The sequence below is a fragment of the Nonomuraea sp. NPDC003201 genome (genome assembly GCF_053590415.1).
This window is the reverse complement of record NZ_JBSFTC010000064.1, coordinates 1-45,401: the sequence shown is the minus strand read 5'-3', so window position 1 is coordinate 45,401 and position 45,401 is coordinate 1. Positions and strand designations below refer to the sequence as shown.

47 protein-coding genes and 1 pseudogene are annotated in these 45,401 nt (G+C 70.8%); 26 read left to right on the top strand and 22 right to left on the bottom strand.

Annotated elements, in window-relative coordinates:
* The 4 genes and pseudogenes from ACWDX9_RS23410 to ACWDX9_RS23395 all read right to left on the bottom strand — a co-directional run.
* Positions 1 to 472, bottom strand: a pseudogene (locus tag ACWDX9_RS23410) (hypothetical protein); the annotation flags it as partial.
* 115 nt (positions 473 to 587) lie between these two features.
* Positions 588 to 1,364: a class I SAM-dependent methyltransferase gene (locus ACWDX9_RS23405; RefSeq protein ID WP_449957271.1), complete on the bottom strand. Its 777-nt coding sequence runs from the start codon at positions 1,362 to 1,364 to the stop codon at positions 588 to 590.
* A 102-nt stretch (positions 1,365 to 1,466) separates the two neighbouring features.
* Positions 1,467 to 2,537 (bottom strand): ABC transporter substrate-binding protein, encoded by a 1,071-nt coding sequence (locus ACWDX9_RS23400; protein ID WP_449957269.1) that lies wholly within the window; start codon positions 2,535 to 2,537, stop codon positions 1,467 to 1,469.
* A gap of 17 nt (positions 2,538 to 2,554) precedes the next feature.
* On the bottom strand, positions 2,555 to 2,785 hold the full coding sequence (locus tag ACWDX9_RS23395) for a putative acetyltransferase (RefSeq protein WP_364242039.1): 231 nt from the start codon (positions 2,783 to 2,785) through the stop codon (positions 2,555 to 2,557).
* 105 nt (positions 2,786 to 2,890) lie between these two features.
* Between ACWDX9_RS23395 and fdxA the strand changes: the two genes are divergently transcribed.
* The 3 genes from fdxA to ACWDX9_RS23380 all read left to right on the top strand — a co-directional run bounded on the left by fdxA (position 2,891) and on the right by ACWDX9_RS23380 (position 5,130).
* Positions 2,891 to 3,217, top strand: a complete 327-nt coding sequence (gene fdxA / locus ACWDX9_RS23390) for a ferredoxin (protein ID WP_449957267.1) — start codon at positions 2,891 to 2,893, stop codon at positions 3,215 to 3,217.
* A 94-nt stretch (positions 3,218 to 3,311) separates the two neighbouring features.
* A complete protein-coding gene (gene dapC, locus ACWDX9_RS23385) occupies positions 3,312 to 4,382 on the top strand; it encodes a succinyldiaminopimelate transaminase (protein WP_449957265.1) in 1,071 nt (356 codons plus the stop codon).
* Positions 4,383 to 4,473: 91 nt separating this feature from the next.
* Positions 4,474 to 5,130, top strand: coding sequence for a DUF4178 domain-containing protein (locus tag ACWDX9_RS23380; protein WP_357733396.1), 657 nt, complete (start codon positions 4,474 to 4,476; stop codon positions 5,128 to 5,130).
* A gap of 6 nt (positions 5,131 to 5,136) precedes the next feature.
* On the opposite strand, the gene ACWDX9_RS23375 is transcribed toward ACWDX9_RS23380, so the two are convergent.
* A complete protein-coding gene (locus ACWDX9_RS23375) occupies positions 5,137 to 5,958 on the bottom strand; it encodes a hypothetical protein (RefSeq protein ID WP_449957262.1) in 822 nt (273 codons plus the stop codon).
* A 38-nt stretch (positions 5,959 to 5,996) separates the two neighbouring features.
* Between ACWDX9_RS23375 and ACWDX9_RS23370 the strand changes: the two genes are divergently transcribed.
* From ACWDX9_RS23370 to ACWDX9_RS23345, 6 genes are all read left to right on the top strand, one after another.
* Positions 5,997 to 6,830, top strand: coding sequence for a 2,3,4,5-tetrahydropyridine-2,6-dicarboxylate N-succinyltransferase (locus ACWDX9_RS23370; RefSeq protein WP_449893569.1), 834 nt, complete (start codon positions 5,997 to 5,999; stop codon positions 6,828 to 6,830).
* The gene (gene dapE / locus ACWDX9_RS23365) at positions 6,830 to 7,885 is read left to right on the top strand and encodes a succinyl-diaminopimelate desuccinylase (protein ID WP_449957261.1); all 1,056 of its coding nucleotides are present in this window, start codon (positions 6,830 to 6,832) and stop codon (positions 7,883 to 7,885) included. Before ACWDX9_RS23370 ends, dapE begins: the two co-directional genes overlap by 1 nt.
* Before the next feature lie 202 nt (positions 7,886 to 8,087).
* Positions 8,088 to 8,885 (top strand): LOG family protein, encoded by a 798-nt coding sequence (locus ACWDX9_RS23360; protein ID WP_449957259.1) that lies wholly within the window; start codon positions 8,088 to 8,090, stop codon positions 8,883 to 8,885.
* Between the two features lie 11 nt (positions 8,886 to 8,896).
* Entirely contained in the window at positions 8,897 to 9,481 is a 585-nt protein-coding gene (locus ACWDX9_RS23355; RefSeq protein WP_350725504.1) for an LOG family protein, read from the top strand.
* A gap of 82 nt (positions 9,482 to 9,563) precedes the next feature.
* Positions 9,564 to 10,319, top strand: a complete 756-nt coding sequence (locus ACWDX9_RS23350; protein WP_449957257.1) for a hypothetical protein — start codon at positions 9,564 to 9,566, stop codon at positions 10,317 to 10,319.
* A gap of 29 nt (positions 10,320 to 10,348) precedes the next feature.
* Complete coding sequence (locus tag ACWDX9_RS23345) at positions 10,349 to 10,870, top strand: DNA-3-methyladenine glycosylase I (protein ID WP_449957273.1); 522 nt, start codon at positions 10,349 to 10,351, stop codon at positions 10,868 to 10,870.
* Here ACWDX9_RS23345 and ACWDX9_RS23340 read toward each other — a convergent pair.
* From ACWDX9_RS23340 to ACWDX9_RS23330, 3 genes are read right to left on the bottom strand one after another with little or no spacing between them, the layout of a single operon-like run.
* Positions 10,830 to 13,163 (bottom strand): polysaccharide lyase 8 family protein, encoded by a 2,334-nt coding sequence (locus tag ACWDX9_RS23340; protein WP_449957255.1) that lies wholly within the window; start codon positions 13,161 to 13,163, stop codon positions 10,830 to 10,832. The genes ACWDX9_RS23345 and ACWDX9_RS23340 overlap by 41 nt on opposite strands.
* Positions 13,160 to 13,936 (bottom strand): enoyl-CoA hydratase-related protein, encoded by a 777-nt coding sequence (locus ACWDX9_RS23335; protein ID WP_449957254.1) that lies wholly within the window; start codon positions 13,934 to 13,936, stop codon positions 13,160 to 13,162. Before ACWDX9_RS23335 ends, ACWDX9_RS23340 begins: the two co-directional genes overlap by 4 nt.
* A complete protein-coding gene (locus ACWDX9_RS23330; RefSeq protein WP_355197185.1) occupies positions 13,933 to 14,730 on the bottom strand; it encodes a PaaX family transcriptional regulator in 798 nt (265 codons plus the stop codon). The genes ACWDX9_RS23335 and ACWDX9_RS23330 overlap by 4 nt, the downstream gene beginning before the upstream one ends.
* 160 nt (positions 14,731 to 14,890) lie before the next feature.
* Between ACWDX9_RS23330 and ACWDX9_RS23325 the strand changes: the two genes are divergently transcribed.
* Both ACWDX9_RS23325 and ACWDX9_RS23320 read left to right on the top strand, forming a co-directional pair.
* The gene (locus tag ACWDX9_RS23325) at positions 14,891 to 15,058 is read left to right on the top strand and encodes a DUF3117 domain-containing protein (RefSeq protein WP_020545024.1); all 168 of its coding nucleotides are present in this window, start codon (positions 14,891 to 14,893) and stop codon (positions 15,056 to 15,058) included.
* Positions 15,059 to 15,136: 78 nt separating this feature from the next.
* Positions 15,137 to 16,540 carry a leucyl aminopeptidase gene (locus ACWDX9_RS23320; protein ID WP_449957252.1) on the top strand — a complete coding sequence of 468 codons (1,404 nt, stop codon included), beginning with the start codon at positions 15,137 to 15,139 and terminating at the stop codon, positions 16,538 to 16,540.
* A gap of 81 nt (positions 16,541 to 16,621) precedes the next feature.
* Here the strand turns inward: ACWDX9_RS23320 and ACWDX9_RS23315 are convergent, their stop codons facing one another.
* Complete coding sequence (locus ACWDX9_RS23315; protein WP_350725493.1) at positions 16,622 to 17,260, bottom strand: O-methyltransferase; 639 nt, start codon at positions 17,258 to 17,260, stop codon at positions 16,622 to 16,624.
* A 173-nt stretch (positions 17,261 to 17,433) separates the two neighbouring features.
* Here ACWDX9_RS23315 and sigE point away from each other — a divergent pair, with 173 nt between their 5' ends.
* The 4 genes from sigE (at position 17,434) to ACWDX9_RS23295 (ending at position 21,310) form a co-directional block, all read left to right on the top strand.
* Positions 17,434 to 18,066, top strand: a complete 633-nt coding sequence (sigE, locus tag ACWDX9_RS23310; RefSeq protein ID WP_350725491.1) for an RNA polymerase sigma factor SigE — start codon at positions 17,434 to 17,436, stop codon at positions 18,064 to 18,066.
* Entirely contained in the window at positions 18,066 to 18,590 is a 525-nt protein-coding gene (locus ACWDX9_RS23305) for an anti-sigma factor family protein (RefSeq protein ID WP_350725489.1), read from the top strand. Before sigE ends, ACWDX9_RS23305 begins: the two co-directional genes overlap by 1 nt.
* A 179-nt stretch (positions 18,591 to 18,769) precedes the next feature.
* Entirely contained in the window at positions 18,770 to 20,506 is a 1,737-nt protein-coding gene (locus ACWDX9_RS23300; protein ID WP_449957249.1) for a trypsin-like peptidase domain-containing protein, read from the top strand.
* Positions 20,507 to 20,947: 441 nt separating this feature from the next.
* Positions 20,948 to 21,310, top strand: a complete 363-nt coding sequence (locus ACWDX9_RS23295) for a sec-independent translocase (RefSeq protein ID WP_449957247.1) — start codon at positions 20,948 to 20,950, stop codon at positions 21,308 to 21,310.
* A gap of 520 nt (positions 21,311 to 21,830) precedes the next feature.
* On the opposite strand, the gene ACWDX9_RS23290 is transcribed toward ACWDX9_RS23295, so the two are convergent.
* Together ACWDX9_RS23290 and ACWDX9_RS23285 are read right to left on the bottom strand one after the other, a co-directional pair.
* On the bottom strand, positions 21,831 to 22,781 hold the full coding sequence (locus tag ACWDX9_RS23290) for a tyrosine-type recombinase/integrase (RefSeq protein WP_449957245.1): 951 nt from the start codon (positions 22,779 to 22,781) through the stop codon (positions 21,831 to 21,833).
* A gap of 374 nt (positions 22,782 to 23,155) precedes the next feature.
* Positions 23,156 to 23,797: a TetR/AcrR family transcriptional regulator gene (locus ACWDX9_RS23285; RefSeq protein WP_449957243.1), complete on the bottom strand. Its 642-nt coding sequence runs from the start codon at positions 23,795 to 23,797 to the stop codon at positions 23,156 to 23,158.
* Positions 23,798 to 23,871: 74 nt separating this feature from the next.
* On the opposite strand from ACWDX9_RS23285, the gene ACWDX9_RS23280 reads away from it, so the two are divergent.
* Positions 23,872 to 24,489, top strand: a complete 618-nt coding sequence (locus ACWDX9_RS23280; protein ID WP_449957242.1) for a stage II sporulation protein M — start codon at positions 23,872 to 23,874, stop codon at positions 24,487 to 24,489.
* On the opposite strand, the gene ACWDX9_RS23275 is transcribed toward ACWDX9_RS23280, so the two are convergent.
* Complete coding sequence (locus ACWDX9_RS23275; protein ID WP_449957240.1) at positions 24,476 to 24,844, bottom strand: alkaline phosphatase PhoX; 369 nt, start codon at positions 24,842 to 24,844, stop codon at positions 24,476 to 24,478. The two genes, ACWDX9_RS23280 and ACWDX9_RS23275, sit on opposite strands and share 14 nt — an antisense overlap.
* 845 nt (positions 24,845 to 25,689) lie before the next feature.
* Positions 25,690 to 26,262, bottom strand: coding sequence for a TetR/AcrR family transcriptional regulator (locus ACWDX9_RS23270; protein WP_449957238.1), 573 nt, complete (start codon positions 26,260 to 26,262; stop codon positions 25,690 to 25,692).
* A gap of 83 nt (positions 26,263 to 26,345) precedes the next feature.
* On the opposite strand from ACWDX9_RS23270, the gene ACWDX9_RS23265 reads away from it, so the two are divergent.
* Positions 26,346 to 27,296, top strand: a complete 951-nt coding sequence (locus tag ACWDX9_RS23265; protein WP_449957236.1) for an NADP-dependent oxidoreductase — start codon at positions 26,346 to 26,348, stop codon at positions 27,294 to 27,296.
* A 586-nt stretch (positions 27,297 to 27,882) separates the two neighbouring features.
* Here ACWDX9_RS23265 and ACWDX9_RS23260 read toward each other — a convergent pair.
* Positions 27,883 to 29,019, bottom strand: a complete 1,137-nt coding sequence (locus ACWDX9_RS23260; protein WP_449957234.1) for an Mrp/NBP35 family ATP-binding protein — start codon at positions 29,017 to 29,019, stop codon at positions 27,883 to 27,885.
* Between the two features lie 160 nt (positions 29,020 to 29,179).
* On the opposite strand from ACWDX9_RS23260, the gene ACWDX9_RS23255 reads away from it, so the two are divergent.
* Positions 29,180 to 29,641, top strand: coding sequence for a MarR family winged helix-turn-helix transcriptional regulator (locus tag ACWDX9_RS23255; protein WP_449957232.1), 462 nt, complete (start codon positions 29,180 to 29,182; stop codon positions 29,639 to 29,641).
* On the opposite strand, the gene ACWDX9_RS23250 is transcribed toward ACWDX9_RS23255, so the two are convergent.
* Together ACWDX9_RS23250 and ACWDX9_RS23245 are read right to left on the bottom strand one after the other, a co-directional pair.
* Positions 29,625 to 30,092, bottom strand: a complete 468-nt coding sequence (locus ACWDX9_RS23250) for a DUF1003 domain-containing protein (RefSeq protein ID WP_449957230.1) — start codon at positions 30,090 to 30,092, stop codon at positions 29,625 to 29,627. The genes ACWDX9_RS23255 and ACWDX9_RS23250 overlap by 17 nt on opposite strands.
* Positions 30,073 to 31,293 carry a magnesium transporter MgtE N-terminal domain-containing protein gene (locus ACWDX9_RS23245; RefSeq protein ID WP_449957228.1) on the bottom strand — a complete coding sequence of 407 codons (1,221 nt, stop codon included), beginning with the start codon at positions 31,291 to 31,293 and terminating at the stop codon, positions 30,073 to 30,075. Before ACWDX9_RS23245 ends, ACWDX9_RS23250 begins: the two co-directional genes overlap by 20 nt.
* A gap of 96 nt (positions 31,294 to 31,389) precedes the next feature.
* On the opposite strand from ACWDX9_RS23245, the gene ACWDX9_RS23240 reads away from it, so the two are divergent.
* A complete protein-coding gene (locus tag ACWDX9_RS23240) occupies positions 31,390 to 32,343 on the top strand; it encodes an EamA family transporter (RefSeq protein ID WP_363970960.1) in 954 nt (317 codons plus the stop codon).
* 63 nt (positions 32,344 to 32,406) lie between these two features.
* Here the strand turns inward: ACWDX9_RS23240 and ACWDX9_RS23235 are convergent, their stop codons facing one another.
* Positions 32,407 to 32,778 (bottom strand): hypothetical protein, encoded by a 372-nt coding sequence (locus ACWDX9_RS23235; protein WP_449957226.1) that lies wholly within the window; start codon positions 32,776 to 32,778, stop codon positions 32,407 to 32,409.
* A gap of 127 nt (positions 32,779 to 32,905) precedes the next feature.
* Here ACWDX9_RS23235 and ACWDX9_RS23230 point away from each other — a divergent pair, with 127 nt between their 5' ends.
* Positions 32,906 to 33,838 carry an HpcH/HpaI aldolase/citrate lyase family protein gene (locus ACWDX9_RS23230; RefSeq protein ID WP_350725473.1) on the top strand — a complete coding sequence of 311 codons (933 nt, stop codon included), beginning with the start codon at positions 32,906 to 32,908 and terminating at the stop codon, positions 33,836 to 33,838.
* Here ACWDX9_RS23230 and ACWDX9_RS23225 read toward each other — a convergent pair.
* On the bottom strand, positions 33,828 to 34,370 hold the full coding sequence (locus ACWDX9_RS23225) for a DUF6529 family protein (protein WP_350725471.1): 543 nt from the start codon (positions 34,368 to 34,370) through the stop codon (positions 33,828 to 33,830). The two genes, ACWDX9_RS23230 and ACWDX9_RS23225, sit on opposite strands and share 11 nt — an antisense overlap.
* The gene (locus ACWDX9_RS23220) at positions 34,367 to 35,080 is read right to left on the bottom strand and encodes a hypothetical protein (RefSeq protein WP_449957224.1); all 714 of its coding nucleotides are present in this window, start codon (positions 35,078 to 35,080) and stop codon (positions 34,367 to 34,369) included. Before ACWDX9_RS23220 ends, ACWDX9_RS23225 begins: the two co-directional genes overlap by 4 nt.
* 100 nt (positions 35,081 to 35,180) lie before the next feature.
* Here ACWDX9_RS23220 and ACWDX9_RS23215 point away from each other — a divergent pair, with 100 nt between their 5' ends.
* Together ACWDX9_RS23215 and ACWDX9_RS23210 are read left to right on the top strand one after the other, a co-directional pair.
* Positions 35,181 to 36,164 (top strand): CPBP family intramembrane glutamic endopeptidase, encoded by a 984-nt coding sequence (locus ACWDX9_RS23215; RefSeq protein ID WP_449957222.1) that lies wholly within the window; start codon positions 35,181 to 35,183, stop codon positions 36,162 to 36,164.
* A 304-nt stretch (positions 36,165 to 36,468) separates the two neighbouring features.
* Entirely contained in the window at positions 36,469 to 39,237 is a 2,769-nt protein-coding gene (locus ACWDX9_RS23210) for a hypothetical protein (protein WP_449957220.1), read from the top strand.
* Positions 39,238 to 39,295: 58 nt separating this feature from the next.
* Here the strand turns inward: ACWDX9_RS23210 and ACWDX9_RS23205 are convergent, their stop codons facing one another.
* A complete protein-coding gene (locus tag ACWDX9_RS23205) occupies positions 39,296 to 39,691 on the bottom strand; it encodes an NUDIX hydrolase (RefSeq protein WP_449957218.1) in 396 nt (131 codons plus the stop codon).
* 47 nt (positions 39,692 to 39,738) lie between these two features.
* Here ACWDX9_RS23205 and ACWDX9_RS23200 point away from each other — a divergent pair, with 47 nt between their 5' ends.
* The 4 genes from ACWDX9_RS23200 to ACWDX9_RS23185 all read left to right on the top strand — a co-directional run bounded on the left by ACWDX9_RS23200 (position 39,739) and on the right by ACWDX9_RS23185 (position 43,470).
* A complete protein-coding gene (locus ACWDX9_RS23200) occupies positions 39,739 to 40,392 on the top strand; it encodes a DUF6758 family protein (protein WP_449957216.1) in 654 nt (217 codons plus the stop codon).
* Positions 40,393 to 40,449: 57 nt separating this feature from the next.
* Positions 40,450 to 41,160, top strand: coding sequence for an MBL fold metallo-hydrolase (locus ACWDX9_RS23195; RefSeq protein ID WP_449957214.1), 711 nt, complete (start codon positions 40,450 to 40,452; stop codon positions 41,158 to 41,160).
* Positions 41,161 to 41,254: 94 nt separating this feature from the next.
* Entirely contained in the window at positions 41,255 to 42,181 is a 927-nt protein-coding gene (locus tag ACWDX9_RS23190; protein ID WP_449957212.1) for a RecB family exonuclease, read from the top strand.
* A 104-nt stretch (positions 42,182 to 42,285) separates the two neighbouring features.
* Complete coding sequence (locus ACWDX9_RS23185; protein ID WP_449957210.1) at positions 42,286 to 43,470, top strand: MFS transporter; 1,185 nt, start codon at positions 42,286 to 42,288, stop codon at positions 43,468 to 43,470.
* On the opposite strand, the gene ACWDX9_RS23180 is transcribed toward ACWDX9_RS23185, so the two are convergent.
* Both ACWDX9_RS23180 and ACWDX9_RS23175 read right to left on the bottom strand, forming a co-directional pair.
* On the bottom strand, positions 43,421 to 44,332 hold the full coding sequence (locus tag ACWDX9_RS23180; RefSeq protein ID WP_449957208.1) for an oxygenase MpaB family protein: 912 nt from the start codon (positions 44,330 to 44,332) through the stop codon (positions 43,421 to 43,423). The genes ACWDX9_RS23185 and ACWDX9_RS23180 overlap by 50 nt on opposite strands.
* Positions 44,333 to 44,345: 13 nt before the next feature.
* Entirely contained in the window at positions 44,346 to 45,236 is an 891-nt protein-coding gene (locus ACWDX9_RS23175) for an alpha/beta fold hydrolase (RefSeq protein WP_449957206.1), read from the bottom strand.
* Positions 45,237 to 45,401 lie beyond the last annotated feature (165 nt).

Below are 45,401 nucleotides of genomic sequence, written 5' to 3'. Positions count from 1 at the left end.
GCTCGGCCGGCGCCGCCTGCTCGCTCGCGGCGGGAACCGGCGCCGGGTGCGCGGGCTCGGCCGCCCGCGGGTGCGCCAGGCGTACCAGGACCGCCGAGAACAGCGTGTTCAGCACCGGCCGGGCCTGGATGAAGGGCTGGTCCACCAGCTCCCTGCTGGTCAGCTTCAGCAGCCCGGCCCACGATCCGGCCCGGTCGAGGGCGATCGCGACGGCGGGCTCGTCGGCCTCCTCCGGGTCCAGCACGTACAGCGCCGGCAGGACGTCACCCACCGCCGCCGCGGGCCAGTGCTCCAGGGCGATCTCCGTCAGCAGCTCGCCCAACGACTCGGGGCCGATGGCCGCCAGGACGTGTGGCATGGGCAGACTGCGCCACCACGCGTCGGGCAGCTCCGGCTGCCCGGTGAGCAGCGTGATCGTCGTGGCGTCGCTCCACCTCAACGGTGGTACGAGGTCGCTCAGGCAGAAGTTCATCCCGTTCCGTTCACCAGCCCCTCACGCCGCCGCCGCAGCGGTGCAGCCATAATCTCGCCGCCCACGGAACAGACCATAGTCCGGCAAATCAGCCCTACGCATCATGTACAACGCATCAACGCCGAACAGCGGCAAAGCGTAGACGCACGTAGTCGGCCATCCAGCCAGTCTCCCTGCGAAGCGCGGGCGCGGCCAACTCGTTCACACGATGAAGCAGGGGCTCCACGATCTCCGGCGGGAGTCCTTCGAGCACCGACGAGGCGAACATGCGCACCCAGTCGGCGGCCCCGCCGGGGCACTCGTCCAGGGGGGTCGGCCGGTCGAAGTATTCCAGCAGCCTGACCACGAACCCTTCCTGCTCGAGGCGGCGGGCGTACTCGGCGGGCGAGGGAAAGTACCACGGAAGATCGGGTTCGCGCAGGCCGTACTCGCGCCAGGCCGTCAGCATCGCGGCGGTCAGCTCGGCGCAGTTGCCGGCCCCGCCCATTTCGGCGACGAAACGCCCGCCGGGCGTCAGCGCCTCGCGCACGCGCGCGATCACCAGCCCGGGGTCGCGGCTCATCCAGTGCAGCGCCGCGTTGGAGAACACCGCGTCGTACGGGTTCACGACGTTGAAGTCGTGCCCGTCGCCGACGATGAAGTTGATCCCCGGGTACTGCGCGATGGCCTTCTCGATCATCGCGGGGGAGCCGTCGATGCCCAGCACGTCCGCGCCCCTGAAGGCGATCTGCGAGGTGAGCACGCCCGTGCCGCAGCCGAGGTCGAGCACCCGCTCGCCGGGCCGCGGATCCAGCAGGTCGACCAGCGGCGCGCCCTGCGTGGAGACGTAGCCGAAGCTGCTGTCGTAGGCGCGACTGTTCCACCGCTCCAAGCTCGGTGTGTCATATCGCAAGACGATCAGCTCACATTCGATCAGACAACGGGCCCCCCTGGCCGTGCTGTCTGCTCACTTTAGAGCCTGAACGTCCCTACGACATATCAAGTCACATCGGACTCATCCGACACTCTTCGTCCATTCCCGGCTGAGATACGCCTTCGCCGCGTCTGCCTGCGGGATTGTCATGAGGACCGGCGGGCCCGGAGCCTTGGGAAGTTTCGCGGCCTGCTCGGCGTCGAGCGTGCCCTTCATGAGCATCGCCTCACTGCGCGCCGGGCGGGCGAAACCCTTCTGGAAGAGGTTCTGGCCCTCGTTCGAGAACAGGAACTCCTGCCAGAGGCGGGCCGCGGCCGGATGCGGGGCCGCCTTGCTGATGGCCTGCATGTGGAAGCCGCCGAGCGGCGCGTCCTTGGGGATCGTGACCTTCCACGTGTCGGAGTGGGCGGCGCTGCGGGCCGCGTTCAGGTGGTCCCAGGCGATGACCGTGTTGGCCTTGGCCAGGTCGGTGAGCCGCCCGGCCTGCTTGAGCTTGGCGAACAGCGCCACCCCCTGCGACGGCTGCGGCACGCCCGAGCGCATGGAGGCGGCCATCACGCCGTCGAACGCCCCGTCCGAGCGCAGCGGGTCGCCGTCGAGCGCGACCCGGTAGCCGGGATTGAGCAGGTCGGCGAAGGAGGCCGGGGGCTTGACCTCGCGCGGGTCGTACCCGATGGACATGAAGCCGCCGTAGGCGGCGTACCAGGCGCCGGACGGGTCCTTGACGTCGTCGGGCAGGTCCTGCCAGCCCTGCACCTTGTACGGGGCGAACCGGTCGGCCCCGGAGACGGCCACGTCCAGGGTCAGGTCGAAGACGTCGGGCTTGAGCTGCGCGGCGGCGTCGAGCTCGCGCTTGCTGCCGGCGGTCGGCTCCAGTTCGTTGACCTTGAGCCCGTACTTGTCGGCGAACGTCTCGATGATCTCGCCGTAGTTGACCCAGTCGTGGGGCAGCGCGATCACGTTGAGCCTGCCCTCACGCTTGGCGGCCTCGACCAGCCGGTCCATGGTGGCGAAGCCGGCCTTCATGGAGCTCGCCTGGACGTTGATCGGCGGCAGGTTCTTGGGCTGGGAAGAGGTGGAGTGGGTGGACGACGCGCCGCATCCGGCGCTGGCGAGGATGGCTGCTGCGGCGGCGCAGGTACGTACGGTCACACAACGAATACTTACCGTTACATTCGTTCAGGTCGAGGAGGCGCGGCCGGAACGACCTTGGCGGCCACCAGCGTCTCCTCCGGGATCTCCACCACAGTGCCGTCTCGTTTGCGAACTTTGAGTAGTCCGTCCTCCCACGACACGAGGATGCCCACCGCATCTCGAAATCCCCCGGGAACGCGCCTACGGGTGGTGATGCGTGCGCCTATATCCTGATTTGTGATCGCGATGATGAGACGTGCGGCCACGACTTTGCCACCCTCCGTTTCGGCCAGCTGGCAAGCACGGCAATACTAGGGCGTAGCAAACCGCGGTCAGAGACATGCCATGGTGCGGAGAAGAAGGAGCTCGAGGTGACCTACGTCATCGCGCAGCCTTGCGTGGACGTCCTGGACAAGGCGTGCATCGAGGAGTGCCCCGTCGATTGCATCTACGAGGGCGAGCGCATGCTTTACATCCACCCCGACGAGTGCGTGGACTGCGGCGCGTGTGAGCCTGTATGCCCCGTCGAGGCGATTTTCTATGAGGACGACCTTCCCGAGCAGTGGAAGGACTTCTACAAGGCGAACGTGGACTTCTTCGAGGACCTCGGCTCGCCCGGTGGCGCCTCGAAGGTCGGGAAGATCGCCAAGGACCACCCGGTGGTCGCCGCCCTGCCGCCGCAGGGTGAGGACCACTAGCCGATCCTGACACGCCGGGTACGGGGGCATCCGGGCCGGATGCGCCCCGTCGGCGTGCGCTTTTTGAGTACGGCACGCACAACCCTGGAGAACCGTGAACAAGTTGCCCGACTTCCCCTGGGACCGGCTGGAGCCGTACAAGGAGCGCGCGCTCGCACATCCCGACGGCATCGTCGATCTCTCGATCGGCACACCCGTCGATCCCGTGCCGCAGGTCGTCCAGGACGCTCTCGCGGGGGCGGCCGACAGCCCCGGCTACCCCTTCACGCACGGCACCAAGGCGTTGCGCGAGGCGGCGGCCGGGTGGCTGCGGCGCAGGCACGGCGTCTCCGTCGACCAGCAGGACGTGCTCCCGCTGATCGGCTCCAAGGAGTTCGTCGCCTGGCTGCCCACCTACCTGGGCGCCGGGCGGGTGGTCTTCCCCGAGCTGGCCTACCCCACCTACGACGTGGGCGCCCGGCTGGCCGGAGCGGTGGGCACGGCCTCCGACAGCACGCTCGCGCTCGGCCCCGAGCGCGTCGACCTCATCTGGGTCAACTCCCCGGGCAACCCCACGGGCCGGGTGCTGCCCGCCGAACACCTGCGCAAGGTGGTCTCCTGGGCCCGTGAGCGCGGCGCCGTCGTGGCCTCCGACGAGTGCTACATCGAGCTCGGCTGGGAAGAGGAGCCGATCTCGATCCTCCATCCCGACGTCTGCGGCGGCTCCCACGAAGGGCTGCTCGCGGTTCACTCGCTCTCCAAGCGCTCCAACCTGGCCGGCTACCGCGCCGGGTTCGTGACGGGAGATCCCGTCCTGGTCAAGCGACTGCTGGAGACGCGCAAGCACGCCGGCATGATCATGCCCCAGCCCGTACAGGCCGCCATGACGGTCGCGTTCGGCGACGACGAGCACGCCGACCTGCAGCGCGAGCGGTACGCCGCCCGCCGTGCCCTGCTGCGGCCCGCGCTGGAGCGGGCGGGATGGCACATCGACCATTCGACGGCCGGGCTCTACTTCTGGGCGTCGAACGGGCAGAGCGCCTGGGATCAGGTCGGGAAGCTTTCCGAAATCGGCATTTTGGTCGCGCCCGGCGAGTTCTACGGATCGGCAGGTGAGCGGCACATCCGCATCGCGGTTACCGCGACTGATGAGCGGATCGGTGCGGCGGTGCGCCGCCTCCAGTAGGATCGCGCGTCATAGCCGGGCAATCCGGCTGACCCGCATAAATTGATAAGGGCTTTTGCCGAGGCAGACCGCGAGTGGAGCGAGCTGATCGATGAGCATGACCTCCATGGTCGTACTCGGGCTGAGCATCGCCACCGTCCTTCTGTTGCTTGGGGCTTTTCTGGCCACCATGCGGCAGGACAGGAAGGGCCGTACGAGCGCGCCGCCGGTCGAGGTCGCCCCCATCGAGACCCCGCTGCCGGCGCCGGTGAGCGCGCCCGGGCATGCCGGCACCGACTACACCGACCCTCGCACGATCCGGGTCGGCGACCGGATCGAGGTGCATGGATCTCCCCGCCGGGTGCTCGGCGCGTTGTTCGTGTCCTGGCAGGGGCAGCAGTGGGTCGAATACCTCCTGCGGGACAGCGCCCGCCGCTTCCAGTGGCTGTCGGTCGAGGCGCACGAGGGTGATTCGCCCCATCTGGAGGTTCAGCTCTGGACGGACGTGCCCACGCAGGGGATGGTCCCGGCCAAGAGCACGCTGGTGATGGAGGGCGTGGAGTTCTCCCCGATCGAGCGGGGCACGGCGGCGTTCCGGAGCGAGGGCGACACCGGCCATCCCGACCGGGGCCTGCTGGACTTCGCGGACTATCGCGCCTCGGACGGGCGGTTGCTGTCGTTCGAACGCATCCAGGGGCAGTCGTGGACGGCCAGTTACGCCCAGCCCCTGCCGCCGGGCTCCATCACCATCGTCCGCCGCGCCTCCTGACCCTGCTCAGGAGAGCTCGACCTGGGTGGTGCCGGCCTTGCCGCCGGTCTGCCAGTTCTCGAGCTTGACGTCGTTCTTCCACGTCGCCCCCGCGTACCCGACCTGGCGCAGCGCGTACTTCTGCGAGTAGGACACCAGCCAGGCGGAGATCAGCCAGCCGCGCCGCTCCGAGGTGACAGCCGTGCTGCCGAGCGCCCTGGCCAGCTGCTTGCGGGCCTCGGCGGTGCGGGGCTGCGGCGCCGGGGTCTTCTTGCCCGGCGGGTACCAGCAGTGGACGGCGCGCGGGACACGCCCGGTGAAGGCGGCGGCCAGCAGTTTGGCCTCCGGCTCGTGCTGCGCGTACGCGTAGCCGCCCGCCGAGCGCTGCACCTCCTGGGCCGCTTCGGCCACCGGGAGCTTGCGGTAGTTCTTGACCTTCTCCAGCGCGGCGAAGAACTTGTTCGTGGCGTAGACGGGGTCCATGAGCTGCTTCTTGGTGCCCCAGCCCTGCGACTCCCGCTGCTGGAACACGCCCACCGAGTCACGGTCGCCGTAGTCGAGGTTGTAGACCTTGGATTCCTGCAGCGCCGTGGCGAACGCGATCACGACGGCCCGTTCGGGCAGCCGGCGGCGGGCCGCGACGGCCGCGATGGTGGCGGAGATCTCGGCCTGCTCGAAGTCGAGCTCGCGCTCGCCGAGCGGGGTGCGCACGGTGCAGTGCGGCTCCGGCTCCACCGCCAGCGGCTTGGTCTTCTTCAGCAGGTGGAAGAGGCCCACGGAGATGCCCACGGCGAGCACGACGACGATGATCGCGATGGTGATGACTCCACGGGAGAAGCGCAGGCGCACCCTGAAGAACCTACCCGTGGCGGATAAGCTCCGTGGCCATGAGTGACGTGAGCACCACCTCACCGATTTCCCCGGTGGTGGACGAGTTGTGGGAGCGCCGGACGGAGCTGTCGCCGGCCGACGCCGAGGCGCGCCGGCTGATCGTCGGCGCCGTCGACCTGCTCGACAGGGGCGAGGCCAGGGCCGCGCGCCTGGAGGGTGGCGAGGTGGTCGTGGACGAACGCGCCAAACGGGCCATCCTGCTCAGCTTCAAGGTGCTCGGCATGGCGCGCTCGCAGGTGGGCGACTTCCAGCACCACGACCGGGTCCCGCTCAAGAGCTCGCTCGACGGCGTGCGCGTGGTGCCCGGCGCGATCGCCCGCTGGGGCTCGTACCTGGCGCCCGGGGTGGTGCTGATGCCGTCGTTCACGAACATCGGCGCGTACGTGGACGAGGGGACGATGGTGGACACCTGGGCCACCGTCGGCTCGTGCGCGCAGATCGGGAAGAACGTCCACCTCTCGGGCGGGGCGGGCATCGGCGGCGTGCTGGAGCCGCCCAACGCCGTGCCGGTCGTCGTCGGGGACGGCGCGCTGATCGGCAGCCGCTCGATGATCGTCGAAGGAGCCCGGGTCGGCGAGGGCGCGGTCGTCGGCGCCGGAACGATCCTGTCCGGCTCGATCCCGGTGATCGACGTGCAGACCGGCGAGGAGCTGGCCCGCGGCCACGTCCCCGCGTGGTGCGTGGCCGTCGGCGGCACCCGGCAGAAGGAGTTCCCCGGCGGCACGTTCGGCCTGCCGTGCGTGCTGGTGCTCAAGCGCCTGGAGCCGGGGCAGCGACACGACAAGGCGGCGCTCAACGACGTGCTGCGCGAACACGGAGTGAACACCTGATGCTTGATCTCACACAGGACGTACGCGCGCTGACCGCGGCGATCGTGGACATCGAGTCGGTGAGCGGCGACGAGCGGGCGCTGGCCGACGCGGTCGAGCGGGCGCTGTCCGCGCTGCCGCACCTCAAGGTCGACAGGTCGGGCGAGACGGTCGTGGCCCGCACCGAGCTGGGCCGGTCCGAGCGGGTGCTGATCGCCGGGCACCTCGACACCGTCCCCATCGCCGGCAACCTGCCCAGCCGGGTGGAGGGCGACCTCCTCTACGGGTGCGGCACGTCCGACATGAAGGCCGGCGTGGCGGTCGCGCTCAAGCTGGCGGCCACCGTCCCCGCTCCGAACAAGGACGTCACGTACGTCTTCTACGACTGCGAGGAGGTCGAGGCCGAGCGCAACGGCCTCAACCGCGTGGCCAGGGACCATCCCGACTGGCTGGCGGCCGACTTCGCGGTGCTCATGGAGCCGACCGACGGGACGATCGAGGGCGGCTGCCAGGGCACGCTGCGCGCCGAGGTCACCGTCAGGGGCAAGCGGGCCCACAGCGCCAGGTCGTGGTTCGGGGTCAACGCCATTCACGGGATCGAGCCGGTCCTGGCCAGGCTGAACGCGTACGAGGCGCGGCTGCCGGTGGTCGACGGCCTCGAATACCACGAGGGCCTGAACGCGGTCGGCGTCCGGGGCGGGGTCGCGGGCAACGTCATCCCCGACCTGTGCGTGGTGTCCGTCAACTACCGGTTCGCGCCCGACCTGACGATCGAGCAGGCGCAGGAGCACGTACGCGAGGTCTTCGACGGGTTCGAGGTGAGCTTCGTCGACGCCGCGCCCGGGGCCAGGCCGGGGCTGACGCACCCGGTGGCGGCGGCCTTCGCCGAGGCGGTCGGCGGCACGCCGCGCGCCAAGCTGGGCTGGACGGACGTCGCCCGCTTCTCCGCGCTGGGGGTGCCCGCCGTGAACTACGGTCCCGGGGATCCGAACCTGGCGCACCAGCAGGGCGAGTACGTGTCGCTGTCGAAGATCGTCGAGAGCGAGCGGGCCATGCTCAACTGGCTCACAATATGAAAGTGGCCTTCCTCGCCGGCCATTTGGCGGGGAAGACCACTTTCAGTCCCGAGCAGCACCCTCGTGCAGTTAGACGCAGGGGGGTCGAAATACGGTTCCCTGGTTTTTCCAAGTTTTTTTTGGAGCCTGGGTTCACCGGTCTGACCTGCGGTGTTCGCGCTCAGGACGCCCATCTCGCCTGAAGAGGGCTAGCGTGACCACCATGGAACAGTCTCGTCCTGAACGCCGTCAGGGCCAGGCGGTCGTACGCGGCCGCCTGGTGCCCAGCTCCACGCACGACCAGCGCCTGCTCGCCCGCCAGGGGTCCTCTGACTGGGTCCACATGGACCCGTGGCGGGTGCTGCGGATCCAGGCCGAGTTCGTGGAGGGCTTCGGCCAGCTCGCCGAGCTGCCGCCGGCGGTCACGGTCTTCGGCTCGGCGCGCACCGCGGATGGGGCGCCCGACTACCAGCAGGGCCGCGCGCTCGGCCGGGCGCTGGCCGAGGCGGGCTACGCGGTCATCACGGGCGGAGGCCCGGGCGTCATGGAGGCCGCCAACCGCGGTGCGAGCGAGGTGGACGGCGCGATGTCGGTCGGGCTCGGCATCGAGCTCCCGTTCGAGCAGAGCATGAACGACTATGTCGACCTCGGCATCGAGTTCCGCTACTTCTTCGTGCGCAAGACGATGTTCGTCAAGTACTCGTGCGGCTTCATCGCCCTGCCCGGCGGTTTCGGCACGCTGGACGAGCTGTTCGAGGCGCTGACGCTGGTGCAGACCCACAAGGTCACCTCCTTCCCCGTGGTCCTGATGGGCTCGGAGTTCTGGGGCGGGCTGCTCGACTGGATCAAGAGCACCCTGCTCGGCACCGGCAAGATCGCCGCCCAGGACCTCGACCTGATCACCGTCACCGACGACGTGGACGAGGCCGTGCGCATCATCGTGGACGCCGACCTGGCCCGCTCCAGGCAGCGCGAAGAGGAGCTGGAAGCCGCCGCGGCCCAGTTCGCCGAGCCCCAGTAGGCTTCCTGGATGTGAATATCTGCGTCTACTGCGCCTCCAGCCTGAACATCGACAAGAAGTACATCGATCTGGCCGGACACGTGGGCGCCGAGCTCGCCAAGCGGGGTCACACCCTGGTGAGCGGCGGCGCCACGGTCTCCTGCATGGGCGCGGTCGGCTCGGCCGTCCGCGCGGGCGGCGGCCGCACGATCGGCGTGATCCCGCAGGTGCTGGTGGACGTCGAGGTGGCGGACGAGGAGTCGGACGAGCTGATCGTCACCACCGACATGCGCGAGCGCAAGGGGATCATGGACGCCCGCTCCGACGCGTTCCTCGTGCTGCCCGGCGGCATCGGCACGCTGGAGGAGCTCTTCGAGATCTGGACCGCGCGGGTGCTCGGCATCCACGACCGGCCCCTGGTGATCCTCGACCCCTGGGGTCTGTACGACCCGCTCAAGCAGCTGATGAACCACCTGTACGACGAGGGCTTCACCCGGCCCGACGTCTTCGACGCGATCTCGTGGACCTCCACGGTGGAGGAGGCGTTCGCCCACCTGGAGGCGCGTCCGCAACCGGTCCGGCCCAGCGTCGCCGAACTCGGCGAGGCGGTCGGCTGACCGGCGCGCTCATCGCCCGGAGACGCACGGACTGCGGCAAGTGCGGGACCTCATGCCCCGATGGTGTGAGTACGATGCCAATGTGCTGGTCATTCTCGCCATCGCCGCCATCGCCATCTTGGCGTGTGTGGTCTTGGTCTCCCTCGGTAGGGGCGGTGAGCTGACCGAGTTCCCGCCCGATGTGCCGCCTCTCGACCTGCCCGAGCCCGGACAGTTGACGGCGGTCGACTTCATGGCGCTCCAGCTTCCGGTCAATCTGGTCGGCTATCACACGGCGAGCGTCGACGAGACCCTGCGCAGGGCCGCCAACGCGATCAGCGCGCGTGACACGCGGATCGCGGTGCTGGAGCAGCGGGTCTCCGAGCTGCTGTCGAGCCGGTTGCACGCGCGCCAGGAGATCTACGCCGCGCCGGGGGCGGGGCTGCGTACCGACCACGCCCCAGAAGCCCCGGCGGTGGCGCGCGAGCTGCCGGAGTCCGGCGATCCCGTGGAGGTGAGCGGCGCCACGGTGTCCTGGGACGGCACGCCGGACCTGCGGCGGGCGCCGGAGGACCCGGAGTGGCGGATCCCGCCGGGCGACGGCGAGCCGGCCCCGGAGGCCGCTCCGGACGAGCAGGCCGAGGCGGAGTCTCCCGACGGCGAGGCCCCAGCGGCCGAAAGCACAGCGGCCGAGGAGGCCGCCGCCGTTGTGGAGCCCTCCGTCGATGAGAAACCGGACGAGAAGCTCGACGAGACCGTCGAAGCCGGCGAGGTCTCCGACTCGGTGGACGAGTCCAAGGACGGCGCGGAGACCGCTCAGGCCGCGCCGCTGGCCAAGGATGGGGACGGGCGCCCGTGACCGAGCTGATCCGGTGCTCCTGGACGGGCATGGCGGGCAACGCTGCCTACATCGCCTACCACGACGACGAGTGGGGCCGCCCGCTCACGGGCGACGACGCGGTCTTCGAGCGCGTGGCCCTGGAGGCGTTCCAGTCGGGCCTGTCATGGCTGACGATCCTGCGCAAGCGGGAGAACTTCCGCGCGGCCTTCGACCGGTTCTCGATCGTCAAGGTGGCCGCGTACACCGAGCAGGACGTGGAGCGCCTGCTCGGCGACGAGGGCATCGTGCGCAACCGGGCCAAGATCGAGGCCGTGGTCGGCAACGCCAGGGCCGCCATGGACCTTTCCGAGGGCCTGTCGGACCTGGTGTGGCGCTACGCCGACCCGGAGGCCCCCGCGCCGAAGAGCATGGCCGACGTGCCCGCCATCACGCCCGGCTCCAAGGCGCTGGCCAAAGAGCTGAAGAAGCACGGCTTCAGGTTCGTCGGCCCGACCACGGCCTACGCGTTGATGCAGGCCATCGGCCTGGTCAACGATCACATCGAGGGCTGCGTGGCCCGTTCGCGCTGAGCTCGAAGGTGTGGGTCGCGCCGAGTGACCCGCCGAGCTCGACGGTCACGGCGGTCGTCTCCCCGGCCCGCGCCGTGACGGTGTCGTCGGCCCTGATGAGCCCGCCCAGCGGGTGGCCGAACGTGATCGTCACGACGTCCACCGTCCGGCTCGGGTCGGCCACCGCCACGGCCACCCGCCCGCCGGCGCGCCGCACGATCACCACGCACGGCGCGTCCACCGCGATCTCCCCGACGGTCCCGGCCGTCCAGAACCCGGCCGCGAGCAGCCCCCGCGCCCGCACGGCCTGCAGCTCGGCGGTGTTGGCGGCCACCCGCACGGGACGCCGCCCGCGGTACCTGCGGGTCCGCTCGCGCGTCGCGCCCGGCAGCACCGTGTACGCGTAGGAGGCGTTCACGGGGTCGACGCCGTGGTCGATCCAGAGGCTCGCATAGCGCCGCGTGACGGGCTCGACGGCGCCGCCGGTGTCGTCGCCCGCGTTGATGTCGCGCCACCTGCCCGTACGCGTCTCCACGGCGCACTGAGCGCCGTCCAGCACGTAGCCCGCGACTCCGGGCAGGTGCGCCCAGCCGTCGCCGACGTGCGGCCGCGCGTCCGTGGCCCGGTTCTCCACCACGGTCACCACCCCGCGCCCGTCCGAGCCGGTGATGCCGCTGCCGAGCGCCACCACGGCTGCGTCGAGGAAGAACCACGACTTGCGCGCCCGCAGGCTCGCGCCCTCGCTCGCCAGCTCCATCACGGCGGCCCCGTACCGGCCGTCGAGCACCGCGCCGCCGACCCACGCGCCGGGCGGGCAGTGGGCGCGGAAGGAGAGGTCCGCGCGCTCGCGGTCGTCGACGGTGGTCCCGGGCAGCCGGTACGGATCCACCGTCGGCCAGAAGCCCTCCCCGAACTGGCCCAGGTCGCTCGTGTAGAGGTAGGTCATGCCGTCGCCGGTGTACCAGCCGTGCAGGTTCTCGCCGTTGATCGCCTCGTACGCGGCGATGCGGCGCGACGAGAGGCTGAGCGCGAACGACCAGGTGGGCCGCCGGTGCACGATCCGGTCCATCGAGGGGAACACGAAGTGCCCGACGGGTCCGGGCGCGGCCTCGACGTCCAGGTCGCGCAGCACCGCGACCGCCCGCCGGGTCTCCGGCACGTCCGCGTGCTCCAGGTAGGGGTGGGCCTTGCCGCGCTCGATCCACCCCTTGGCCAGCTCCCGGAAGCGGCCGGCGTACGGCTCCGGCGCGCTCTGGGCCAGCAGCAGGACGGCGCCGATCAGGCCATGGCCGGCCACGGCGTCGGAGAACGCCTGCCGCGTGGCCGCCCGCCCCCTGACCGTGTCCATCAGCAGCCCGTCGTGGACGAACGGCGCGTACGACCGCTCGACCGCGTCCAGGACCACGGGCAGGCCCGGATCGCGGACCTGCCACGGCGAACCGTCCAGGAGCGCGAGCGCCTCGGCGACCGCGATGATCAGCGACAGGCCGTAGGAGCCGGTGTACGCGACGCACTCGTGCTGGATGAACGACCCGTCGCGGTAGAAGCCGTCGCCGGACTCGACGTGGCGGAAGACGCTCCTGAGCCCGCCGTCGCGCACGTCCGACAGGCCGTCGCGGGCCAGCGCCAGCTTGTCCGCGCTGCGTCCCGCGATGCCGCGGAAGGCGAGGATGGAGGCCTTGTCGGCCCGGTTGGCGCCGCTCTCGCCCGCCTGCGGGTTGCCGGCCCGGCGGTCGGCGTCCGGGCAGAACCGGTCCACCGCGGTCAGGTAGGCGTCGAGCCTGGCCGCGTCGAGCCGGTCGCCGAGCAGCACGCACAACCGGCTCAGGTGGGCGGGCGTGCCGATCTCCCAGAACCACCAGTTGCCCGTCTCGGGGAGCCGCTCGTTGTAGTGGCGCTCGTGGAGCACGTCGAGCGCGTCCACCACCCGGGCCGCGACGGCGTCGTCGCCGTGCTGCGCGGTGCCGGGCGTGGCCCAGGCCGTGGCGATCCGCCGAAGGCGTCCGTAGCTGCCCGTGACGTTGCCGGGGCCGCCGGCCGGCGGCAGGTCCGGCCAGAGCGTTCCGGGCGCCATCGAGGCCAGCAGGCCGCCTGCGGCCTCGCTCAGCCTGGCCAGCGGCCCGGCGTAGACCGGATCGGAGACGTCGATCCCGCCGCCGGTGAGCAGGCCGAGCGCGCCCGCGCGGAGAACGTCGAACGCGGGCCCGCCTCCGGCGGCGGCCTCCTGCGTGGCCGTCTCCTGCGTGGCCGGGTTCTGCGCGGTCGGGTTCTGCGTGGCCGGGTCCGGTGCGGCCGGGTCCGGTGCGGACGTCACTCGGCGCGGAACGTCGGGCGTTCCTTGGCGAGGAAGGCGCGGGTGGCGTTCAGGTGATCCAGGGTGGCGGCGCATTCGTCCTGGAGGTCGGCCTCCATGGCGAGCGAGTCGGGCAGCGAGTGGGTCGCGGCGTAGGCCAGCGCCCGCTTGGTGGCGGCGTAGGCGAGGGTCGGGCCCTGCGCGAGGCGTACGGCCAGCTCGTGGGCGGTCTTCAGGACGTCGTCGGCGGGCACCACGCGCGTGACCAGGCCCAGCTCCAGCGCGCGGGCCGCGTCGAGCGGCTCGCCGAGCAGCAGCAGCTCGGCCGCGCGGCCCCGGCCGACCAGGCGCTGCAGCGTCCAGGAGGCGCCCGAGTCGGGCGCCAGGCCGATGCCGGCGAACGCCAGCGCGAACTTCGCCTTCTCCGAGGCCACCCGCAGGTCGCAGGCGAAGGCCAGGGACGCGCCCGCGCCCGCGGCGACGCCGTTGACCGCGGCCACCACCGGCTTGGCCATGGTGGTGATCAGCTCCACGATCGGGTTGTAGTGCACGCGGACGGTGTCGGCCAGGCCGCGGCCCGCCTCCAGGTTGCCGGCGTGCTCGCGCAGATCCTGGCCCGCGCAGAAGGCCCGGCCCGAGCCGGTCAGCAGCACGGCCCTGATCGCGGGGTCGCCCGCCGCGCGGCGCAGCGCGTCGAGGAGCGCGTCCTTGGTCTCGGTGGTCAGCGAGTTCATGGCGTCGGGGCGGTCGAGCGTGATGGTGGCGACCGTGTCGGCCACGTCATAGCGGATCAAAGTAACTCCCTCTCGACGAACGCGGCGGCCGCGGGCAGCAGCCGGGCGGCCTCCTGCTCGAAGTACGCCCTGGCCTTCTCGCCCGGCCAGCCGGCCGGCAGCAGTTCGGGCGGCAGGCCCGGGTCGCGGAACAGGAAGTTGCGCCAGCCGTGCACGAGCCTGCTCCTGGTGGCGAACACCTGGTCAGCCGGTGCTCTCTCGGGCAGCGTGCTGATCAGCGTGACAGCCTCGGCGAGCCAGTGCTCGTACGCCTCGCCGATGGCGGTCAGATCCCACGCCCTGGCCACCAGCTCCCGCGGGTCGCCCTCCAGCGCCGAGTCGAACCTGTCGGCCCGCACCCCCTCGCCGTCGAGCAGGTTGTCCAGCTCGATCGAGGATCGTGGACCGATCCACGTCGTCTCGGACAAGGACGCGTACCCGAGGAAGGCCAGGTCGGCCCTGAGCCGCTCCCTGCGCGGCCGCTCCTTCACCGGCGCGAAGACGATCACGTGCCACCGGCCGTGCCAGGTCAGAGTCCCGGCTCGGTAAATTCTGAGCGCGGCCTCGTCCAGGCGCCGGCCGCATTTCGGGGTCAGCCCGTAGCCGGCTCCCTGCGGCAGTTTCACCGGCCGCAGCCACCCTTGGCGCACCATTCGTGACACAGCGGTGCGGACGGCGGGAGGGGCTATTTCCAGGGGTTTCATGAGCCTTACGAGCGAGGCGACGGACGCCTGTCCACCGCGCGAGCGCAGGTGGTCTCCATAGAGATCGAACAGAGCGGCGCGAGCGTGCACGAAGTCCAGTTTGGACGCCATCGCACGGCTCGACAACGCATTCTGGGAGGAGATCGTTACCCATGAGCGCTCTCGATGCGGGAGAATAGGACATCACAGAAGACGTGAATGCGCCGACCACCCCTCACGGGCGGTCGGAAATCGCGGGCCGCGGGAGCCCAAGGCAGGAAGGGATGCACGCATGGCGGCGATGAAGCCGCGGACCGGCGATGGTCCGCTCGAGGTCACCAAGGAAGGGCGCGGCATTGTCATGCGGGTCCCCCTGGAGGGTGGCGGCCGGCTCGTCGTGGAGATTTCCGCCGACGAGGCGAAGGCGCTCGGCGAGGCGTTGAAGAACGTCGTCGGCTGAGAGCTCCCGAGAGACCACCTTTTCCACGACCCTGGCGTAATCCGGCGCCAGGGTCGCTGACGTTCGAGGAGAGTATCCGTGCCCATCGAGACCACTGCGTCGGTGGTCGCCCAGGTTCCCGACGGAGCCGAGCTGCTGGCCGTTCCCTTTGACTCCACTCTCAGCCCCGAGGTCGAGCTGCACCTGCCGGTGTCCGACCTGCTGGCCCACTACGAGGCCAAGGGGGAGGCGGGGGAGATCGTCGAGGTTCCCGTGGCCAGGGGCGGCGGTGTCGGCCGCGTCCTGCTCTACGGAGTGGGCGACGGCTCGCCGCGTGCCCTGCGCAAGGCCGGCGCCGCGCTCGCCCGCAGAGCCAAGGGCAGGGACACGCTGACCGTGGTCGCGCCTGAGGGCGACGTGGCGGCGTTCGCCGAGGCGGCGCTGCTCGCGGCGTACTCGTTCAAGATCGGCAACGGGGGCAAGAAACCGGTGCGGGCGCTGGCCTTCGCGGGCGCGGACGCGGCGCAGGTGCGGCGCGCGCAGGTCGTGGCGCAGGCGGTGGCGCTCGCCCGCGACCTGGCCAACACGCCTTCCTCCGTCAAGAACCCCGCGTGGCTGGCCGAGCGGGCCGCCGAGGTCGGGGTGCCCGCGCGGATCTGGGACGAGGAGCAGCTGCAGGCCGACGGGTTCGGCGGCATCCTCGCGGTCGGCAGGGGCTCGGCCAGCCCGCCCCGGCTCATCCAGCTCTCCTACACCCCCGCCGAGCCCACCGACCGGCACGTGGTGCTGGTGGGCAAGGGGATCACGTTCGACTCGGGCGGGCTGTCGCTCAAGCCCAACGAGAACATGAAGACCCAGAAGACCGACATGGCGGGCGGCGCGGTGGTGATCGCCGTGCTCGGCGCGCTGGCCGAGCTGGGCGCTCCCGTACGGGTCACCGGGCTGATCGCCTCCGCCGAGAACATGCCCTCGGGCACGGCGCAGCGGCCCAGCGACGTGATCAAGCATTACGGCGGGCGCACGGTCGAGGTGCTCAACACCGACGCCGAGGGCCGGCTGGTGCTGGCCGACGCCCTCGCCTACGCCGACGCCGTCCTCGACCCCGACGAGGTCGTGGACATCGCCACCCTCACCGGGGCGATCACGGTGGCGCTCGGCCGCAACGTCGGCGCCGTCTACGCCTCCGACGACGTGCTGGCCAAGCGGCTCCTGGACGCCGGGCAGGTGAGCGACGACCGGCTGTGGCGGATGCCGCTGATCGAGGACTACACGCCCGCGCTGGAGTCGTCGATCGCCGACCTGGCCAACGTCGAGGCCGGGTCCAGGTTCGGGGCCGGGTCGATCACGGCGGCGCTGTTCCTGCGGGAGTTCGCGGGGCGGCGGCCGTGGGCGCACCTCGACATCGCCGGCGTCGGGCGCAGCACGGTGGACGAGGGCACGCTGACCAAGGGCGCCACGGGATTCGGCGTCCGCCTCCTGCTGGAGTGGCTCACCCGCGCCTAGCCGATTCGCTCGCGACTGGGCGGCCCACCGGGGCCGGCCGGCTCGCGCGGGCGGCGCTCCGCCGGAGCGACTCGCCTGCGGCTAGTCGGCGATCTTGATGGCGGCCAGCAGGCCGTCGCCCAGCGGCATGAGCACCGAGCGCAGGCGGTCGTCCGACTGCACCAGCTTGCCCACCTCGCGCAGCGCCACCGTGTCGGTGTCGCGTTGCGCGGGGTCGGCCACCCGGTTGTGCCACAGCATGTTGCCGAAGGCCACGATGCCGCCCACGCGCAGCAGGCGGACCGCCTCGGCGAGGTAGTCGGCGTACTCCTGCCTCGCGCCGTCGGCGAACACCATGTCGTAGCCGCCGTCCGACAGCCGCGGCAGCACGTCGAGCGCCCGGCCCGAGATGAGCCGCACCCGCCCGCCGGAGAAGCCCGCCTCCGCGAACGCCTGTCTGGCCAGTCGCTGGTGCTCGGGCTCGACGTCCACGCTCGTGAGCGTCCCGTCCGTACGCATGCCGCGCAGCAGCCACAGCCCCGAGACGCCGCAGCCCGTGCCGATCTCGACGACGGATTTGGCGTTGACGGCGGTGGCGAGGAAGCACAGTGCCGCCCCGCCTCCGGGAAGGATGGGCGTGGCCCCCATCTCCAGCCCGCGCTGTCGCGCCGTGTGCAGGAGCTCATCTTCCTGATGGAACTGCTCCGCATAGGCCAGAGTGGCCTCCACCGGGTTGGTCATCGGCCGCCTCCCCCCGCTTTCGTGCGATTGGTCCTCGAGATTGGCACCGATCGCAGCCTAGGGGAGACACGCCAGGACGGGAACTCAGGAGGGACCTAAGGCGTTGCAGGTTTAAACGGGCTTTGCCGGTCCGGAAGGCAGGCAGTGCGCACGAAGGGACGAAACCAGGCACTATGGCGGTAGCGGTGGTCCCAAAGAGAGGAGTTCTGGTGGACGAAAGCGACCACCAGGCGGATGCTCCCGTGTCGTCTGATTGGACACCTCCCACATGGGAGGAAGTGGTGCGGACTCACTCCGCACGCGTGTATCGGCTGGCATACCGGCTGACCGGCAATGTCCACGACGCGGAAGACCTCACCCAGGAGGTCTTCGTCCGCGTCTTCAGGTCGCTGTCGAGCTACACCCCTGGCACGTTCGAGGGGTGGCTGCACCGGATCACGACGAACCTGTTCCTCGACATGGCGCGGCGCAAGCAGCGCATCAGGTTCGAGGGGCTGGCCGACGACGCCGCCGAGCGGCTGCGTGGCCGTGAGCCGTCCCCGGCGCAGGCGTTCGACGACGCCCACCTGGAGCCCGACATCCAGGCCGCCCTCGACGCGCTCGCCCCCGAGTTCCGGGCCGCGATCGTGCTGTGTGACATCGAGGGCCTTTCTTACGAGGAGATCGCGGCCACGCTCGGCGTCAAGCTGGGTACGGTCCGAAGCCGTATTCACCGTGGCCGGGCGCAGTTGCGGGAGGCACTCGATCATCGAGCCCCCCGTAATTCTCAACTCCCCCCGACCGTGATCCGTGGGGAGGAATTCTGATGGCTCATCTTGGAGAACGCGTGTCCGCGCTCGTGGACGGCGAACTCAACCACACCGAGCGCGAGCGCGCGCTGGCTCATCTGACCTTCTGTGCCGACTGTCGGCAAGAGGTCGAGTCGGTGCGGGCGCTGAAGTCGCGCCTGCGCTCCCTGGAGGGGCCGGCGATGCCGGCCGATCTGACGATGTCCCTGCTCCGGATGGCGGAGCCGGGCGGCCCGCTGCCGCCGAGGGAGCGCCCTTTTCCGTCCCGCACCTTCGGCGGGGTGCCCATCCCTGGGCCGCACACCATCGCTCCGCTGGACAACCGCCCGCGGAGGGACGCCACTGGTGGGGCCTCGGGCCCTGGTCGCGGCGGTAGGCGGCGTTCGACCTACGTGGCCGTAGGGGTGGTCTCCGCGGCCGTCGCGCTCGGCACCTTCTTCGCGGCCACCGGCGTCGGACAGAACAACCCGGCGCCGCCGGTGGAGCTGTTCCAGCAGCCGCGCACCTCGCCGGCGGGCGCGCCTTCGACAGCCACTCCTTGACCTGGGGTTGACCTCCGGTTATGCCTGGGAGACTTGGACTTGGCGTACTTGGCAGCGCGCTGGGCATACGATCTGGGTTCGGGATTTGTCACAAGCGATTCCTGACAAATGCTTTATGACCCTCGTATGCCGCAAGAGCGAGGATTGCGGTGGCCGAGCCAAGGAGTGGTGAGACTTAGATGACCGACGAGACGCGCCCCACCGAAGGACGCACGCCGTCGGACTACCCCGAACCACAGGGGCGGCCGGACTTCCTGCCCGCGGACGACTCGCCTGACCAGGCCGGCCGGTTGCCTGAGCCGCCCGCCTCGTTCGGCACCTCTTGGGGCGACCCGTCGGGTCGCCCCTCTTCGGGTGTCCCCCCGTACGGTGGCCCGACCTCCGGCGCTCCCACGTTCACCAGCCCCTCGTTCGGCTCCCCGAGCTCCTACGAGAGCCCCTCGTACAGTCACGAGGGCAATGGCCCGTCGTTCAGCGCCTCCTACGACAGCGGCTCCTCGTTCGGAAGCCCTTCCTACGAGAGCACCGGTCCCTCCTACGGGAGCGGCCCCTCGTATGGGAGCGCTCCGTCCTACGGCAGCGGTCCGTCCTATGGGAGCGGTCCGACGTATGGCGGCGGGCCGGACAACGGGACGCGTGCCTACGAGAGCCCGCTGTTCGGCGGCCCGTCCCCGTCCGGTCCCACCGGCGGCAACACGCCGCCGCCACCGCCCCGTCAGGCGCTTCCCATGGGCGCGGGCTGGGCGCCGCCGCCTCCCGGCTCGGACGCGGGCTCCTCGGGGGGCAGGCGCGGGCCGGGCACGGTCCTGCTCGTCTCGACCGCCGTGGCCATCGCCCTGGTGGCCTCGCTGCTCGGCAGCGTCGGCACCTACCTGCTCACCAAGCCGAGTGACGGCAACGACCCCGGCTACAGCCTCGGCCCCCTGCCGACCGGCGGCGCCGCCAACCGGGAGCCCGGATCGGTGGCCGGCGTGGCCGCACGGGTGCTGCCCAGCGTGGTCTCGATCGAGGCCGGCACCACCACCGAGGGCGCGACCGGGTCCGGCTTCCTGATCAAGAACGGCTACGTGGTGACCAACAACCACGTCGTCGCGCTGGCCGCCAAGGGCGGCGAGATCCGGATCATGTTCAACAACCGCAAGACCACCCCGGGCAAGATCGTGGGCCGCGACCCCGGCTCGGACCTGGCCGTGATCAAGCCCGAGGACACGTTCGGGACGCCGGAGATCACCCTCGGCAACTCCGACCAGGTCGTGGTCGGCGACCCGGTCATCGCGATCGGCTCCCCGCTGGGCCTCACGGGCACGGTGACCACGGGCATCGTCAGCTCGCTCAACCGCCCGGTCATCGCGGGCGACGAGACGGGCTCCGGCACGGAGGAGCCCGCCTACATCAGCGCCATCCAGACGGACGCGGCCATCAACCCGGGCAACTCGGGCGGCCCGCTGGTGAACGGCAAGGGCGAGGTCGTCGGCGTGAACTCGGCCATCGCCACCCTCGGCCGCTCGGTGAACAGCCAGAGCGGCAGCATCGGCCTGGGCTTCGCGATCCCCGTCAACCAGACGCGGCGCGTGGCCGAAGAGCTGATCACCACCGGCAAGGCCAAGCGGCCCAGGATCGGCATCGTCCTGGACAAGGACTACAAGGGCCAGGGCGTGAAGATCGCGTCGTCCCCCAGCGGCGGCCGCCAGCCGGTGGACGTCAACGGGCCGGCGGACAAGGCCGGGCTGAAGGCGGGCGACGTCATCCTGGAGATGGACGGGCTGGCCCTGCAGGACGGGAACGAGCTGATCGCCCTGATCCGCAGCAAGGCGCCGGGCGCCAAGATCACCATCAAGTACCAGCGCGCCGGCCAAGAACGCACCGCTACCTTGACCGTCGTCGCCGACAACGAGCCCACCCCGACGCCGTCCTGATCCGCCCGGCCGTCCTTCGCGACGGCCCCTCGGGTGGTTTGGTGTCCGTCCTTCGGCTTTTGCGACTACGCACGGCGAACATCATCCGCGCCGTCGGTGGTATCCGTCCTTCGGGTTTTTACGGCTGCGCACGGTGAACATCATCCGCGCCGTCGGTGGTGTCCGTCCTTCGGGTTTTTACGGCTGCGCACGGCAGGCACCACCCGCCGACCCGGGTGACCGGCCCTCCAGGGAGACGCTTACCGGCTTCCCGGCCGCGCCGCCGTAACGGACGGTGCGACCGGCTGGGTGGCAGACGCGTTGACCAGGGCCGGAGGGGTGCATGCGGGGAATGTCGGTGATATGACCGAGGGGGGACGACCGACCTACCCCCGGGAGCCCTTAGTCTGTGGATAGGCCGGGGTTGTCCTCGGAGTGATTGGACTGCGGTAGGAGCTCACGGTGTTCGGACTCGGGTGGATGGAGATCGGAGCGCTGATCGTCATCGCGCTGCTCGTCTTCGGTCCCGACAAGCTGCCTCAGGCCGCATCTCAGGCAGGCAAGACGCTGCGCAACCTGCGCCGGATGGCGAACAACGCGCGTGACGACCTGCGTTCCGGGCTGGGCCCGGAGTTCTCCAATTTCGACCCCGCCGACCTCAACCCGAGGAACTTCGTCCGCAAGCACTTGCTCGACGACCTCGAGGACGACTGGAACGACAAGCCTCGGGAGCTGGAGCCCGCCACGACGGCTCCGTACTCGCCCGAGCCGGTGGACGAGCTCGGCTACGGGGAGATTCCCCCTTACGACTCAGAGGCGACCTGACGGGCCGGGGAAGGCTCGTCGCCGTCCATACGGCGTGCCGCGCCCCGGACGGCACACGAGGGCTCAAACAACCCGTCGCCCGTCCCCTGGGGCCGGCGTCGCCCACGAGCGCTCATATGGCCCTCTGAGGGTCCTCCACGCCCGTTCGGGCGCGCCTGGTCAACGCTGTTGACCACCCAGCCGGTGACGCCTGCCCGTTACGGCGGCGCGCCGGGGAAGCCGGTGAGCGTTCCCCTGGAAGGCCGGCCACTCACGTCGGTGTTGAGCGACGAGTTTCTGTCAGTGGAAACGACAGGTTCTTGGCAGTGGCTCGCGACAAGTTGATGTCAGTGAGGGTGACAGTCAGTCACTGCGCTCTGGAGGCGAAGCCGGGTGGCGTGCTGCCCGGAAGCCGTCTCGCGGTGCATGGGTGTCGGCCGGCGCGCTGGGCCGGTGGTCAAGACTGAAGCGAACAGCGTCGTCCAGGCTGACGCGGAGCGGGGTGCGGAACTTTCCGATCAAGGCGAGCAATTCGCAACGATCATCGGTTCACGCGGTCCCGACGCCGACGGGCGGCGCGGATCTCGGCGTCGGCGACCTTGTCGTCCAACAGCGCGTACAGCTGCGTCGTTTCGGTTGAGGCGTGGCCGAGGCGCCGCCGTACGGCCTCGATGGACACCCCGGCGTTGACGAGCTCGGTGGCGTGGGCGTGGCGTAGCTGGTGGATGTCGATCTCGACGCGTGCGGCGGCGCAGTAGCTCTGCCAACGGTGATGGGCGGCGTCGTACGACAGCGGCCCGCCGCGGCCGTTGATCGAGGCGCGGAACAACGGCCCGGCGGAGTAGCCGGCGCGGGCCAGGTAGAGCTTGAGCAGGGCGACGTAGCCGCGGTCGTCGAGCAGGACGGTGCGGACGCTGCCGCCCTTGCCGTGGATGCGGACGTGTTCGTCGTCCAGGCGCAGATCGAGGTCCTCGACGTACAGGCCGCACACCTCCGAGGCGCGGGCGCCGCACACGTAGGCCGTCTCGAACAGCACCCGGTCGCGCAGCCGGTCCAGCGGCACGTCTTTGCGCGGTCGCCGTGAGCAGATCACCGCCAGCACCTTGGCCACGTCGGCCGCGCTGGCGGGGCGGGGCAAGTTCTTGGGCACCTTGACGGTGTCGATGCGGTCCATCGGGTTGGCGTCCAGGAGATCGTGGCGGACGGCCCACTTGGTGAAGGAGGCGACGGCGGCGCGCTTGCGCTTGCGACTGGCCGGCGTCAGCCCGGCGAGCTCGGCCAGGTAGGCGCGGACCGGTGCGGCGGTCAACTCGGCGAGGTCCTCGCCGTGGTGGGCGGCGAAGGCGATCAGGTCGCCGCGGTAGGCGCGCCGGGTGTGCGCCGACTTCCCGGCGTTGGCCAGATCGGTGAGGAAGTCGTCGAGATGGCGGGCGAGCGGGTGGGAGCGGCCGAGCTGCTCGGCGATGACCGGATCCACCGTGCCGACCTTCACCACTCGCGAAGTTGCCAGATAACCGGGAAACGAAGCGTCCGCGCCGGGCGACGGCGGCCCAGCTCGCGCTATGCCGGTGATCGCTATCTTGCCAGATAACGAAGGTTATCTAGTAACCCCTGCCCGTGTCTGGTCGTCGGCATGGCCGTGCGTGAATCGGCATCGGCCGGCCTGGCAGTCCTTCAGGCTCTCCGCAGCCCTCCAGGCGCCAGCGCTCGCTGTCGCAGATGGCCCCGCCCTGGTCGTGCGCGATCAGGGCGTCGATGACCTCATCCAGGGTGAAGCTCGACTGACTCGGCGGCCGTGATCGTCGAGTCAGTCGACCGGTCGGACCACGCGACTGACTCGGGGCCTGCGACTCACCCTCCGGCCACCTAGGGCACCCCGGCCGCCGCCTCGACGTCGTTCTCGGCGGGAGGGTAGGCGTCGCGCAGGCGTTCCATGGTCGCCGTCACGACGGCACGGACGTCCGCCTCGCGCAGCGGGGCGGAGAGCAGTGCCGTGCTGAACGAGAAGCCCTCGATCAGGGTGAACAGCAGGAGCGCCTCGCGGTGCAGCGACTCCTCGTCGACGACGCGGTCGGCCAGCGCCTGGCGCAGCAGCGAGCGGATCACCTCGGCGGCTGCGAGTGACATCGCAGCGCTGTCGGCCGCGAACTCCGGGTCCGTGCGTGCCATGACGCGGTACTCGACAATGGCGGCGTTCTCCTTGCGCTCCTGCTCACTGGTCGGCGCGGCGAAGGTGACCACGTCCGCGATCCGCGTCACCGGGTCGTCGGACATCGTCGTGGCGCGGCCCACGGCGCGCTGCATGAGCACGCCCAGCGTGAAGCGCATGACCTCGCGGACGTGGTCGCCGAAGTAGTGCCGGATGCTCCCGATGGCCAAGCCAGTGCGAGTGGCGATCCGGGCGAGAGTCACCGAGCGGAGCCCGTGCTCGGCGATCTCGTCGATCACGGCGTCGGCGACCTGTTCCCGGCGGGCATCCGGGTCGACTCGCTTGGGCACGGCAACCATCCTAACCCACGTTTTGGCATGGCCGTGCTAGCTTATTTGGCATGCCAGCGCTAAATAAATCAGGAGGCCTGAAGATGCGATTCCTTCGTCACGTGATCCAGACCATCCGAGCGAACCGCGGTGCCTACCTCGTCCTGAACGCGATCGTGTACGGCCCGGTTCTCGTCGGCTTCGGGGTGGGTCTGCTCTTCCCCAGCCTGGCCGCCGCGCAGGTGGAGTCCCTGAAGAGCAGCGGCACGGGGGACCTGGTGCAGTCGCTGCTCGAGAACCCCTGGCTGCTCGCCCTCGCGATCCTCGCCAACAACGCGCTGCGGGCCGGCCTGCTCATCCTCGTCCTGCCATCGATGATCGTGCCGTTCGCGGGCATCCCCTGGTTCGCCTGCAGCCAGTACACGGTCGGTGTGACCCTCGCGCCGGCCAACGAGGCCGCCTGGCTGGCCCTCATCCCGCACTCGCTGACCATCCTGATCGAGTTCCAGGCGTTCGTGCTGCTCGCGCTCGGCGCCTACCTCCTCGGGCGGGCGTGGATCCGGCCCCGGACCGTCGACGCCGTGAACCGGCGTCAGGGGTATGTCCGCGGGCTGCGGCAGCTCGGCCGACTGAGCCTGCCCGCCCTGGCGTTGCTCGTCGTCGGGGCGATCTACGAGTCGTTCTCGCTGATCTACCTGGTCCCCCTGCTCACGGAGGGCTGAGCGATGCGGAACAACTCCCAGGGTGGCGCTTCACGCCGTGACGACCCGCGCCGGGCAGCACCGGGTCGCCCCAGCGCACGACCACGGACGACTTGTAGCCGTCCGGAACGGTCAACGCGTCGTCCGTGTTCGGCTGCACGGCGGTGAAACGCAGGTCGCTGCTTCCACCTCCGTGCCAGCCGCCCCTGGCGGCGGCCGCCTCCGCCTCCGGCTCATCGGCGAGGGCCGGTGCTGCGTCCGCGACCCCAACGCCCGCCACGACCGCGCCGAGCGCGCCCGCGCGCAGCACGCCGCGCCGCGACAGCGCGTCCTTCACCACGTCACCGAAATAGGCGTTCTCACTGGTGTTCGCCACGTCGTGCGCGCACGCGTCGCCGCAGCGGAACTTACAGGTCAGCGCGGATCGGCCGCCTTTGTGCGGGGTGGAAAGCAGCGGTAGCAGCCGCCGTCCCGCGTTGAGGTCGCCACAGGTCCTCCAGATATGTGCGCGGTGACAACCTGGGGTCCTGGTCATATCCGGCCGGAAATTCCGCTAAGCCTTCGGGCCACCGGAAAACAGCTCGGCCAGCCCCTCCGGCCACACTGACCTCATCTGGGCGGTGGCGGTCGGCACCCCTGGACCGCAAGACCATCGCCGTATCCGGCAGCGAGGACAAGACACTGCGGGTGTGGAGTTTGGGATCGCCGTAACCGGTCCCTGGACAGATGCTCGGTGAAGTTCTTGGCGCGAATCTCCAGCAAGGTCTATCACCAGGGGTGCTGCTACCCATCCAAGCGCGGTCTCGCCCCTCCCACTGACATCTGTTCCGCACGGCTCACTGACACCATCTCCGCGCTCAACAGCATGGGTGTCGGCCGGCGCGCTGGGCCGGTGGTCAAGACTGAAGCGAACAGCGTCGTCCAGGCTGACGCGGTGCGGCCCGTTCTGACTGTGGAGCAGGCCGTCGTCCTTGAGTGCTTGTTCGGCGTCGAGGTGGCCCTGCCGCCAGCTGTCATATTCACCGTGGCCGTGGAGGACGTAGGCGGCCAGCAGCGTGTTGGCTTCGTCGTCGGTGAGCGGGGCGTCAGTCCTTCAGGCTCTCCGCAGCCCTCCAGGCGCCAGCGCTCGCTGTCGCAGATAGCCCCGCCCTGGTCGTGCGCGATCAGGGCGTCGATGACCTCATCCCGGGTGAAGCCGAGTTCCTGCAGGCAACAATCGACTCAGCGGACTGTCGGAGCTGGCAGTGTGACCGCCTCGCGCAGCTCGGCGACGGCCTGGGCCATGAGCTGAGCGAGGGTGGTGTCCGGCTCGGCCAGCCAGCGGGGCATGGCGCGCCGGTGGATCGCCAGCACCACGTCGATGATGAAGCGTGCTTTGCCGGGCTCGACGCCGCGGCGCTCGAGCGCCGGTGCCAACGCGTCAGCGATGTCGGCGAGCTTGATCAGATCGCGCTCGGCCAGTGCCGGGTTGGCGGCGATCACTCTTCCCCGGCGCAGCAGGAACTCGCGTGGGCGGAAGATCTCCTCGGCGGTTCCCAGCGCGGTCAGCAGCACCTCGATCGGGGTGAGGCCCGGGTCGGCCGCCTCGACCTGGGCGACGAGGTGGGCCTCGAGTTCGTTGCCGGCGAAGAGGACTTCCCGCTTGTCGGGGAAGTAGCGATAGAAGGAGCGCTCCTTCAGACCGGCGGCGCCTGCGATCTGCGCGACCGAGGTGCGCTCGAACCCCTGCGTCTCGAACAGCTCGAGCGCCGCGCGTTCGAGCCGGCCCTGTGCGTCGGATTCCCATCGCGGCATACCCACCAGGGTACGACAACAGGAGCTGTTATCAGCTGATACGGTCAATGACAACAGATGCTGTTATCAGCCAGGAGATCGTCATGAAGGCTCTGCAATTCGACCGGTTCGGTTCCCCGGACGTGATCGTGCTCCGCGACGTCCCGCAGCCGGAGCCGGGACCCGGCCAGATCCGGATCGCCGTGCGGGCGTGCGGCCTGACACCGGCCGACTGGCACGTCGTCGACGGTCTCCTCGCCGACCATCTGCCGCCGCTGCCGCGCGGGCTCGGCCTCGAGGTCGCGGGCACCGTCGACGCGCTCGGCGAGGGCGTCACCGGCGTCCAGATCGGCGACCGCGTGTTCGGCCCGACCACCTTCGACGGCCCAACGGCCGGGGCCGCCGAGTACGCGCTGATGTCGGCCTGGGCACGCATTCCCGAGGGCGTAACCGCTGAGCAGGCCGCCGCGCTGCCGATGGCGGCCGAGACGGCGTGGCGCGCGCTCGACGACCTCGGCGTCCAGCCGGGTGAGCTGCTGCTCGTCCACGGCGCGGGCACCACCGTGGGTGAGGCGGCGGTGCGCTTCGCGCTGCACCGGGGTATTCGGGTGATCGCCACAGCCGGGCCGACTCGGGCCGCCGCCCTGGAAGAGATCGGCGCCCAGGTGACCGCCTACGGCGAGGGCATGGCCGAACGCGTCAGCGCACTGACCCCAGGCCCCGTGGACCGCGCCCTGGACACCGCGCCGACCGGGGGCCGGATCGACCGCGCCGACCAGCCCAGTCCGGCCGGCGGCTCGCTACCGGCCTTGATCGAGCTGACCGGGGATCCCGACCGTGTCCTCACCGTCTCGGACTTCGCCGCCGCAGCCGAACTGGGCGTCCGGATCACCACCGAGATCTGCTACGACCAGATGAATGAGTTCGCCAGGCTCGCCGGCGAAGGCATCCTGGTCGTGCCGGTCGCCCGCACCTACACCCTCGACCAGATCCAGGAAGCGGCCAAGCTCAGCCAATCCCGCCGCCCCGGCGGCAAACTCATGCTCGTCCTGTGACCGCCCTGCCAGCCTGATAAAGCGAGACCACCTCGACGAGGAACGAAACCCAGGGCGGCCTCCTCGTACAGCTCCAGATCTGGGCCGGTGGTGTGCGGGGTCGGCCGTCGCCCGATCGGGACGGGGAAGCCGTCTTGGGGACGCCAGAAGTTGCGGATGTACTTCTCCGAGCGGCCCATCTTGGCCGCCCAGTCGGCCAGGGTGATGCCCTCGGGTGTGGTGTTCATGGAGCCCTCGCCACCTGATCACACTCTGCTACTGACATCGGTGTCGCGGCCCCTGACACTCTCCTGTCGCTCAACAGTCGGCGGGTGGTGCCCACCGTGCGCAGCCGTAAAGGATCTGAAGGACGGACACCGAGCGGCGCGGATGATGTTCGCCGTGCGCAGCCGTGAAGGATCTGGAGGACGGGCACTGAAAACGGCGGGAGTGCTGCCCACTGCGCGCCGCCGGACAGGACCCAAGGGTCGCTGCGCGCAGCCGGGCAAAGCTCGAGGACGGCGTGGATGCTCGCCGTGGGCAGCCGTAAAGGGCCCCAGGCGAGGGCACTGAGAATGGTGCCCGCCCAGAGGACGGGCACCAGGAATCAGCGGTTGGGGGAGAGGCCGAGTTGGAGGCCCTTGAGGCTGGTGGAGCGCTTGCTGAGGGTGGAGGCGATGTTGCGGAGTTCGGCCGCCGCGGGTGCGTCGGGCTCCGTCAGGACCAGCGGCTTGCCCTCGTCGCCGCCCTCGCGGAGCCGGAGGTCGATCGGGACCTGGCCCAGGAGCGGGACGCGGGCGCCCAGCGTGCGGGTGAGCGCGTCGGCGACCGTCTGGCCGCCGCCCTCCCCGAACACGGCGATGCGCTCGTCGCAGTGGGGGCACGGCAGCCAGGCCATGTTCTCGATGACGCCGGCGATCTGCTGGTGCGTCTGCGCGGCGATCGAGCCCGCCCGCTCGGCCACCTCGGCGGCGGCCATCTGCGGCGTCGTCACGACCAGGATCTCCGCCGTGGGCAGCCGCTGCGCCACCGAGATCGCGATGTCGCCCGTGCCCGGGGGCAGGTCGAGGAGGAGTACGTCGAGGTCGCCCCAGTAGACGTCGGCCAGGAACTGGTGGAGCGCCCGGTCGAGCATCGGCCCGCGCCAGACCACCGGCGTGTTGCCCTCCGGCTTGAACATCCCGACCGAGATGACCTTGATGTCGTGGGCCACCGGCGGCATGATCATGTCTTCGACCTTGGTGGGCCGCTCGGCGGCGCCCAGCATGCGCGGGATGCTGTGGCCGTAGATGTCGGCGTCGACGATGCCGACCTTCATGCCGTTGGAGGCCATCGCGGCGGCCAGGTTGACCGTCACGGACGACTTGCCGACCCCGCCCTTGCCGCTGGCCACCGCGAACACGCGGGTCAGCGAGCCCGGCTGGTTGAACGGGATCTCCTTCTCCGGCCCCCGGTTGCCTCGCAGCTTGGTCTGCAGCTGCTTGCGCTGCTCGGTGCTCATGACATCGAGCTCGATCTGGACGCCCGCAACGCCGTCGAGCTTGGCGACGGCGTTGGTGACGTCGCGGCGGATGGTGTCCTTCAGCGGACAGCCCGCCACGGTGAGGAAGATGCCCACGCGCACCACGCCGTCGGGAGCGATATCGATGCTCTTGACCATGTCGAGGTCCGTGATCGGGCGACGGATCTCGGGGTCGATGACGGTGCCTAGAGCTGCCGTCACCTGTTCCTGGGTAGGTGCCATCGAAGTCTCGGCACGAGGGAGTGCCGTCCCTCCTTTGTCGGTATATGTGTGACAGGCGCAGGACGCCAGTGAGGATGCCCCTCCATGGTATGAACGGGCGGCCTCGCTGAGTTAATCCGTGCTGTTAGATGTCTGTGCAACAACGTCCTAAGGTTACTCCGTGACTCTTCTGCGCGACGAGAGCCTGACCGCCGAGGAGCTGGCGGTCTGGCGGATGATGCAGCGCGCTCAGGTGCGCATCACCCGGCATCTGGAGACGGAGCTGCTCGTCGCCCACGACCTGCCGCTGGCCTCGTACGAGGTGCTCGTGCAACTGGCCGAGGCGCCGGAGCGGCGGCTGCGCATGAACGATCTCGCGGGCCGTGTCCTGCTCTCCCGCAGCGGCCTGACCAGGCTCATCGACCGGCTGCAGCGGGACGGGCTGGTGTCGCGGGAGGCCTGCGCGGACGACGCCCGCGGGCTGTTCGCCGTGCTGACGGACGCCGGCGCCGAGCGGCTGGCCGAGGCCACCCCGACCTACCTGCGCGGCGTCCGGACCCAGTTCCTCGACCTGCTGGGCGCGGAAGAGATCACCCGCGTCCGGGCGATGGTCGCCAAGCTGGACCTCAGCGACTCTCCTTGAGCTCCTCCGCGAGGCGTCCGAGCTCGGCGCGCAGGTAGTCGCGCGTGGCCAGCTCGTTCAGCGCCAGGCGCAGCCCCGCGATCTCGCGGGTCAGATACTCGATCTCGGCCTGGTTGCGTTCGGCGGTCTCGCGGTCCTGCTCGTACTGGATGCGGTCCCGGTCGCCCTGGCGGTTCTGGGCCAGCAGGATCAGCGGCGCGGCGTAGCTGGCCTGCAACGACAGCACCAGCGTCAGGAAGATGAACGGGTACGGGTCGAACTTGATGTTCGGCGGCGCGAACGCGTTCCAGATGACCCAGATCGCGACGACCACGGTCATGTAGACGATGAAGCGCGCCGTGCCGAGGAAACGGGCGATCTGCTCCGACAGGCGGCCGAACGCCTCCGGGTCGTAGTGCGGCCGCAGCGAGCGGCGCAGGGCCCGGGGCTCGTCAAGCCGTTCGGTCGTCATGATCGTCGGTCCCCTCACGCCAGTCCTCGGGCAGGATGTGATCGAGCACGTCGTCCACCGTCACCGCGCCGACGAGCCGCCCCAGCTCGTCCACGACCGGGGCGGCGACGAGGTTGTAGTTCGCCAGGTAGCGGGTGACCGCGCGCAGCGTGAAGTCCGGCCTGATCGGGTCGATCGACGGGTCGATCACGCCGCCGAGCAGCGTCGACGGCGGCTCGCGCAGCAGCCGCTGGAAGTGCGAGACGCCCAGGTACGTGCCCGTCGGCGTCTCGGTGGGCGGCCGGGCCACGTAGACCTGCGCCGCCACCGCGGGCGTGAGGTCCTGCTGCCTGATGTGGGCCAGCGCCTCGGCCACCGTGGCGGTGGGGGGCAGGATGACCGGTTCGTTGGTCATCACGCCGCCCGCGCTGGTCTCCGGGTAGGTCAGCAGGCGCCGCACGGGGGCGGCCTCGCCGGGCTCCATCAGGGCCAGCAGCTTGGCCGCCTGGTCCTCCGGGAGGTCGTGCAGCAGGTCGGCCGCGTCGTCGGGGCCCATCTCCTCCAGCACGTCGGCCGCCCGCTCGGGTTCCAGCGTGCCGAGGATGGAGATCTGGTCGTCGGGCGGAAGCTCTTCGAGCACGTCGGCGAGCCGCACGTCGTTCAGGGCGCGGGCGATCTCGATGCGTCGCTTGCTCGGCAGCTCGTGCAGCGCGCTGGCCATGTCGGCGGCCCGCAGTGACTCGAACGCGGAGATCAGCCCGGCCGCCCCCTGGTCCTTCTGCAGCCGGTCGAACCCGGAGACCTCTTCCCACGCGACGATCCGCGGGTCGCGCCGCCTGCCCTTGTAGAGGGCCACCTGGGTGATCTCCCAGTGGGACGGCTTGATCTCCTCCATGGCCACGTCGTAGACGGTCATGGGCTCACCCTTGTGCGTGACGCCCAGGTCCAGCATCTCGCCGATCACCAGCGTCTCGGTGGCGCGCTGCTCGAACCTGCGCATGTTGAGCCGCCCGGTGAAGACCACGGCCCCTGTCTCGATGCGGCGTACCCGGGTGATGGGCAGGAACACCCTGCGGCGCGGCTGCACCTCCACCACCAGGCCGTGCACGGTGGGCCGCAGGCCGATGCGCAGGCCGACCACCACGTCCCTGACCCGGCCGATCTGGTCGCCCGCGGGGTCGAAGACCGGGGTGCCCGGCAGGCGGGCCACGAAGATCTTCACGTGGCCAGGCTAACAGTGCCGCCCCATTGCGCCCCGCACGCCTCTCATGTCAGTATCAAACGTGCTTAACGGTGATTACTGCCCAGGTGGTGGGCGATGAGGTACGCGGGGCTCGGGCTGGCCTTCGTGTCCTCCTGGTGTTTCGCGTTCTCGGGTCCGATGGCCAAGTACCTGATCACCGCTGGACTGGCGCCGATCGAGGCCGTCTGGACGCGGATGGCGGGCGCGGGGCTGCTGCTGCTGGCCGTGCTGGCCGTGGTGAAGCCCAAGGCGCTGCGGATCCCCAGGTCCAGGCTGCCGTTCTTCGGGCTGTACGCGGTGATGGCGGTGGCCGGGGTGCAGTCGCTGTATTTCGTGGCGATCACGCGGCTGCCGGTGGGGATCGCGCTGCTGCTGGAGTTCATGGCGCCGGTGATGGTGGTGGCCTGGGTGCGGTTCGTACGGAAAGTACGGCTCGCGCGGGCGGCCTACATCGGGGCGGTCGTCGCGGTCCTGGGCCTCGGGATCGTGGTCGAGGCGTGGCAGGGGATGCGGCTGGACGCGCTGGGCCTGGTGCTCGGCCTGCTGGCCGGGGCGTGCTGCGCCGGATATTTCCTGATGAACGATAGCTTCGGCGACGACGTTGACCCGCTCGGCCTCATCGCCTGGGGGATGGCGGGGGCGGCCGTGGTGCTGATCCCGTTCGCCCGGCCGTGGGACATTCCGTGGGCGGCCTTCACGGCCACCGTCGCGCCGGAGGGCGGCCGGACGCTGCCGGTGCTGGGCGCGTACCTGTGGATGGTGCTGGTCGCGACCGTGATCGCGTACATCCTGGGTGTGAACGCCGTGCGGCGGCTGTCGGCCGCGGTGGGGGCCACGGTCGCCTCGCTCGAGGTCATCGGCGGCGCGGTGGTGGCCTGGGCCCTGGTCGGTGAGACGCTGGGCGTCTTCCAGATCGTGGGCGGCCTGCTCGTGCTGTCCGGCGCGCTGCTCGCCCAGACCGCCACGGCGAGTCCCTCGCCGTCACCGGCGGCGGAGGTCGAGGCGGAGCCCGTCGCCGTCAGAGGCTGACGACCCTCAAGGCCCGTCGCCGTCAGAGGCTGACCCTCGAGGCGCGGCCAGGAGGTGGCCTCGTCAGCGGCGGTCGGGGGTGAGGCGCAGGACCGTGGAGTCGCGGGACCAGCGCTCGGTGAGGTGCTCGCTGTCGAGGGCGTTGAGCCGCTCCTTGGCCAGCGCGGCCACGGCGTCGGCGGCTGCGGCCTGGTCGACGACCGCGACCGCGGCCTCGAACTCCACCAGCCTGGCGCCGTTGTCCTTGCTGCGCAGCGTGACGTGGACCCGGTCGAGCGCGTCGAGGCCGGGCAGCGCCTGCTCCTCGCCGCCCGTCACCAGGTAGATCGCGCCGTCGTGCCAGGTGTGCCAGGCCAGGCGGGGGCGGTCGAGGGTGAGCCAGAGGATGCCGGACTTCTTGGCGCCCTCCTCGATGGCCGCGGTGTCGTCGCTCACAGCTTCGACTGTAGTCCGTTCAGCGCGAGGACCCGAGCCGCTCCGAGGCGAAGAGCCGATCTCCCAGGTTTCCCGCGAGATCGAGGCCCGCATGGGAGCGACCCGGCCGGGCCAGTAGCGTGTGCGCATGCGCTCACGCCGTTCCGTGCTCGCCGTGCCAGGCAGCAACCCCAGGTTCCTGGAGAAGGCCCAGACCCTGCCCGTCGACGAGGTCTTCCTCGACCTCGAGGACGCCGTCGCGCCGCTGGCCAAGGAGGAGGCGCGCAAGAACATCGTGACCGCGCTCCGCGAGGGCGACTGGTCCGGCAAGACGCGCGTGGTCAGGGTCAACGACCTCACGACGCACTGGACGTACCGGGACGTGATCGAGGTCGTCGAGGGGGCGGGGGAGTTCCTCGACTGCCTGATCCTGCCCAAGGTGCAGGACCCGACCGAGGTCGTCTGGCTCGACACGCTGCTCACCCAGATCGAGAAGACCATGGGGTACGAGGTGGGCCGCATCGGCATCGAGGCGCAGATCGAGAACGCCCGCGGCCTGGTGAACGCCGACGCCATCGCCGGCTCGTCCAAGCGCCTGGAGGCGCTCGTCTTCGGGCCGGCGGACTTCATGGCGTCGATCAACATGCGTACGCTCGTCGTCGGCGAGCAGCCGCCCGGCTACGTCGAGGGCGACGCCTACCACTACATCCTCATGCGGCTGCTCATGGCGGCCAGGATGCACGACCTGCAGGTCATCGACGGGCCCTACCTGCAGATCAAGGACGTCGAGGGCTTCAAACGGGCCGCCAGGAGGTCGGCGGCGCTCGGGTTCGACGGGAAGTGGGTGCTGCATCCCGCCCAGGTGGACGCGGCCAACGAGGTCTTCTCGCCGTCGCAGGACGACTATGACCACGCCGAGCTCATCCTGGAGGCGTACGAGTACTACACCTCGGTCGAGAAGCGCGGCGCGGCCATGCTGGGCGACGAGATGATCGACGAGGCCTCGCGCAAGATGGCGCTCGTCGTGGCGGCCAAGGGGCGGGCCGCCGGGCTGAGGCGTACGAAGAGCTTCACACCTTGATGCCGATGGCGGTGAAGAACCAGAACGACGACGTCAGCCAGAGCCCGATCAGCGCGGTGAACGCCAGCCCGCCGAGCACCGGCAGCGTCCAGCCGGGCGCGTCGTGCTTGGGCAGGGCCAGCATCTTCGCCGTGAACACGCCGTAGAAGAAGCAGCCGAGCAGCGAGTGCGCGAGCACCCGCGGCACGTCGTACTGCAGGCCCAGGGCGTAGAGGCAGTGGAAGGCGACGGGGATCGTGAGCAGGAACGCGATCCGCCCCGACCAGCGGTGCACGCCGGGCGGGATCGTGACCCCGAGCCTGCCCCACATCGACAGGGCCGAGACGACCTGCACGATCGCGAGCACGAACGCCCCCGTCGTCAGCCACGCCTTCATCGGCAGCGCGCCGGAGAACCCGGCCACACCCACGGCGAACCCGGTGGGCGTGTGCACGCGCCCGTAGACGCCGAGCGCGAGCGCCGCCAGGCCGCCGGCCAGCAGCGGAACGAGGAGCGGGGTCAGGCCGCGGGACTGCTGGGGTACGGCGGTCATTGCATCTCCTCGATGAAGCCGTCCACGTCCTCAGGCTGGATCGTGGTGTCGCCGACGGTCACGGGCGCTGTGGGCCGGTCGTCCCGCAGCTGGGGGATCGGCACCTGCGTGTCGCCCTCGAACGCGGCGCCGACCTGGGTGTAGCCGCCTCCCGGGTTCTTCAGCACGATCCAGCCGGCCCGGAGCTTGGCGCCCCTGACGAGCGCGGTGGCGCGGTAGAGGCCCGACGGCTTGACCACCGTGGGCGCGACGAAGGTCCACTTCTTGCCGCCGACCGCGACCGAGCCCCTGGCCCGGCCGCCGCCCAGCTCGGCGGTGACCTTGGCGCTGCCGAGGCCGGTCAGCCGCAGCTCGCCGTCGGACTCGCTGCCCTTGAACCAGGCCTCGGCCTTGCCGTCGCAGAAGTAGCCGACGGCCTTGCCGTCTCTGATCGAGATCGCGATGAGGCCGCCGTTGCCCTTGACGTAGCCTCCGTAGTCCGCCTTCGCGATCTTCTTCGGTTCTGTTCGCTGAGGCGAGGGCGTGGCGTCCGCCTCGGCCTCCGATGAGCGTGACGGGGCCGCGGTGCTCTCGCCCGCCGACGGTGCCTCCGCGGCGGTGTTGGCGGCCTCGTCGTTGGCCGCCGGTGTCGCGGTGACGCTGGCGACACCCAGCCCCACGGCGAGCACTGCTCCCGCCGCGAGGGTGATGACAGGTCCCAGCCTTGACATGGACTGCTCCCAGGGTCGAAATGCCGTACGTCTCCGAGCATCCGCCTAAATCGGTGGGCCGTCTGTGAACTATTGCGCATCGCGCGGACAGAATGGATAGATGCAGGAGAATCCAGGGCACCAGCCGCCCGTTTACGGCATGCAGCCGCCGGTTCACCCGTATCAGCCGCCACCCTGGTTCCTGCCGACGCCCATCGGTGCGAGCTACGACCACCTGGCGCGGAATGCCGCGACCCGGCCGTGGCGCACGATCGTGGGCACGCTGGTCGTCGCCACCGGGTTCGTCGTGATCGGCGCGGTGGTGGTGTGGGCCGGCCTTCTGATGGCGCTGCTCCTCGGGATCCCCGCGCCGCTGGAGGCCGAGGGGCAACTGTTCGGCGATCCGGTGTTCTCGCTGGTCGTGGTGTTGCTGTCGCTCGCGCCCGTGCTGCCCCTCGTGTACGGCACCGCGGCGCTCGTCCAGCGCAGGCGCCCCGGCACGCTCTCGTCCGTGGCCGGGCGGCTGCGCTGGCGCTGGCTGCTGACCTGCGCGGGCCTGGCGGTGCTGGCCCTGCTGCTGGGGCAGGGCGCGCAGGCGCTCGCGCTGACGGCGGCCGGCGAGGACGCCGACCTGTTCGGCTGGGGCGGATGGTCGGGGTTCCTGCCCGCGCTCGTCGTGATCGTGCTGCTGGTGCCGTTCCAGGCGGCCGCCGAGGAGTACGTCTTCCGCGGCTGGTTCGTGCAGGCCGTCGGGGCGCACATACGGAATCCGGCCTGGTCCATCGTGCTCGGTTCCGCGCTGTTCATGTCGTTGCACGGGTATTCGTGGGCGGGGCTCGTGGACGTGTTCGGGTTCGGGGTCGTGATGGGCTTTCTCACGGTGCGCACCGGAGGGCTGGAGTCGGCGATCTCGCTGCACGTGCTGAACAACCTGCTGGCCTTCGGGCAGGCCGCCGCGGCCGGGCATCTGGCCGACGCGCTGGACCAGGGGAAGGTGCCGGTGCCCTGGCAGGCGTTGTCCGGAACGGTGGTGCAGCTCGGGGTGTATGCGTTTGGTGTGTTGTATCTAGCCAAAAAACAGTCAATTAATACTATCTCGGAATAAATCGGTCCTGGGGTGCCGGGAATCTCGCTAGAGAGGTCTCGCTATTCCGGCTGAGTCATGCTGGTCTGGTCCTGTGGAACGGACCAGCGTCCTCGTTCCACCCGTACGACGTTCGACCCCATAGGAGGTAGGGCGCGTGGCCTCCGGCCCCAGCGAACCGCCACGGCGACCGCCGGAAGACGACGAACCTCGTCCCGAGGGCGCCTCTGAACCGCATTCCTCCGAAGAGCCGAGGATCAGCCATTCGCCGCCGGGTCCCACCGACGATCGGGCCAGGGGTTTACCGCTGAACTCGCCCTGGGGCATGCCGCCGTTCGCCGCCCCCATCCCGGACGACGAGGCGCAGGAGCCGCCCAAGGGGCGCCGGCCGTACAGCTCGCCGACGGCCGAGCCCGAGGTCGAGCCGCGCCGCCGCCCCCGCCGCGTCGTCAACCGCCCGGACAAGCTCGTCGCGGGCACCCCGCTCCATCCGCCGCAGGAGTCGCCCGAACGGCCCGAGCCGGACGCGGAGCCCGCCCCCGAGCGGTCGTCCCGGCCCGCGCCGCCGTACCGGCTGGTCTATCCCGTCCCGGAACGCGCCGAGGCTCCCGCGCCCGCGGAGGAGCCGACGGGGTACGACGAGACCCCAGAGGTCCCGGAAGTCCCCGAGGCCCCGGAGCAGGACGGCGAGCCCGAGGTGCGGCGCGTCGGGCGCCCGCCGGCGGGCCGCCCCACGAGGCCGGACCTCCTCGTCGCCACCGACGGGGCGCGCCAGGGGTCGAGCGGCCGGCACCACAGAGGCCCGGCACCCTCCGCCATGCGCAGGTCCAGCCCCGTACGCCGCCGCAACAGGTCCACCCCCGTCGCCCTGACCCTGGCCGTGGCGATCCTGGTGGCCGCCGGCGTGCTCGTGTGGCAGTGGACCTCGGACGAGGCCCCAGGGCTGCGGCTGGAGGCGGGCACGGGACGCTCGGGGGACGAGCTGTTCACCGTGCCGGCCGCAGGCGAGGGCGCCAACCAGAAGCTCAACGACATGACGTCCGTGGGCCGCGCGGTCGTGGCGGTCGGCAGCGACACGACGAGCCCGACCCCGCGCCCGCTCTTCCTGTTCTCGCCGGACGGAGGCAAGACCTGGCAGCTCGGCCAGGTGAACGGCGCCTCCACCCCCACGGTCCAGCGGGTCGTCGGAGGAGGCGGGCGCTGGCTGGCCAGCGGCGGCGACGGCGTGTCCGGCGAACGCGGCCTGTGGACCAGCACCGACGGGTTCAGCTGGACGGCCGTGGAGGCGGCGGGCCTGGCCGCGTTCAGGGCCGGTGACCAGATCAACGACATCGCCAGGACCGCCTCCGGTTTCGTGGCCGTGGGACGCGCGACGGGAGACGACGGCGGTTCGGGCCCCGCGGCCTGGCGCTCCGCCGACGGCCGGACCTGGGAGCGGGTGGAGACCCGGGAGCTGGAGGTACGCGAGATCAAGGCGGTGGTCGCCAAGGGCGACACAGTTGTCGCCATCGGAGACCCCGCGGTCGGCGAGGGATCGCGGGTGCTCCGATCGGCGGACGGCGGGCGGGACTGGCAGGCGACCGCGTTCCAGCTGCCCGAGGCCGCGCCGCACACCGGGATGGTGGCCGTGTCGCCCAAGAGGTTCGTGCTGGTGCCGACGCGCTTCCCCACGTTCACCGGTGACCTGCGCGTCTACTGCTCGCCGACCGGGGCGCAGTGGTCGCAGTGCGGCTCCATCGGCGGCCTGAGCGGCGAGAGCACGGGCGTGGAGACGTTGATCTCCTACCCGTCGGGCATCGCGGCGATCACGCAGGCCGGCCTGGGCCGCTACTCGGTGCTGACCAGCGCCGACGGGCGCTCGTGGAGCAAGCGGACCGACCTCGGCAACCTGCCGGGCGCGACGCTGCGCGGGTTCACGATCGCCGACGGCGGCACCCTGTTCGCCGGCGGCGACCAGGCGGTGTCCGACGTCGACAACCAGCTCGTGCTCATGGCCGCGCCCCCGCGCGACGGCGCCTCGCGCGTCCAGCTCGGCCAGGTCGAGGGCCTGACCAGGATCGCCCGCGAGACCAACGCGCTGGCCAGCTTCGCCGGCCGGTACGTCGCCGTCGGCTCGGCCTCCGGCGACGCGGGCCTGTGGACGATCAGGGACTGGGTGAGCTGGAAGTCCATGAGCCTCGGCGGCCCGGGCAAGCAGACGCTGGAGGACGTGGCGCACGGCAGCCGCGGCTGGCTGGCCGTCGGCTCGACCGAGACGAACGTGGCCCTCACCGACCCGCTCCTCGTCACCTCCGCCGACGGGGAGAGCTGGAAGAAGGTGAACGTCACCGGCGACCTGGCCCGCGACCCGAACGCCCCCTCCCTGGAGACCCACGTCGTGACGGCCGGCAAGGAGGGCTACGTGCTGGCCGGCGAGGCCAAGGACCAGATGGGCGCGACGAGCGCCGCCATGTGGTTCACCCCTGATCTGCGCAAGTTCACCAGGTCGAAGAAGTTGCCGCAGGGCGGCTCCGGGGTGCGGATCTACGACGCCGTCGCCACCGGGGACGGCGGTTACGTGGCCGTGGGCGGCTCGGGCGGGGCCGACCAGGAGAGCAGCGTGGTCTGGCACTCCTCGGACGGCGTGAACTGGAGCGCGCGCAAGCGCGTGGTCCCGCCGGACGCCACGTCGGCCGGGCTACGACGGGTCACGACTTATCAGGACAAGCTAGTGGCCGTTGGCACGGCCGTGTCGGGAGGTTCGCGGCGTGCCTTCGCGGCGGTCTCGGACGACGACGGCTCGACCTGGCAGACGGCCTGGCTGCCCGCGGACCAGGCGGCGGCGGTGTACGACCTGGCTGCGGCGGACGAGGGGCTGGTGGCCGTGGGCTGGCACGGCGTACCGGGAGAGGGCGACAGCGCGGCCTGGACCTCGCAGGACGGCCTGTCGTGGAACCGCATGGCCCTGACCAAGGACCGGCTGGCCGGCCAGGGGGCGCAGTGGCTGACGGCGGTGGCCGTGTCGGGCTCGGAGGTCGTGGCGCTCGGGCGGTCCACCACGTACAACGCCGACCACCTGATCCTCTGGACCTCCAGCCTCACCTCGAACCGGTAGGACCGAGCGGCGCCGCTTCAGGCGCCACTCCAGCCGGGGCCGGGCGGATGGGGCCGTGTCAGCGGGGCAGCACGCCCCAGTCGGTCAGCGACTCCAGGAGGCCGGCGGCGAGCGGCAGCCGCGCCAGCTCGTCCGTGCCGCACCAGCGCACGTCGTCGGCGTCGTCCCCGGCCACGGGCACGCCTCCCGTCACGGTGGCGAGGTAGTCGCGGATCACATACGTGGCCCCGCCGAGGCCGGGGCGGTCCACCGTGCCCGCCAGACGGCCCACCTCCACGCGCAGCCCGGTCTCCTCCAGCACCTCGCGCCGCACGCCGTCGGCGTCCGTCTCCCCGGCCTCCAGGCGGCCACCAGGGATGGACCACAGCCCCTCGCCCGGCGGATGTCCCCGCTGGATAAGAAGCAACCGGTCAGAGGAGTCGAAAATAATCGCGCCGACACAATTTACGCGCACATGACCAAGATTACGACGGGACAACGGGAAGCGGCCTTGACGGGCCGGTGCCGGAGAAAGCACCGTGGGTAGTTGTGAGAGCGGCTCCAACCTGTCCACGGTGCTTTGGCCCGCTTCACGGGCCGAGTGCGTGGTCGAGCGCCTACCGATGCGACGCGCACGGTGATGTCCTGCCCTACCAGCCTCCGTGGCCGCCGACCGGTTCGGCGCTGGAGGCCATCCGGAAGAGCGCCGTGGTGCCCGTGTGGCTGCCGTGGCCGTTGCCCGCCGGCTGGCTGGTGACCGGCTTCGGAGAGGTCGGTGACGAGCGCACCGGCGCCCGGGCCAGCGTGGTGGCGCTGACGGGGCCGTCGCTGACGGAAGGCCCCGCCGACCTGCTCGTCATCGCGGAGGAGCCGGGCATCGGGCTCGGCGCGGCGTTCGCCGGGCTGGACGGCCCCGACCCCGGCGAGGGGTTCGACTCGGGGCCGCCGAACGCCAAGATCGGCGTGCTCGGGCATCCCACCGCGCTGTGGTGCGTGGACGGCGCCGACGACCGGGCCGTCTACGCGGGCGAGGCGCTCGGCAACTGGCTGTGGGCCATCGCGTGGCCGGCCGACGCCGGCTGCATGATCGCGCTCGCCGAGCTGTCGTTGCTCGACGTCCGCGATCACGAGCTCGACGTGCCGTTCGGTGCCTTCTCGCCCCGGCTCGAGGATTAGGCGCGCTTTCACGCTCCTGATTCGCGCTCTGATGCAGACGGGCTAGAGTTCGGAGGCGTGACAGCGCGTATCGAGCGAGTGGTGACCGAGGGCGTCGTCGACATCGACGGCACCGAGCACAAGGTCGAGAACAACACCTGGATCATCGGTGACGACGACGAAGTCATCGTCATCGACGCGGCGCGTGACGCCGAGAAGATCCTTGAGCAGGTGGGCGAGCGGGAAGTGCTGGCCGTCATCTGCACGGCGGGCCTGCCCGACCACGTCTCCGCGGCCATCGAGGTGGCCAGCCGGGACGAGGCCGTGGTCGCCCTGCACCCCAAGGACAAGCCGCTGTGGCGGGAGACCTGGCGGGAGACCTGGCCCGACATCGACATGGAGGACGACGGCATCTTCGGTGTGGCCGACGTCCAGCTCGACGTCATGGAGACGCCCGGCATCTCACCCGGCGGAGTGTCGCTCTACTGCGAGGGCCTCGGGGCCGTCTTCACCGGCAAGGCTTTGCAGGCCGACGGGCCCGGCAAGCTGGGCGGCGAATACCCCGCCCTGCCCGACCAGCTGACCTCGATCGGCGGGCGGCTGTTCACGCTGCCGGCCGAGACGCGGGTGCTGGCCGCCCACGGTGACGAGGTCACGATCGGCGACCTCGAGCCGCACTTCGACGACTGGGTGTCGGGCTCGCTGACCCGTACGGAAAGCGCCGACGACGGCCCCCTGACCGACGGGACCAAGCTCTCCGGGATCAAGCTCGACCCCGACGACGAGTGAGGCGAGGGAAGGCGGCGGCTCCGGAGCGACCGAGCCGCCTCCACGGAGTGGAGGCCATGAACACGCTCAGGAGCGCCTTCACGAGGTGGAGGCCATGAGCGCGGCTCAGGGGCAGCTTCCGCTGGACGGGATGCCGCGGCGGCTCTACTCGTGCACGCCCTCGCGGTTGAACGCGTGGCTCGACTGCCGCCGCCGCTACCGGTTCAGCTACCTGGACCGGCCGCAGCCGTCCAAGGGCCCCGCGTGGGCGCACAACAGCGTCGGGGCGAGCGTGCACAACGCGCTGGCGGGGTGGTGGCGGGAGCCGTACGACCGCAGGACCCCGCTGACGGCCGCCATCCTGGTCACGAACGGGTGGATCGCCGAGGGGTTCAGGGACGTCGAGCAGTCGGCCCACTGGCTGGGCCGGGCCCGCGACCTCGTCTCCGGATACGTCGCGACCTTAGATCCCGGCGACGATCCGGTGGGCGTCGAGCGCATGGTCGCGACCCGTACCAAGGTGATGGCCCTCTCCGGCCGCATCGACCGGCTCGACCGGCGCGGTGACGAGCTGGTCGTGGTCGACTACAAGACCGGCCGCCGGCCGCTCACCGAGGACGACGCCCGCTCGTCCCTCGCTCTGGCCGTGTACGCGGTCGCGGCCTCCACGATGATGCGCACGCCCTGCCGTACGGTCGAGCTCCACCACCTGCCGACCGGCGAGATCCTGGAGTGGCGGCACACCGAGGAGTCGCTGGCCCGCCACATCCGGCGCGCCGAGGACGTCGCCACGGAGGCGTCGGCGGCCGACGAGCGCTACCGCGCGCTCGTGCCCGCGCCCGCCAAGAAGGGTTCCGCCGCTTCGCGCACCGCTTCGGGAGAGCGGCCGTCCGTCGGGCCGGCGGCGGTGCCGGACGAGATCGACGAGCTGTTCGCGCCGAGCCCCGGCCCGATCTGCTCCTGGTGCGACTTCCGCCGCCACTGCCCGGAGGGCCGGTCGGCGGCCCCCGACCGCAACGCGTGGGACGGCCTCGCCGAGTGACCCGCCTGCCGGGGCGAGCGGCGGAGGGGACCGCTCGCCTCGGCTGATGGCATTTGCCGAGGGATGCCCAGTTTCCCGCAGAGAACAGTGGTAATGACGGGAAAGTGGCACCTATCGGGCGGTTACCCGCGGCAGTGGCGCTGGGCACACTCTTCAACCCCCTGAACTCGTCCATGATCGCCGTGGCCCTGGCCAGCATCGAGGCCGAGTTCCACGTGGGCATCGCGGCCGTGACGTGGCTGGCCGCCGGGTTCTACCTGGCCGGCATCCTCGTCCCGCCCGTGATGGGCACGCTGGCCGACAGGCTGGGCCCGAGGCTGGTGTTCTGCGCCGGGCTGGTGACGATGGCCGTCACGGGCGTGCTGGCCGCGCTGGCCCCCTCGTACCCGGCGCTGGTCGGGATCAGGATGCTGCAGGCGTTCGGGAGCTGCGCGACGATGCCCGCCGGGATGGCGATCGTGCAGGCCGTGATGCCGGGCGAGGACGGGAGGCCGCCGCCGCGCGTGATCGCGACGATCTCCATGGTGCTCACCGCCAGCGCCGCCGCCGGTCCGGTGCTCGGCGGGTTCCTGGTCTCGTTGTGGGGCTGGCGGGCGATCTTCCTGGTCAACGTCCCGCTCGCGGCGGTCGCGCTCACCGCGGCGCTGCGCTGGCTGCCCAAGGTCCGCGTGGACGGCGCCAAACACGCCCTGCTGCCCCGGCTGAGGCCCGGGCTGCTGGCCACGTGCGGCCAGTTCGCCCTGGTCAACGTGGTGTTCTACTCGGCGTTCTTCGTGGTGCCGCTGTGGGCGCAGCGCTCGGCGGGACTGCCCGCCCACATCGCAGGCCTGCTGGTGCTCCCCATGGCCGGGCTGGCGATCGTCATGACGCCGGTCGCGGTGGCGCTGGCCGCGCGGGCGGGGATGCGGACCGTGCTGGTGGCCAGCTCGGCGCTGCTGCTCGCCGGCTCCTGCCTGGTCCCCGCCGTCGGCCCCGTCTGGCTGGTGCTGGTGGCGGCGGGGCTGCTGGGGGTGGCGTCGGCGCTCAGCCAGTTCGGGCTCAACTCGCTGGTCTTCGTGCACGCGGACAGGAGCGAGACCGGGGTCGCCGTGGGGTTCTTCCAGTCGTCCAGGTACGTGGGCGCCGCGACCGCGTCCACCCTGCTCGGCGTGCTGTTCGACGGCGGGGGCATGGGCCGCAGCGGATGGACGATGGCCGCCGTGTCGGCGGTCGTGCTGGTGGGCGGCGCGCTCCTGCCGGTCAGGCGGCCGGCTCCCGCGGCCACCGGCGGGGATCGGTCAGGCCCTTGAGCCCCTTGCTCACGTCGTACCCGGCCGCGCCGAGACGCTCCCTGGCGGCCCGCAGCATCTCCCTAGTGGCCGGCATGAACGCGTGGTCGTGCACCGGCTCCGGCAGCGAGTTCATCCCCAGCCTGAACGCCTTCAGCGCGGCCGTGACCGTCGCGCGCGGCACCTCCGGCAGCGCCCCGTACATCCGCATGGCCCAGTCCGGCAGCGTGTAGTAGCACAGCGCGCCGAACGGGAAGTAGGCGGGCTTGCCCGCCGACAGGAGCCTGAGCTCCTGCGGCAGCCTCGGCCACATCAGGAAGCGCACGGTCGAGGCCGCCTCCTCCGTGACGCGCAGGCCGGCGCGCGCCTGCTTGAAGTAGGCGTCCATCTCCGCGCACGAGCCGGGCACGTCCTCGGGGTGCAGGCCGACGTACGCGGCGCTCTTGCGCTGCTCGTACAGGTAGCGGTCGGCCTGGCGCTCGGTGAGGCGCAGCCCGCCGCGCCTGGCCACCTCCAGGTACGACGACACCTCCGCGCAGTGCACCCACAGCAGCAGCTCGGGATCGTCCACCCGATGGGTCCGGCCGGTGTCGGGGTCGTGGATGCGCAGCGCCTTGTGGATGCCGCGCACCCGCCTGCCGATCTCGTCGGCCTGCTCCGGGCTGCCGAACGTCACCCGCCCCACGAAGTCCGCCGTGCGGCGCAGCCGCCCGAACGGGTCCTCCTGGAAGTTGGAGTTCTGCCAGACACCGCGCATGGCCAGCGGGTGCAGCGCCTGCAGCATGAGTCCGCGCACGCCGCCCACCCACATCGACCGGTCGAGATGCACCCGCCACGTCGCGCTCTGCGGCGGCTGCGCGACGATGTCCTCGATGTTCGCCATAGTAAGTAAAGAATTACATGGCATTGGACCTGGTGTCCAAATAGTGTTTCTCGGCCGCGTTCCAGAACCTCACCAGCGCCGCCGCCGTCGTCTCCGGCGCCTCGACGGCGGGCGAGTGGACGGCGCCGGGCACGACCACGGACTCGGCCCCGAGCCTGGCCGCCATCTCCGACTGCGCGTCGGGCGGCCACCCGTCGTCGTGCTCGCCGTACAGCACCAGCGTGGGCACCTCGATCTGGCGCAGCTCGTCGGTGCGGTCGTGCATGCCCAGCACCTGCTCGGCCATGCACGCCAGCGCGGTCGGCGAGTTGGTGAGCAGGCGCTTGCGCAGGAAGGCCAGGATCTCGTCGGACACGTCGTTGGACAGCGCCTCGGGCTCCAGCCGGTGGTGCCACACGTGCTCCAGGCCGAACGCCTGGACCTCTTCCATGATCTTGCGGCCGTTGACCGCCCGCTTGCCCTCGATGCCCGAGGGCCCGGACCCCATCAGCGTGAACGACGCGAACCTCGTGCGCCCGTCGATCACCGCCTCCCTGGCCACCAGGCCGCCGAAGGAGTGGCCCACCAGGTGAACGGGGTCGCCGCCGCCGATGATCTGGGCGAGCGCGTCGACGTCGGCGCCGAGCGCGGGGCAGGTGTAGGCGGCGGGGTCGTCGGGGCCCGGTGTCTCGTACTGGCCGCGCAGATCGACGGCGATCACTCTGCGTCCCGAGTGGGCCAGGGTCATCAGCACCGCGAGGAAGTCCTCCTTGCTGCCTGTCAGGCCGGGGACCAGGAGGGCGGGCCAGCGCTCAATCACACCACTGACCGGGAGGGCCTCCAGGACCGCGAACGTGCCCTGTGGCGTTTCGATCTTCTGTGGTGCGACGCCAGGAGGCAGATCGAGGAATCGCGGCGTACTCACGTGGGGCAACAATACCCAGAGGTCAGCGGCTCGACACCGTCATGGGCATCACGCAGGGCAAATGCGGCTCCTTGCCGGAATCCCCCCGGACGCGCCCAGAGGGCCCCAGGAGGGTCCGCGGGCCTCTTACCCAGAAAGGCGCGCACCCGATGCGGGTGCGCGCCT

Coding starts and splice junctions, on each gene's coding strand:
- ACWDX9_RS23180 (WP_449957208.1), bottom strand. CDS start 44,332: ATGGCGAACATCGAGGACATCGTCGCGCAGCCGCCGCAGAGCGCGACG.
- dapE (WP_449957261.1), top strand. CDS start 6,830: ATGCTTGATCTCACACAGGACGTACGCGCGCTGACCGCGGCGATCGTG.
- ACWDX9_RS23215 (WP_449957222.1), top strand. CDS start 35,181: ATGCAGGAGAATCCAGGGCACCAGCCGCCCGTTTACGGCATGCAGCCG.
- ACWDX9_RS23300 (WP_449957249.1), top strand. CDS start 18,770: ATGACCGACGAGACGCGCCCCACCGAAGGACGCACGCCGTCGGACTAC.
- ACWDX9_RS23220 (WP_449957224.1), bottom strand. CDS start 35,080: ATGTCAAGGCTGGGACCTGTCATCACCCTCGCGGCGGGAGCAGTGCTC.
- ACWDX9_RS23225 (WP_350725471.1), bottom strand. CDS start 34,370: ATGACCGCCGTACCCCAGCAGTCCCGCGGCCTGACCCCGCTCCTCGTT.
- ACWDX9_RS23360 (WP_449957259.1), top strand. CDS start 8,088: ATGGAACAGTCTCGTCCTGAACGCCGTCAGGGCCAGGCGGTCGTACGC.
- ACWDX9_RS23265 (WP_449957236.1), top strand. CDS start 26,346: ATGAAGGCTCTGCAATTCGACCGGTTCGGTTCCCCGGACGTGATCGTG.
- ACWDX9_RS23345 (WP_449957273.1), top strand. CDS start 10,349: ATGGCGGGCAACGCTGCCTACATCGCCTACCACGACGACGAGTGGGGC.
- ACWDX9_RS23240 (WP_363970960.1), top strand. CDS start 31,390: ATGAGGTACGCGGGGCTCGGGCTGGCCTTCGTGTCCTCCTGGTGTTTC.
- sigE (WP_350725491.1), top strand. CDS start 17,434: ATGGCGGTAGCGGTGGTCCCAAAGAGAGGAGTTCTGGTGGACGAAAGC.
- ACWDX9_RS23270 (WP_449957238.1), bottom strand. CDS start 26,262: ATGCCGCGATGGGAATCCGACGCACAGGGCCGGCTCGAACGCGCGGCG.
- ACWDX9_RS23370 (WP_449893569.1), top strand. CDS start 5,997: ATGAGTGACGTGAGCACCACCTCACCGATTTCCCCGGTGGTGGACGAG.
- ACWDX9_RS23250 (WP_449957230.1), bottom strand. CDS start 30,092: ATGACGACCGAACGGCTTGACGAGCCCCGGGCCCTGCGCCGCTCGCTG.
- ACWDX9_RS23230 (WP_350725473.1), top strand. CDS start 32,906: ATGCGCTCACGCCGTTCCGTGCTCGCCGTGCCAGGCAGCAACCCCAGG.
- ACWDX9_RS23380 (WP_357733396.1), top strand. CDS start 4,474: ATGAGCATGACCTCCATGGTCGTACTCGGGCTGAGCATCGCCACCGTC.
- ACWDX9_RS23315 (WP_350725493.1), bottom strand. CDS start 17,260: ATGACCAACCCGGTGGAGGCCACTCTGGCCTATGCGGAGCAGTTCCAT.
- ACWDX9_RS23280 (WP_449957242.1), top strand. CDS start 23,872: ATGCGATTCCTTCGTCACGTGATCCAGACCATCCGAGCGAACCGCGGT.
- ACWDX9_RS23325 (WP_020545024.1), top strand. CDS start 14,891: ATGGCGGCGATGAAGCCGCGGACCGGCGATGGTCCGCTCGAGGTCACC.
- ACWDX9_RS23285 (WP_449957243.1), bottom strand. CDS start 23,797: ATGGTTGCCGTGCCCAAGCGAGTCGACCCGGATGCCCGCCGGGAACAG.
- ACWDX9_RS23305 (WP_350725489.1), top strand. CDS start 18,066: ATGGCTCATCTTGGAGAACGCGTGTCCGCGCTCGTGGACGGCGAACTC.
- ACWDX9_RS23330 (WP_355197185.1), bottom strand. CDS start 14,730: ATGGCGTCCAAACTGGACTTCGTGCACGCTCGCGCCGCTCTGTTCGAT.
- ACWDX9_RS23260 (WP_449957234.1), bottom strand. CDS start 29,019: ATGGCACCTACCCAGGAACAGGTGACGGCAGCTCTAGGCACCGTCATC.
- ACWDX9_RS23190 (WP_449957212.1), top strand. CDS start 41,255: ATGAGCGCGGCTCAGGGGCAGCTTCCGCTGGACGGGATGCCGCGGCGG.
- ACWDX9_RS23210 (WP_449957220.1), top strand. CDS start 36,469: ATGCCGCCGTTCGCCGCCCCCATCCCGGACGACGAGGCGCAGGAGCCG.